Consider the following 54722-nt stretch of genomic DNA (forward strand, 5'->3'; position numbering starts at 1 on the left):
GGCGGGTCCTCCGGCGGCTGGTGATAACAATAATGAGCAGGCACAACACGACATGGCATTACTGACTGAACACGAACAACGCAAGGTCGCCGAGGCCATCGCCCGGGTCGAGCGCGACACCGACGCCGAACTGGTGACGGTGCTCGCGGCCCGCGCCGACGACTACGCGTACATCCCGCTGCTGTGGGCCAGCCTGCTGGCGCTGGTGGTGCCGGGGATCGTGCATTACCTGACCGGCTGGCTGACCATGCACAGTCTGTTGCTGGTGCAGTGGGTCAGTTTTGTCGTGCTGTGCCTGCTGTTTCGCCTGCCCAGGGTCACCACTCATCTGATCCCGCGCCACGTCCGGCACTGGCGCGCCTCGAACCTCGCGCGGCGGCAGTTTCTCGAACAGAACCTGCATCACACGGTGGGCAGCACCGGCATGCTGATTTTCGTCTGCGAGGCGGAGCGGTATGTGGAGATTCTGGTGGACGAAGGGATTTCCAAAAAGCTGGATAACAAGAGCTGGGACTCGATTGTCGCGGCGTTTACCGAGCAGGTGCGGCAGGGGCAGACGTTGCAGGGCTTTGTTACCTGTATCGAGGCGTGCGGCGAGTTGCTCAAGGTGCATGTGCCGGTGACGCAGGTCAGGAATGAGTTGCCGAATCGGTTGGTCGTTTTGGGGTAGCTTTGATTTTTGCGTTCGGCTTGACCCCCCCCCCTCACCCCAGCCCTCTCCCCAGAGGGGGGAGGGGGAAGGGAGCCGATTTTCTTGGGTTTCAAATCTTGAGTTCGACTCGGTATTTCAGGTCGGCGTAACTCAAGAAAACAACTCGGTCGGCTCCCTCTCCCTCCGGGAGAGGGTTGGGGTGAGGGCCGCTTTTAGAAGCCGTTCGGTAAATAAGAGCGTGTCCCCAACCCCCATCCCCCCTAAACTAGCGCCCATTCCCGATTTGCCCGTCCGAGGCCGCTTTTTCCCATGTCCGTTACCGCTCCCTCCGCATCTGCCAAACCGGCGCCCGATCACCACGCCCGGTTCATCGAGCTACTGCAAACCAGCCTCGAACAGAACGGCTTCATCAAACTGGTGCTGGCCAAGTACGTCGGCGAAGAAGCGGATCTGCAGCGGATCATCATCAAACCGGTGACGGTCAAGGCGCAGCCGTGCCTGTCGTTCGTTTATCGCTACAAGACCCGCGACATCACCAAGAACCTGCCGCTGGATGAAGCGGTGGCGACGATTGCCGGGCTGCTGCCGGCGGCGTTCAAAAATGCGCATTTGCTGGCGCTGACGGACGAAGCCCAGCTCGAATACAGCAAAAAGGGCAAGAGCTCGCTGTTCATGAGCAAACCTCAGCAATTGCGTGAAGTGCCGTCCGCCGAGCACAACCGCGAGAAAAACCGCTTCCTCGATCTGAACCGGCCGTTCCTCAACGATCTGGGCGTGACCAACGCCCAGCACGAGCTGATCCCGGCGATGTCGCGCAAGTGGAAGCAGATCAACAAGTTCATCGAAGTCTTCAGCCACGCGCTGACCTCGTCGCCGCTGGCCCTGGACAAACCGGTGCGGGTGGCGGATTTCGGTTCGGGCAAGGGGTATCTGACGTTCGCCATTCATGACTATTTGCGCAACACCCTGAAGGCCGAAGGCGAAGTCACCGGCGTCGAGTTGCGTGAAGAAATGGTCAACCTGTGCAACACCGCCGCGCAGAAACTCGAACACCCGGGGCTGGTGTTCAAATGCGGTGATGTGCGCAGCGTGGCGCCGAGCGAGCTGGACGTGATGATCGCCCTGCATGCCTGCGACATCGCCACCGACTACGCGATCCACACCGGCATCCGCTCCGGCGCCTCGATCATCATGTGCTCGCCGTGCTGCCACAAACAGATCCGCTTGCAGATCCAGAGCCCGGCGCTGCTCAAACCGATGCTGCAATACGGTCTGCACCTGGGCCAGCAGGCGGAAATGGTCACCGACAGCTTGCGTGCGCTGTTCCTTGAAGCCTGCGGTTACGAGACCAAGGTGTTCGAGTTCATCTCCCTGGACCACACCAACAAGAACAAGATGATCCTGGCGGTGAAGCGCGCCGAGCCGGTGGACCCGACTCAGTTGCTGGTGAAGATTCAGGAGTTGAAGGCGTTCTACCAGATCAGCGAGCACTGCCTCGAAACCCTGCTGCTCGCTGACGGCCTGCTGAAGCTCAAGGCTTGAGCTGAACCCCGGCCGGTAATGTGCCCGGTTGAGCCGGGCGCACCGCGGTCTTGCGCCCGAGCATCACCGTCGCGATCACCCCGCAGGCGAACAGCCAGGTGATCGGCTCCACGTGTTCCCCGAAGAACAACGCGGAAAACGCGATGGTGAAGAAGATCTGCAACAACTGGATCTGACTGACCCGGGCAATGCCACCCATGGCCAGCCCGGCGTACCAGGCGAAGAACCCCAGAAACTGCGAAAACAGTGCGACGTAACCGAACGCCCACCAGGTTTTTGCCGATACCGCGCCCTGATGCTGCAACGCCAGGTACAGCACCGGGCCGATCAGCAGCGGCGTCGACAGCACCAGCGCCCAGCAGATCACCTGCCAGCCGCCCATCTCCCGGGCCAGACGCCCGCCCTCGGCATAACCCAGACCACCCACCGCAATCGCACCCAACATCAACAAATCCCCGGCCTGAATGCTGCCGGCACCGGTGTACAGCGCGTATCCCAGCACCAGCGCACTGCCCAGTGCGGCGCAGGCCCAGAAGGCTTTTGAGGGACGTTCATGGGACAACCACGCCGCATAAAGCGCCACGCACAACGGCTGCAAACCGTTGACCAGCGCGCCATGGGAGGCCGGCAGGGTCTGCATGGCCCACGCCGACAGCACCGGGAAACCGAGGATCACCCCGGCGATCACCAGGCTCAGGCCTTTGACTTGCTTCCAGGTCGGCCACTTTTCCCGTCGCCACAACAACAGCGCTGCTGCCGGAATCGCCGCGAACAACGCGCGGCCGAGGCCATTGAGCAGCGGGTGCAGTTCCTGCACCACGATGCGGGTGAAGGGCAGGGTGAGGCTGAAAATCACCACGCCGAGCAGGCCGAGGGCCATGCCGGTGTTTTCGCGCGAAGACATGAGGGCAACCAGATTCGAAGATGACAGGAAGGTGTCTTCATCTAGCCACAAACCACGGCAGTCGGGCTGTTACAGCTGAGCGCAGAGTTATCCATACAGTTTGCGAACGCCATCGCGGTCCTTGGGCTACTGTGAATATTCCTGCGCATTCACCAGAGGAGTCCTGCCCATGGCCGCGAAAAAGATACTGATGCTGGTCGGCGATTACGTCGAAGACTACGAAGTGATGGTGCCGTTCCAGGCCCTGCAAATGGTCGGTCACACCGTGCATGCCGTGTGCCCGGACAAGGCCGCCGGCAAGACCGTGCGCACCGCGATCCATGACTTTGAAGGCGACCAGACCTACAGCGAGAAGCCCGGTCACCAGTTCGCCCTGAACTTCGATTTCGCCAAGGTCGATGCCAAGGATTACGACGCCTTGCTGGTGCCCGGCGGGCGTGCGCCGGAATACCTGCGGCTGAACGAAAAAGTCCTCGAACTGGTGCGCGCCTTCGACAAGGCCGGCAAGCCGATTGCCGCCGTCTGTCACGGCGCGCAACTGCTGGCGGCGGCGGGGATTCTCGAAGGTCGCGAGTGCAGTGCTTATCCGGCCTGCGCCCCGGAAGTTCGCCTGGCCGGCGGCACCTACATCGACATCCCGGTCACGGACGGCCATGTCCAGGGCAACCTGGCCACCGCGCCCGCCTGGCCGGCGCACCCGAAATGGCTGGCCGGTTTCCTCGGGTTGCTTGGAACCAAAATCACCCTGTGACACATCGATAAGGAGAAACACCATGTCCGGATGGTATGAGTTGAGCAAAAGCAGCAACGGCCAGTACAGGTTCGTACTGAAAGCGGCGAACGCCGAAACCATTCTGACCAGCGAGCTGTACACCAGCCGCACGGCTGCCGAAAACGGCATCGCCTCGGTGCAGGCCAACAGCCCGCTGGACGAACGCTACGAGAAAAAATCGACGAAGGACGGTCACCCCTACTTCAACCTCAAGGCGGCCAATCACCAGATCATCGGCAGCAGCGAATCCTATTCATCCGACGCGGCGTGTGACAAGGGCATCGCCAGCGTCAAGGCCAACGGGCCGTCCAAGGTGATCAAGGACAAAACCCTGCCGGTGCTTTGAACCACCCATGACGTTCAGTCGCCAAATCCTTGGCGACTGAATTCTGGCTATGTGCCATCATTTCGCTTATCCTCCGCCGCCAATCCAAGGAAGGGGCGCGAGATGACTCTTTCGCGGAATTTTTGAACAACTGCCGCCAGAGTTTTCCCACTGATGATCCGCCTTTTCGCTGTCCTGACCCTGCTGCTCGGCTTGAGCGGCTGCTATAGCCTGTCCCCGACCCAAATCGATGATGAACTCGCACCGAGTGCCGATTCCGGCACCGCGTATCTGGTGGGCGTGGTCGGTATCTGGCCAAAAGCATCCTATGCGGCCCAGGAACAGATGCTGCTGATCCGCAAGCGTGGCAGTGACGAATTCGCCAGCGCGCGCCTGCACAACGAGTTCTATGCCCGTACCGCACGAGACGTGCGCGAGACCGGCCGTGGTATCGGCACGCTGTTCGTGATGCCGCTCAAACCCGGTCGCTACGAGATCTACAACGTGCGATTCGATCGCGGCAGATCGGTGTCCTGGAGCCGTGAAGACTTCACCATCGGCATGCAGCTTGAAGCGGGCAAGGCTTACTACATCGGTGACTTCCGTGCCGGCTGCGTGTCCCCCAGCGACAGCACCTGCCTGTTTCTGCACAGCGATCATCTCGAACGCGACGCCGCGCTGGTCCGCGCCAGATATCCGCAAGTACCCGGCCTGCAACGACTGGACATGCCGAACCTGTACACCGCCACACCATTTATTCGTGAAGAGAACGGCACCAGCGCCTCCGTCTACAAAGCCATGCTCTCGGGGAAATTCTAATGTTCATCAAACGTCTGCTTCTGGGCTTGCTTCTGCTGCTCGGTGGGTGCCAGGCCACCCATTCGCTGAAGGCGCCGGACGTCGATTACAGCAGCCAGCAATTGCCGGCCATCAACGTCAGTGTGATCGGCATGCCGAGCTGGATGCTGCGTGACGAGCTGCGTCGGCGTGGCACCTTTGAAGAAGTGAAGGCCGGCCGCAGCGAAGATGGCTACAACGTTTTGGTGATTGCCAACAGCGATGTCGGCGGGATTCAGCCGCAGATGCTTCTCAGCGCCTTCACCCTGTTTCTGGTGCCGGTGCCGGTGAGTTTCGACAGCACGGTGGTGTTCAGCCTCAGCCATGGCAAGCAGATACTGGGCGTGTACACCGTGAAGAATCACACCGAATCCTGGCGCGGCGCATTCAATGCCTCGGGCGGTCAGTTCGAACACATGCGCTTGATCAGCGACACGTTCATCGCGCAGATTCTCAAGGATCAGCCGTTCCACCGCGAAGCCATGAAACGCGCCGCCAGCCTCTGATCGACGGCCACAAAACATCCCGCCCGGCGTAAACCGGGCGGGATTTTTTTCGTTCAACGCAAGGTGTTCAGCAAGGCCTGCAATTGCGTACGCCCGGCCTCAGCCAGCGGGAACACCGGCAAGCGCGGATCGCCGACTTCCAGATCGGTCAGGCGCAGACCGGCCTTGATCGTCGCCGGCAAGCCGCCCTTGAGGATGAAGTCCAGCAGCGGCAACTGGCGGTAGAACAGCTCTCGCGCCTTACCGAGATCCCCCGCCAGCGTGGCTTCGTACAAATCCAGATTGAGCTGCGCAATCAGGTTCGGCGCCGCCGTGCACCAGCCTTTCGCCCCAGCGGCGAATGCTTCCAGCGCCAGCGGGTTGCAGCCGTTGTAGAACGGCACCCGGCCTTCGCCCAGCAGTTGCAGCTTGTGCATGCGCTGGATGTCGCCGGTGCTCTCCTTGACCATGGTCACGTTTTCCACGCCGTTGACGATACGCAGGATCAGCTCCACCGACATGTCGGTGCCGCTGGTGGCCGGGTTGTTGTAGAGCATGATCGGCACGCCGATGCTGTCGCCGATGGCGCGGTAGTGGGCGAGGATTTCCGCCTCGGTGAGTTTCCAGTAGGACGTCGGCAGCACCATCACCACGTCGGCGCCGTGGGCTTCGGCAAAGCGTGCGCGGCGTACCGCTTTGGCGGTGGTCAGGTCGGACACGCTGACCACGGTCGGCACGCGTTTGGCGACGTGCTTGATGCTGAATTCGGCGACCTGGTCCCACTCCGCATCGCTCAGGTAGGCGCCTTCGCCGGTGCTGCCCAGTGGCGCGATGGCGTGAACGCCGCCGGCGATCAGACGGTCGATGGAGCGGCCGAGGGCCGGCAGGTCGACGCCTTCGCCATTGGCGCCGAACGGGGTGATGGTGTAGCCGATGATGCCGTGAATGTTGGACATGAGAGTGCTCCGCAAGGATGAGGTGTTCAGTTCAGGCAATCGGCGTGCTGCCGCAGGTTCTGCCGGGCGTAGTAGTTGAAGGCCGCAGCGTGGCGTTTGGGTTTCGACACCCAGTCATGGGCCTCGCGGCCGAGCTCGGGAATGATCGGTTTGATCGTCCCGGCGGCCATTGCCAGCAGTTGCAGTTTGGCGGCGCGTTCGATCAGTTGCGCGATGACACAGGCTTCCTCGATGGTCGTGCCGGTCGACAGTTGCCCGTGGTGGGAAAGCAGGATCGCCCGTTTGTCGCCCAACGCGCCGGCAATCAGTTCGCCTTCTTCGTTACCCACCGGCACACCCGGCCAGCCTTCAAGGAACGCGCAATCGTCGTACAGCGGGCACAGGTCCATGTGGGAAATCTGCAGCGGCACTTCCAGCATCGACAGCGCGGCAATGTGTGTCGGGTGGGTGTGGATGATGCAGTTCACGTCCGGTCGGGCGCGGTACACCCAGCTGTGGAAACGGTTGGCCGGGTTGGCCATGCCGTGGCCTTCGAGCACTTCGAGGTCTTCGTTGACCAGCAGCAGATTGCTCGCGGTGATTTCATCGAAACCCAGTCCCAGTTGCTGAGTGTAGTAAGTGCCTGGCTGCGGGCCACGGGCGGTGATCTGCCCGGCGAGGCCCGAATCGTGGCCGTTCTCGAACAGGATCCGGCAGGTCAGGGCCAGCTTTTGCCGGTCTGTCCACGTATTATCCGCCAGGGTTTTTTGCATCTGGGTCAGCGCTTGCTTGACCAGTTCGTCTTTGGGTAGTGCTAATGTCTTCGCCATATCCGTGTCCTGTGGTGGTTGCCATGGATGACACTTAAAAGGCTATATGACACTTTGTGTCATTGGCAAGGACAAATCGTCTTTCCTTTGCTGGATTAATCGCTTCGCATGTCTATCCGTTTGAAATTATTGAGAAAAAAACTTGGCGTAACCCTTGAGGTGCTGGCCGAGAAATCCGGCATGACCAAGAGTTACCTGTCGAAGGTCGAGCGCGGGTTGAACACGCCGTCGATTGCCGCTGCGCTGAAACTGGCGAAGGCGCTGAACGTGAAAGTCGAGGAGCTGTTCTCCGAAGACAACGTCAGCCTCGACAGCTACAGCCTGGTGCGCAGCCATGAGCGCCAGTCGCTGGCGGCCAACGCCCACAGCCCCGGTTATGCGGTGCTGGCCCATCAGGTCAGCGAACGCAGCCTGCTGCCGTTCATCATTTATCCGCCGAGCGAATTCACCGACAAAACCTTCAAGGAACACTTGGGCGAGGAATTTCTGTTCGTCCACGAAGGCCAGGTCGAAGTGGACTTCGTGAACGAACGGGTGCTGCTGGAGCGGGGCGATGCGCTGCACTTCAATGCGCAGAAACCCCACCGCATCCGCTCAGTGGGCGAGGTGCAGGCGCAGTTGCTGGTGGTGGTGCACAGCAGCGAGGAGTGATCAGACCTCGACCGGCACCGACAGCTTCGGATTGCCCAACGCATGGCTCTTGGAATCAAAAAACCGCAACTCGACACCCGTGCCCTCGAACACCTTGGCGTAGTGCCGCTTTTGATGTTGGATGAACGCCGCGCTGCGCGGGTAGATCGAGATCGCCACGGTCTTCGGTTTTGCCAGGCGCAGAGCGCGCACGAGGTGGCTGTCCTGCTCGCCGAGGGCGTGGCCGAAGATGCACAGATTGTCGCCGTGACCGAGTAACTGGTTGTAGCAGAACGACAGGTAATCGGAACTGCGGATGGTTTTGAGCTTGTCGGCGCTCGGCCCTTCGTTGACGAACAGCGGCACGTCGTCGAGCGTCTTGATCGTGTTGTTGATCGCGAAACTGCCGAGCAGCGTGCCCTCGGTCGCTGTCAGTTTGCGCGCAGTGCCGTCCTGGTTGCGCACCAGATGCAGGCCGCCGTGCAGGTACAGCAGACGCGGTTTTTCCGTGCTGCTTTCGCACAGATCGAAACTCGCATCCGGGCCGTTGAACAGGTCGTCGATCGCCTCGGCCTGATGTTGCAGGGCCCAGTAATTGAGCAAATCGTAATTGGTGGTGAACACCGTGCGATAACGCGCCAGTTCACTGTTCAGGGTCGCCAAAGTCGAGGCTTCGATCAGCCGCCACGGGATGTGTACCGCGTGCACGGTGTTGATCAGCGCTTCCTTGATCGCGTAGTAGCGGTTGCGCGGTGCGGCCGAACTGACGGCCAGCGCCTTGTTGACCCGGCTGGTGGTTTTCAGCGCGCCGAGCACCTGCTTGAAGCTGCGCGTCTGCATGGCGTCGAACACGCTCAGTTCCGACGGGCTCAGGGGCTTTTCTTCCACCGTGCGGGCGTTTTCGAACAGCGAGTCGTAGCCGAAATCGTCCCACACCGCGCGACTGGCTCCGTTGCCCAGCAGCAGGCCGCTGAAATCGGTGGTGGCGCGCAACGCGTTCCAGTCTTCGAGGGTGGCGTCGACATCCAGAAAATCGCTCATTGCAGGGCACGTCTCAAAACAAAGGGGCAGATGGACGGCGACTTTATCACGAGCGGGCATTGAGCCAGATCAACATCCGCCGTGACCGATCGGTCGATCCTGTGTGCATTCGCCGAATTGCACGAGTCGATTCGGCTCCAGTCAGGAGACGCGCCATGAGCAGCACCTTTTTCATTCCCGCCGTAAACATCATGGGCAGCGGCTGCCTTGACGACGCCATGAACGCGATCCGCAACTACGGTTTTCGCAAGGCGCTGATCGTCACCGACGCCGGGCTGGCCAAGGCCGGGGTGGCGACGATGATTGCCGAGAAACTGGCGATGCAGGACATCGATTCGGTGATCTTCGACGGCGCCAAACCCAACCCGAGCATCGCCAACGTCGAGGCGGGGCTGGCGCTGCTCAAGGACAGTCGCTGCGACTTCGTGGTGTCGTTGGGCGGCGGTTCGCCCCACGACTGCGCCAAGGGCATTGCATTGTGTGCCACCAACGGCGGACAGATCCGCGACTACGAAGGCGTCGATCAATCGACCAAGCCGCAACTGCCGCTGATCGCCATCAACACCACCGCCGGTACCGCCAGCGAGATGACCCGGTTCTGCATCATCACCGACGAAACCCGCCACGTGAAAATGGCCATCGTCGACCGCAACGTCACGCCGCTGCTGTCGGTGAACGATCCGGCGCTGATGGTCGCCATGCCGAAAAGCCTGACCGCCGCCACCGGCATGGACGCGCTGACCCACGCGATCGAAGCCTACGTCTCCACCGCTGCCAACCCGATCACCGACGCCTGCGCGCTGAAGGCAATGACCCTGATCAGCAACAACCTGCGCCTGGCCGTTCGCGACGGCAGCGACCTGGCCGCGCGGGAAAACATGGCCTACGCGCAGTTCCTCGCGGGCATGGCGTTCAACAATGCGTCCCTCGGCTACGTGCATGCGATGGCGCATCAGTTGGGCGGTTTCTATGATCTGCCTCACGGGGTGTGCAACGCGGTATTGCTGCCGCATGTGCAGACATTCAACGCGCAGGTCTGCGCCGATCGTCTGACCGACGTGGCCCACGCCATGGGCGCCGACATTCGTGGTTTCAGCCCGGAGGAGGGCGCAAAAGCCGCGATCGATGCGATTCGTTGCCTGGCCAGGGACGTGGAGATTCCCGGTGGTCTGCGTGATCTGGGCGCCAAATGCACCGACATCCCGGTGCTCGCCGCCAACGCCCTGAAAGACGCCTGCGGCTTCACCAATCCACGGGCGGCGGATCAACGGCAGATCGAGGAGATTTTTCGCAGCGCGTTTTAAGCAGGCAGGCGAACGGGCGTGCCTCTCGTACAGAGCAGTGCGCCCATCGCCAGAATGCAGCACAGCAACGACAGCGGCCACGCTTGCGGACTGGCGAACATACTGGCCACGGCGCCGATCAGCGCCGCCATCAATTGGTGGATGAACCCGCTCAGGGCCATCGCGTAGGCGCCGGCAATCGGCGCGCCATCGTTGGCCCGTGACAGGCTGATCGGATAGTTCAGCGACTGGCCGAACACGGCAACGCAATAAGGCAGCCAAAGCAGCCAGGCCATCGAGCTGGCCAACAGACTGCCAGCCAGCATCACGCCAGTGCCGGCCATCACCAACGCGACCCCCAGTGTCATCAACCGGTGCTGACCGATACGCAGTACAAAGCGATTGACCGCCAGCGCCCCCAGAAAATATGCGGCGCTGATCGGCCAGCCCAGCAACCCATATTCAGTCGCCGACCAGTTGAACGGGCCTTGCAGAATCAACGGCGCAGCGCTGTTGAACGCGATGATCACGCCATAGCCCAGGCCGCCCGCGAGCGCTGGCAGAAGAAACGCCCGATGGACCAGAATCGTGCGGTAGACCGCCCAGGGTGAAGCGGTTGTGGGCGCTTCGACGAGTTTCGGGAAACTCAGGCGCGAGACTATCGCGGCCATCAACAGACTGACCGCGCCCAGCAGATAAAAGATCGCCTGCCAGCCCAGCGTCACCTGAATGAGCGAACCGGCGTATTGCCCGATCCCGAGCGCGACAACGAATGAAATCGAAATCCACGACAACGCCTTCGCCAGCAGATCCCCCCGAAAGCTGTCACGAATCAGCACCCGCGCCATCACCGAAATGCCGCTGGCGCCGATCCCCTGAAGCAGTCGCAGCAGCAGGAACGACTCCAGCGTCGCACCCAGCGGCAGTGCCAGATTCGCCACGCCATAAATTCCCAATGCCGCCAGCAGCACCGGTTTGCGGCCGATGCGCTGGGCCAGGCTGCCCCACAGCAGCATCGGCAGCGCCATGCCGATCAGGTACAGCGACAAACCCCAGGCCACTTGCGATGCATCGACCTGCAAATGCCCGGCGATCTGTGGCAGCGCCGGCAGATAAATGCTCATGCCCAACTGGGCGAGGAACACGGTGGAGCAAGTGATGAGCAGGATGAGGCTGGGGTTCACGAGTCGTCCGTAAAGGTTCAGCGGTGGCGAGGGTGACCGCGCGTCATTAACAGACCGGTGATCAAATCACAAAAGCGGTGGATCAGGGTCGATTCCATGTCGGCGCGCAGGGTCACGCGGATCGCGGCTTTGCCCTGGGCTACCACCGGGAAGAACACCGCGCTGGTGAAAAAACCGTGTTCGGCCAGTTCAACGGCGATTTGCGTGGCCAGGGCGGCCTCGCCGCAGTTGATCAAACGGATGGCCATGGAGCTGCCGTGCTGCTCGGTGCTCAAGAGGCTGTCGAACAGGTGGATGTTGGCCTGGAGCCGAACCTGCAGCGCCCTCAGTTCCGCGCTGCGATGCACCTGGATCGACGCCAGGCCCGCACCGATGGCCGCGCAATTGAGACTTTGCGACCAGTTGCTCGGCCCGCCGTAACGCTGGATCAACTTCCTCTGCCGTTCATTCCCGAGCATCACCAGACCGCCGCTTGCCCCGAACGATTTGGCCAGCGAAGCGACGATCAGGCAGTCCTCCTCCAGCGCCGGCATTCTTGGTCGAACAAGACCTGCGCCGTTGCTGCCGACCGCTGACAACGCATGAGAATCATCCAGATAAAGGAACAGGCCGTAACGCTCCTTCAGATACAACAGACCGTCCAGATTGGCGACGCCCCCCATGCTGTAGGCGCCGTCGGCGATGTAGGCGACGGTGGAATGGCGCTGGCACACCGATTCGAGAAAATCCATATCGTTGTGGGGGCTGGTCAATACCTGGGTCTCGTCGGCGCAACTGGCCTTCAGGTGATTCATCGAGTAATGGGCCAGGCGATCAAACACCATCACCGGCGGGCGGTTCTGGGTGAACACGCCACTGGCCAGCAGCGGCAGGATACCGGCGCTCGCGGCGCTGCAGGACAGAGTAGTCAGACACACCGCGCCAAACAATTGCGACAACTCGCTTTCGTATTGCTCGAGCAGCGCCAGTTTGCAGCGGTTTTTCGAGTTGGCAACGCGCAACGTACCGGTTTCACGCAGCGCCGTGATGGCCCCCTCAAGCAGCGCGGGGTGGTGATCGAGGCCCAGATAGGAGGTGGTGCAGAAATGATGGAACTGGCGCCCGTGCTGATCGAGCAAGTGATTACAGCCTGTGACCTCGACGTTGAGGGCGGCGATTTTTCCAGCTTCCGCAGCCTCCCAATCGTGGTCTGCCAAAGCGATGACCTTGCGGTAATTGGAGAAAGTGTTGGCGGATTCCGACAGGTGATTCATAGGCAGCTCTCCTTGAGCAGGGCAATCCATGGGGTGTTGCAAATTGTGTGTGTTGCCAGACTTTACAGAGAGCTATGCAGGGTCAGAATCGGCTGCGTCCGATAGCATTGACGGCTGTTGGAGATTTGCTTGTAGGGCGAAGCCTTGCCCGGCTGTGAGGCGATGAAATGCCCGACAAGTCCGGTGCTGGAGAGCCTACGCTTGAACCCTTATCCAACGGCTGTGGCGCTCTTTTCCAGTGTCGGGGAGAACTGGATCAACGCCACTCCCGCCATCAACAAGACTGCGCCCAACAGGCGCGGCAATGTCAGGTGCTTCTCCACCAGCCCGAACAGGCCGAAGTGATCCAGCACGATTGACGTGATCATTTGCCCGGCCAGGGCCAGCGCCAGAAATCCCGAAGCCCCCAGCTTCGGCAGCAACACCACCGCCAGTGCGACGAAGCACACCCCGAACGCCCCGCCGGTCCACATCCACAGCGGCAGCTTGCTGGCGAGGGCCAGCGACGGTAACGGCAGGCGCAGGGCGACAATCACCGGCAACAACACCAGCACGCTCACCACCAGCGAGGTCAGCGTCGCCCACAGCGGATGCCCCAACCCCCGCGCCAGATTGATGTTGATCGCACTCTGAAACGGCACCACCGCCCCGGCAAATACCGCCAATAGCAGCAAACCGACCCACTGCATCGTTCCCATGATCGTTCTCCGGCAAGGTTTTGCTGGACTCTAGGGTATTCGTCGCGCAGATTTAAATTCTGTTTTGGTATTCGGAACATGCATCGAATGAATGATCTACGCCGCATTGACCTCAACCTGCTGGTGATCCTCGACGCCTTGCTCACCGAGCAACACGTGACCCGCGCTGCCGAGCGCCTGCACCTGAGTCAACCGGCGGTCAGCCATGCGTTGGCGCGTCTGCGTGACTTGCTCGCTGATCCGTTGCTGGTGCGGGCCGGTTCGGGGCTGGTGCCCACCGCGCGGGCGCTGGAGCTGGCGGCGCCGCTGGCGGAAACCCTGGCCCAGGTGCAATCGCTGCTGGCGCCGAACACCTTCGATCCGGCCAGCGCCCGTCGGACCTTTCGCCTCGCGATGTCGGACTACGGCGCGGCGATCATCCTGCCCGGGCTGATTCGCACCTTGCGCGCGGAAGCACCGGGCATCGACCTGCAAATCAGCCATGCCAGCCGCGAAGGCATGGTCGAAGGCCTGCTCAACGGCGACATCGACCTGGCCGCCGGCGTACTTCCCGAATTGCCGGGTGAACTGCGCAGCACGCCGCTGTTCGAGGAACGCTACGTGTGTTTGCTCGATCGCCACAGCCTGCCGGCCGACGGCCAGCTCGACCTGCCCACCTACCTGTCACGCCCGCACGTACTGCTGGAAATGCGCGGCAGCGGCACCCCGGAAATCGAACGCACCCTGACCGCCCTGCGCGAACGCCGCCGCGTCGCCATCAGCCTGCCGCACTGGAGCGCCGCGCCGCGGTTCATCAGCGGCACGGATCTGATCCTGACCGTGGCTTCGCGGGCGTTGAACGAGGTGGATGACGAATCGCTGATCGTCCTGCCGCCGCCGTTTGAAATTGCACCGTTCACGTTTGTCTCGGCGTGGCACAAGCGGCGCGGCGGGGATCAGGCGTTGAACTGGTTGAATCGGCGGATTGAGCAGGGGATAGTGCGCGGCTGACAAACATCAAGGAGCGGGGCGTGACAGTGAAGTCTGGGGTCGTTGGTTGGGTGGCGCTGTGTGGGGCGTTGATGGCGGGGCAGGTGTTGGCTGATTGTGTGCCTGCGCCGGTGGCGGGTGATCTGGATTTCTCCGTGTGCAAGGAGTGGCCGGCGTATCCGGGGTTGATCATCAGCGCGAATGCGAAATTTGAGCGCAGCTCCGTGCCGGAGAGCACCGACACGAGCGGCACCTATGATTTCAATTTATCGGTCTTGAAAAGCGACCAAACGAAACCGGTTGCCACTTATCACCAAGCCTCCGTTTTTTTCTCGGGTGGGGTGGCATTGCGAGATCTCTCGCTCGATACCGCACGCTACAAACTAACCCCAGAAGTACGGGCGTTTGGCGTTCGCGTGCAATTCACCAATGCCTCTCGCCTCAACCCGCTTGAGGAAACGCACCTCTCTCTTTATGTGAGAGAGGGCGATAAGTTACGTCCCGTGCTCAGTCAATTAGTGGTTTATGAGTACGGCGGTGAATGGGACGGTGATTGCGCCGGCGAGCGATATGAGACGACCAGAACGGTAGAAATCGCCAAGACCAGCTCCCATGGTTATGCCGATCTGATCATCAAAACCAAGACGACAGGGACGACCAATGTCGTCGAAGGCGATACTTGTGAAGACAAAATCAGTGTCAGTGGTCCTGAACTGACAACCCTTCACTACGACGGAAAATCCTACGTCTTGCCTAAAGGTTTCAAAGCCATCGAGTGATACAGAGCCAACGCGACTTATTTCAAGGAAGAACAATGCTCACCCCAACCCGACTTTTCATCGCCCTCGGCTTGCTGGCCATCACCGCTCCAGCCCAGGCCCAGGTTTCCTGCGTCACCAAGGATTACAACGACCAGTCATTGGCACGCTGCAAGGCATGGCCGGCGTTCAAGGATCAGGCGATTGCCCTCAAATCCACCTACGTGCCGGATGCTGGTAGTGACGATGCCGGTGTGTTTGATCTGGATCTGGCGATCATCGACACCAGCAACTGGAAGACGCTGGCGACGTATGCGAAACCCGGTGCCTACAATTCCGATGCCATTCGTTTCACCGATCTGCTGGTCGATACCGCTCGCTATCGGCTGGCCCCGGATGTTCGCGCGTTCGGGCTGCGGTCAAAGTTCTCGCACAATTCAAGCGCCATTCCCTACGAAAAAACCGACCTGACACTTTATGTGCGCGAGGGTAATAAACTGCGCCCGGTACTTGATGGCCTGGTGGTCTACAAGAACAACGGTGAGTGGCTGGAAAACTGTGTGGGTGAAGGTCAGCAAATTCGCCGAACCGTGGAAATCGGCCCGACCAGCCACAATGGTTATTCCGACCTGATCGTCACCTCAAGCGGCACGGCGATGAAAACCGTCAAGGCCGGCAAGGAGTGCGTTTCCCAGGATTCCCCACTGAAGAAAACCCAAATCACCCTGACCTACGACGGCAAGCAATACTCCATCCCCGAAGACCTCCGAGGTTACTGACCGATGCTCACCGGCCTCAACCACCTGACCCTCGCCGTCACCGACCTGGACCGCAGCCTCGCGTTCTACCGCGACGTGTTGCACCTGCGGGTCGAAGCCACGTGGGACGCCGGTGCCTACCTGTCGCTCCCGGGCCTGTGGTTGTGCCTGTCCCTCGATCCGAAGCGCCATCCCGAACCCGCCGCCGACTATACCCACTACGCCTTCAGCATTGGCGCTGAAGATTTTCCGCTGTTCGTACAGCAGCTTCGCGCCGCCAACGTGCAGGAATGGCGCGACAACCGCAGCGAAGGCGCGTCGTTCTACTTCCTCGACCCGGACGGGCACAAACTCGAAGCCCACGTCGGCGACCTGGCCTCGCGACTGGCCGCGTGTCGGCAAAAGCCCTACGCGGGCATGGGTTTTTTCAACGAGTCGTGAATATTCACAAACTGCTGGGATAGACTGGCGGCCACGTTTTCCGGGACTTGCAGGTTTTCCATGACTCCATCGTTGCTAATGGCCGTGCTGGCCTCGGGTTTCATCTACGGCATCACGCCGGGGCCGGGCGTGCTGGCGGTGTTCGGCATCGGCGCCGCGCGAGGACGACGGGCCGGGGCGGGATTCCTGTGCGGGCATCTGCTGGGCGACGTGATCTGGTGCAGCACCGCGCTGATCGCGATTGTCGGCGCCCGGGAAATCGGCAGCACCGCGTTCGATGTGCTCGGCGTACTCAGCGGCCTGTACCTGTTCTGGCTCGGCTGGCGCGCGGTGCGGGCCAAGCGCAGCAACGGCGATCAGCCCCAGGGCGCGGCGCGTCAGCCGTTCTGGCACGGCATCCTGTTCGGCCTGACCAACCCTAAGGCTTACCCGGTGGCGGTGGCGACATTCACTGCGCTGCTGTCGAGCCGCGCCGAACTGCTCAACTGGTCGATGCTGCCAATGCTGATCGCCTTGAGTTTCCTCGGCGGATTGCTCGCCTACGCTATCCTCATTGGCATCGTCGGGGCGCGGCAGGTGCGTACGTTGTACCAGCGTCATGAACTGGCGATCACCCGGTTGTGCGGGATCATGTTCATCGGTTTTGCCATCAACGCGCTGGTGCATGCACTGCCGGGGTTGATGCCGAACAAGGCTTGAAATCGATCGCAGGATGCGAGGTCGGGGTCAGGGACGGTGGATCAGCGCTGCATTGTCCGGACACCTTTTCTGAACCATGGAAAGCCGAAATTCCGCGCCGTTGGCGAGTTACATCGATCTGTTGCTGGACGCCGTCTGTGCCGTGGACAAGCAGGGCCGTTTCGTTTTTGTCAGCGCAGCCTGCGAGCGGATTCTCGGCTACACGCCTGACGAGCTGATCGGCCAGTCGATGATCGACTACGTCTACCCGGCCGACCGTGAGCGCACCCTGGCTGCCGCGAACGACATCATGGGCGGCGAACCCAAGCACAATTTTGAAAACCGTTATGTGCGCAAGGACGGCAGCGTCGTGCATATCCTGTGGTCGGCGCGCTGGTCGGAGGTCGACCAACTGCGCATCGCCGTGGCCCGGGACATCACCGAGCGCAAACTCGCCGAGTCGCGCCAGGCGGCGCTGTACGCCATTTCCGAAGCGGCCCATGCGGCGGAGGATCTGCTGGCGCTGTTCAAGCGCATCCACATGATTATTGGCGAGTGGCTGCCGGCGCTGAATTTCTCCGTGGCGCTGTACGACGAACATTGCGCGCAGCTGAATTTCCCCTATCACGTTGACGATGACGAGTTGCAACCGGAACAACCCGGGACAGTCACCGGGCGTTTGTGTGCGGAGGTGATCCGCAGCCGCCAGCCAATCCTCCTGACCCCGGATTGCCCCCACGCGCCGCCGGAGTTCGCCGCGCTGGTGGCCGGGCAGCAATCGCCGTGCTGGCTCGGTGTGCCGCTGAGCTCGAAAGACCGCACCATCGGCGCGCTGATCGTCAAAAGCCTGCCCGGTGGCGAGCGCTACACCGAACGCGACAAGGAACTGCTGCAATACGTCTGTGCCCAGGTCGCCACCGCCATTGAACGCCAGCAACTGCACGCCCGCCTGCGGCGCATGGCGCAATACGACCAACTCACCCAATTACCCAACCGTGAGCTGCTGCGCGAGCGCCTCAAGGCTGCCCTGAACCATGCGCGGGAACAGTCCGGGCACATGGCGCTGCTGTACGTCGATCTGGATCGCTTCAAACAAGTCAACGACACCTTTGGCCATGCGGTGGGCGACATGCTCTTGCAGGCGGTGGCCAACCGGCTCAAGGGCTGCGTGCGCGAGACCGACACCGTGGCGCGAATCGGTGGCGACGAATTCGTGGTGCTGCTGCACAGCGTCCACGCCGCCGACGATGCCGACAGCGTGGCGGAAAAGATCCGACAGGTATTGGTGCAACCCCTGCGCCTGGACGGGCACAACCTGCACATCGAACCGAGCATCGGTGTGGCCCGGTATCCCGAGCATGGACGTGAGGAACAGCAACTGTTCCGCCACGCCGACCAGGCCATGTACGCTGCCAAACGTTTGAATCATCGGGCGCTGGACCACTGACTGGCAGCTCACCGTTCGTCGCGGCGACGGCAACTTTTCTAAACCTTTGGCGGTCAGGAAATTCTCAATCTAGGCGGGCACCTGCTCGCCGCGATCAAATACCAAGGGGTAGAGAATCATGCCTAATTCAAGAAACTCGAACTCGGGAAACTTCGCCAACGATAAGACCAAGGCGTCTGAAGCCGGTCGCAAAGGTGGGAAAACCACCACCACGACGGTCGATAAAGAGCCTAAAACCGAGATGGGCCGCAAGCCTGCTCAAAAGTCGAAGTAGTCGGTGAAGGTTGTTTTGATTGAGAGGCGGGGGCGCAAGCTCCCGCTTGAATCTGCAAAGAAGGAGGGCGCGACCATGAGCCGGATGGCCACCCGAGTACGCCACATCAGTTTTGTCAGCCTGCTGGGGTTGTTCGCCAGCAGCGCGTTTGCCCAGTCGCCTGCCGACTTCATCAATGAGGCCTCGGCCAAAGGCATGGCCGACATTGAGGCCAGTCGTCTGGCGCACAGCAAGGCCGAGTCCAAAGAGGTCAAGGATTACACCATCGTCGTCATCAACGACCGCACAACCGCCAACCAGCATCTGGCGAAAATCGCCAAGAAACTGGACCTGCCGGTGGCGCCCCGCGAAGAAGTTGCCGACAAGGCCAAAGCGCTGATGCCCGAAGTCAAAGAAGGCGCCAGCTTCGATCAGGCCTACGCCGCCAGCCAGGTCAAAGCCACGGAAGAGGCCATTCAGCAGATCCAGCAGGAGGCTCAGACCACCGACGTGCCGGAGATCAAGGCGTTTGCCGACGAGACCCTGCCAAAACTGCAGAGTCATCTGGAAATGGCCCGAGCCCTTCAGGCTAGTCGCTGAATCCGCAGCAATGAAAACGGCGCTTTTTTAGCGCCGTTTTTTTTGCCTTTCAGCATTCATTCAGATCCTGCTTCGGCTTGCTCTTGTCCCCCAGACCTTCCAGGTCAAACACCTCATTCTCACCCATCGCCCGGTAATGCCGGCGCAGGGCCTCCAGCTGCTTGAGATCCAGCGACTCCAGCCCGAGCATTGCGTTCTGCGCCTCCTTGTTCACCCGCAGCAGTTCATCGAGTTTCAAATGCAGGATGTCGGTATCGCGGTTCTGGGTGTTCTGGATCAGGAACACCATCAGGAACGTGATGATCGTGGTCGAGGTGTTGATGATCAGTTGCCAGGTGTCGTTGTAATCGAAAATCGGCCCGCTCAACCCCCAGAGCCCGATCAGAATCAACGCCCCCATGAACGTCTTGGGGCTGCCGGCCCAGAGGGCGAGCTTCTGGGAGATTTTTGCGAATTTCATGGCCGTTTTCCTTGTGGGGGGAGCTTGAAATTCAGACATCGGAGGGGGGCGGAAAATTCTACTTACAGAGACTTGCGGTCTTTGAAACTTGACTGTTCCAGGTCACGGTTTTGAACCCTTTTAGAAGTGGGAACTTTCTTTGTATGGGTTTGCGTCTAGGATGAAATGGCAGTCAATTTGCCAGCATGCGAGTGCACGGATAGAAACCCAGTCAGAGGCCGCTCATGGAATTCTTCGAAAAGTTAGCCAGTCTTGCCGCCAAAGTCCGGTTGCAGAGCGCTGCAATCCAGACGGAAGAAGCGACAAAAAATGCGTTTGTCATGCCTTTCATCAGTACTGTTCTGGGTTACGACGTGTTCGACCCGACAGAGGTGACGCCGGAATTTGTTTGCGATGTCGGTACGAAGAAGGGCGAAAAAATCGATTACGCCATCATGAAAGAGGGCGAAGTGCAGATCCTCATCGAGTGCAAGAAAATCGGCGAGCCACTGCACATCAATCACGCCTCGCAACTGTTCCGTTATTTCCACGTAACCAGCGCTCGAATCTCCATCCTCACCAACGGCCAGGTCTACAAGTTCTTCACTGACCTGGATGCGCCGAACAAAATGGATGAAAAACCCTTCCTTGAACTGGACCTTCTGGACATTGATGAATATTCGGTGCCAGAACTTATCAAGCTCACCAAGTCTGCGTTCGACGTTGATTCGATCATCAACGCGGCGGGTGAGCTGAAGTACGTCAGCCAGATCAAAAAAGTTATCGCCTCGCAAGTCAGCAAGCCGGATGACGATTTCGTCAAAGTGTTTGCTTCGCGAGTCTACGACGGAGTCATTACGCAGAAGGTGCGGGATCAGTTTCACGAACTGACGAGAAAAGCGGTCGTTCAATTTCTCAATGACCAGATCAATGACCGCCTCAAGTCGGCCATGAGTGGTGCGATCCAGCCGGCGCTAGCGTCTATTCCGGCCGCGTCCGGAGGGACGGATCCGGTAGATCCCCGTGATGAGTCCGACGATAAGGTTTTGACCACTCTGGAGGAACTGGAGGGGTATCACATTGTTCGTGCATTGGTTCGATCCGTGGTCGATGCCAAACGAATCGTTCAGCGCGATACACAGAGCTACTTTGGCATCCTGCTGGACGATAACAACCGAAAGCCGATTTGCCGCCTGCATTTCAACCGTTCGCAGAAGTACATTGGCATTTTCGACGAGGAGAAAAACGAAACTCGCCATCCCATTAATTCCGTGGATGATATCTACGAGTATTCAGATCAGTTGAAAAAGACCGTGGGCTATTACGACTAGTGTGAGACTTTCCAAAAAACCGGCCATCGGCCGGTTTTTTTATGCAAGTAAAGTCCACGAAAAAAGACGCTCGCCGCCGTCACGTCTTAAGTCGGATAGGGAATGCGCAGGGAGTCGATGTATCGTAGCGAACCACTGCAAAAGTCCTTACAGGAGAACGCAATGACCTGGTCCGCCAAGCAATACGTCACTTTCGAAGGTGAACGCACCCGCCCGGCCCGCGACTTGCTGGCGGCAATTCCCACGCCCGAGGCGCGTTCCGTGGTGGATATCGGGTGTGGTCCGGGCAACTCCACCGAGTTGCTGGTGGAGCGTTTTCCGGGCGCGAAAGTGCAGGGGCTCGACAGTTCGCCGGACATGATCGATGCCGCGCGCAAGCGCCTGCCGCAGTTGCAGTTCGCGGTGGCGGACATCGATAAATGGGCCGATGAAGGGCCGTTCGATGTGATCTTTGCCAACGCTGTTTTGCAGTGGGTGCCGGATCACGCGACGTTGTTGCCGGCACTGGCGGGAAAGTTGGCGCAGGGTGGCAGTCTGGCGATTCAGATGCCGGACAACCTCAACGAGCCGTCCCATCGGTTGATGCGTGAAGTGGCGGCCAACGGGCCGTGGGCCAGCAAACTGGCGGGCGCGGCGGGCCAGCGGACCGAGATGGCGGATGCCAGCGCTTATTTCTCGATGCTGCGGCCGCATTGCGCGCGGGTCGATGTGTGGCGCACGACGTATCACCATCAGTTGGTGGGCGGCGCCTCGGGTGTTGTCGAGTGGTTCAAGGGCAGTGGTTTGATTCCGTTCCTCAGTCCGTTGACGGAAGCGGAGCGGGCTGAGTATCTGGCGCACTATCTGGCGGAGGTCGCGAAGGCTTATCCGGCGCTGGCGGATGGTTCGGTGCTGTTGCCGTTTCCACGGTTGTTCATTGTCGCCACACGTTGATACGAAATAGGGCCGATTTGATCGGCCCTTTCTTTACGGTCAGCGCTGTACAGCGACCAGCATCATCATCGGCCGCTCGCGTTCTTCGGCGAGGGCCGGTTGCGCGGCCACGTCTGCATCGCTCGGGCCCCATTCGTTGACGTGTTGAATCGTGAACCCGGCGTCGATCAGTGTGTTGAGCAAAGTCCCGACCGTACGATGCTGCTTGATCACACCATCGGCCAGCCAGTTGGTCACCCGTTCGCCTTCCCTCTGATAACTGTCCAGCGGCCAGCGCTTGTTGCCCTCGCTGTCGATCAGCCAGCCCGGATTGCGCGGCGCCATGAAGATCGGGTGCTCGATGGAAAACACAAAATGCGCACCGGGTTTAAGCGCCGTATGCAGTTTGGCAAACAGCCCTGACAGATCCTTGATGTAGTGCAGCGCCAGTGAGCTGTAGGCCAGATCGTAAGTGCACGCAGGCAAGTCGAGGTGTTCCAGGTCGGCACGTTCGTAGCGGATGTTCGCGGCCCAGGTGGTTTCCTTCGCCCGTTCGAGCATTTTCTCCGAGACATCCAGCCCCAGCACTTGGGCAGCGCCGTGTTCGCTGGCCCAGCGGCAGAACCAGCCGTAGCCGCAGCCCAGATCCACCACCTGCAAACCGTGCAGGGAGGGCAACAAGGCTTTCAGCGCCGGCCATTCCGGCGCAGCATCGAGGCCGCCGATGGAGCGGTTCATCTGGCTGTAGCCGTGGAAAAATTCGGGGTCGTCGTAGATGTTCTGGGTCATGGATTTGCTGCTCATTTGAATTTGATTTGGGTGGCTCGCAGGCCACGGTTTTGAATCCCTCGAAACGTGATGGCGCGTATTCGTCGATGGCCGCGCAGGGGGAGGGTGGTGGGCGATGGGGAAATGCTAGCGGGTCGTGGCGAGTGTGAGAACCGGGGGAGTGTTGGGGATCTGTAAACGTGGTTTTTCGATTCGGGATGTTTAAAGAGTTGGCCCTGTTTACTGAACCTTCCCACACGGTTTTCAGGTTGTCCGTCGGAAGTGCGGGCTCTAGCCTGTGAGGGTCGCTGATGAATCGGCGATCGGGATTGGAACCCCGGCGACTTCCCAAAAAAGCAAAAGCAGCTTTCATGACGTATGCTTGCCCGCCTTCATGGTGTGCACTCTGTTATGGCGGCTGTGCGCGAGAGACTTCGAGTCTGTCGGGCTTTTGGCTTTTTTCGCCCGGGTTCCAACTCGCGTACAGCTGCCACCTCTTCGATTGGAACCGAGTAGGTCAGCTCCACTATCGACCAGAAAGAAGCCATTATGAAGAAGCCAACCCCGAATCCCCCAGAAGTCGAAACCGACCCTACATCCCCCTACACCTCAGTCGACTCCAGAAAACTCCACGACGCCGCCAACCGGGCCCTCGATCACTACCTCTGCCCCGGCGCTCATGTCATGGGCACGACCAACCAGCCCGACCCGATGTACTTCGCCAACCCGGCCTACGACACCGAATCCCTGCTGGCCAACGCCAGCGAATCACTGGGCTCGGCATCCGAGATGCTCAACAACTTCGCCGCCACCCTCGACCCCACCCACCGCAGAACCGCGATAGGCATTGCGCAACTGGTGATGCTGGGGGAATTGGCGGTGAATCAGGCGCTGGATCATGTTGAGGTGAAGAGTTAACTGCGTTGATGCAATGTTTCAGAAGGCATAAAAAAACCGGCTCAGTGAGCCGGTTTTTCTTTACGAAGGTTGTTTCGTATAAATCTTCAAGGTGCGCAGGGCTCCAACTGATCGACATCGGTGCCACTGCCAGCGCCACGGTCAACCTCGCCATTGCTCCCGATATGAATTTTAGTCGTGGGCCATTTCGGGGTGATCCTGATGCAATGATTTTGCCCGGAATTACGCCAATCAAACTCCATAAAAAAGTCATCATCGGAAAACAGATGCCCTGGTCCGCCCGTAGACTCTCCGGGGGCAAGGTTTCCGCGAAAGATCTCATTTTGCGTATTCAGCACAAACCTCAAATCACCTGTGCCTTCTTTCGAGAAATCAATCTCGACGCGTGGCACTGCGACGTACCAAACCAGATACGTCAACACCACAAGAATAAGTAACCGCATAACGAGATAGAGCGGGTGTCGCTTACTTGCATTCGTGGACACGGACTACATCTCCCCATGTCCTGGCAATGAAAAAACGTGTTTATCGCCCAAGCGTGCGGAAGAAAGCATGAGTCGTCCTTGTTGAGTACGTCCGTTAACCCCAAGCGTCCTCTTGGGCGTGCGAATGCTAGCGGAATCTCAAGAACTGATCGCTGGGAAACGTCTGAAAACATGGCGAGCATCACGCCATTTTTGTGTGCGGCGAGAGATTACTCACGAACTCAACATACGCAACGCAGCCGAAGCCAAAAATGCGGAACGACTCTTTTCCTCCGGATGCTGGCTGACGTGAAGGTCTATGCGGCTCAACAAGTAGCCTGGGAGTGTGATGTTGACCTTTTGCGTATTCCCCAGGCACTGACTGATGTCCACATCCACCAACGCCCATACGCAGTTTTCAAACCTCGGATCGGAAACATGGTTACTGACCTTGCTGGCGGCAGGTATCACGGCACCGCCCTCAGCGAGAATCGCGATGTGGGTTTCTATCGCCTCTTTGGCCATTTCCAGCGCATGGTTCTGATCGTTTCCGGCGGAGAAGCAACCGGGGAGATCTGGTACTTCAACCCCCCATGTTGAGTCGCCGTCGCTGGGAGATATTGCGATTGGATAAAGCATGTGGATTATTTTCCTTGAGGCCTAACGCTTCGGTATAAGAGCGCTCACGACATGAGTGCCTGATTGTCAGGAGCGTAAGCGCAGCCGGGGGGAATTCAATCAACGTGTTGTTTCTGAATGGTTCAAAACTAGCTTGCGTGTCATTAGACAACAGGCCTCAAAAAACGGCCATCTACGCCGGTCTACTGAACTTCTCCCCTGTAATGATCCGCGCGAGACTCTCGTATTCTTTTCGTGAAAAAGTTGAGAACCACGCCAACGTCAGAATGAAAAAGCCCGGCACTTGGCCGGGCAATTTTTGAATCCACTAACGTGATCAGTCTTGCTTTTCACGTGCAGCCAGCATCACTTCATTCTGTTTTTTGGTGGCTTCAGTCAGCACTTCACTGTAAACGCGCTTCTTTTCTTCCGATTTCGCATTACGAATGAAGTCTGCGAATGGACTCGTGTACTCCTTTTGGGGGCCGGGTTTCATGGAAGACATGGGGTTGCTCCGTGATTTATCCCAAGCATAACCATTAGGTCATACCTCGTATGCTTATCTGGCGGCTAAACATAAGGAGGAATAGCGTAACTGCAATCAACGGTGTGTTTCTGAATTGTTCTTTGCCGAACAAGCAGTTGACCTCAAAACGCAGACACAAAAAAACCGGCCATCAAGGCCGGTTTTTCTGTTTCCGCATCCCCCGTCAAACCACGACGCAGGACATAAATTCGATTGGAGCGGGTGAAGGGAATCGAACCCTCGTTATCAGCTTGGGAAGCTGGAGTAATGCCATTATACGACACCCGCTCAGAGCGGCTGACTTTGTACCAGACTCGGCCACGGATTTGAAGTTTTCTTTGCACGCGAACTACGGAAAGTCTTGAAACAGAGCCGAAATCGGTCAATCGCGGGCAAGCGCTGCGGGCTGGAGGACGGCTGAATCTCAGGCTCGCAGGCTTGCTCGCGACGACACTGTTTCAAATGGCCAATGCATGGTGATCCTGGACAAACTGGTAACGCGTTCGGCTGGCCTGTTGCGCCGGTTTCAGGAAACCGAGCAGGGCGTTCTGGCTGTCCCGGCAGGCGGATTTGTGTTCCATGTCGAGGAAGTGCCCGGTGGCCTGAAGGGTGGTGAAGGTGCTCTGCGCGACGTGGTTGCCGAACAGTCGGGCGTCTTCGGCGGCGGTGTATTCGTCCCATTCGCCGTTCAGGAACAGCACCGGTACGTTGATTTTCTTCGCCGCGTTCAAATAGCACTGACGGTCGCTGTGCAGCACGTCGTTGATGTGGAAATGCATCTGCCCGTATTCGTGCTCAGCGAGGCTGCTGACGTGGCGATAGTTGAAGCGCTTGAACAGCGACGGCAGGTGTTTGCCGATGGTGTCGTTGACGAGGTGCCCGACTCGGTCGCCGTCGCGTTTGCCGAGGCATTCGACGCCGCGTTCGAGGTAATCAAGCATGTGCGCGTTGATTACTGGCGAGAACGAGCTGATCACGGCTTTTTCAATGCGCCGAGGCTGACGGGCGAGGGCGACCATGGTCGCGGCGCCACCCCAGGAGAACGACAGCACGTGTTCGGCCGCGAAGTGATCGATCAGCTCCAGCAGGATCAGACCTTCGACTTCTTTCGTCAGATGTTTCTCGTGGCGGTTGTGGACTTTCGACTTACCCGCGTAGGGCTGGTCGTAGCAGACCACGTTGAATTGCGGGTGCAGATTTTTCACGGTTTGTGCAAACGACGCAGTCGTGGCCATCGAGCCGTTGACCAGGATGATGGTCTTTTCTGCGGCGTCTGCGCGATAGAACTCCGTGTAAACCCGATACTGACCCTGTATATCCAGCACAGCGATTTCTGGCCTCATGTCATAAGACTCCTGGCAAGCAAGCGGGTATGCGCGCAAATGAGATTGCACGAGCTTTGTGACAGGTAGGCATATGCCTGGAATTTTGTGGCCCATGTCGATCCGGTACGGCAGGTCGACGGGTGTTGTTATTGGCGGGCAGTCTGCCGGCTGAGGCGCAGCCTTGATGGGCTGTCTACCGACAAAAAGTTTCTTGGATGTTATGTGTGACTCATCGGTCACAATTTGGCCGACGACCTGATTCAAGCAGGGGGATCCGGATCGCGCAAGTGCCGTTGGTAAATTGTTCGACAACTTCTGCTGAGCGGTCGGCTGCTTAGAACAAATGAATCTCTTCGGTGCGCAAAGCGCGGTACTCGCCCGGTTTTAGCGCGTGATCGAGCGGCAGCGGGCCCATGGATTCGCGGTGCAGGCGCAGCACTTTGTTGTTGAAGTGGCCGAACATGCGCTTCACCTGATGGTAACGACCTTCGACGATGCTCAACCGCGCAGTTCGCGGGCCGAGCACTTGCAGCTGCGCCGGTTGGGTGGTCAGGTCTTCGAAGGCGAAGTAGATCCCTTCAGCGAACTTGATCGCATATTCCGGGCCGATCTCCTGTTCGGTCTCGACGTAATAGACCTTCGGCAGTTTGGTCTGCGGCTGGGTCAGGCGCCGCGACCAGCTGCCGTCGTTGGTGATCAGCATCAGCCCGGTGGTGTTGAAATCCAGGCGCCCGGCGATGTGCAGGTCGTCCTTGTCCGGCTCGTGGATCAGGTCGAGCACGGTCGGATGCTCGGGATCGCGGGTGGCGCTGACGCAGCCTTGCGGTTTGTTCAGCATGAAGTAGCGCGCCGGTTTGCCGGGTTGCAGCACTTCGTCGTCGACCTCCACGCGGCTGAACTCCAGGACTTCGCTGTGGGGATCGCTGACGACTTTTCCGTCAATGCGCACGCGCTTTTCCACCAGCAACAGGCGAACCTGCTTGCGGTTGTAGCGGGGCAGGTTACTCAGGAAACGGTCGACACGCATGATCAGCAATCGGCAGGAAGCGGGGCGCGCATCTTACGGGATCGACGGCCTGGCCGCTTGCAGTTGCGCCTCGACCTGGGCGCAGCGCGGGCACAGGCAGGACTTGTCGCGCAGTTCCGCCGGCAGGGCTTCGAGCACTGCCGGATCGATGGAAACGCCGTAGCACCAGCAGGCGCGGTCGGCGGTGCGCGGGTCGGCCAGGGTGCAGTCGTTGCGGGCGCCGCAGGCCGGGCAGAGGTCAGGTGTGTTCTTGGCGTCAGGCATAGGTCGAGTGAGGCATTTCCACGCAGGTGCGGTTACGGCCGGTCTGTTTGGCCCGGTACATTGCATGATCGGCCCGGGACAGCAGACTGTGCAAGGTGTCATCCGGTTGCAGGGTGGTGGCGCCGATGCTGACCGTCAGATTCAGGGTGTGACCGTTGTAGGCATATTCATGCTGTTCGACGTGCTGGCGGATCTTCTCGGCAATCTTCTGACCGGTCTCGCCATCGGTGTCCTTCAGCAGCACGATAAATTCCTCACCGCCCCAACGGCAGACAATGTCGGAATGTCGCAGGCAACTTTGCAGATCCCGGGCAAAGCCGATCAATACCTGATCGCCGGCCATGTGCCCGTAGGTGTCGTTCAAGGCCTTGAAGTGATCCAGATCCAGCAGCAGCGCGGTCAGCGGTTTCGGCTCACGGTGCGCTTCGTGCAGCGCTTGCACGGCGAGCAGGTCGAAGCCGCGGCGGTTGGGCAGTTCGGTGAGGCTGTCGAGGGTGGCCTGGGCGTGGATTTTTTCCTGATAGCGGCGGATCAAGCGGTTGACCAGGGCCAGCACGATCAACGTCACCAGCAGGCAGATCAGCAAGTTGAGGTACAGCGACTGGCGGATTTCGCTCAGCGCGCCGTCTTCGCGTTTGTCGACGAACAGGTACCAGTTCAACTCTGGAATAAACCGCACGTTGAGGAAATGCCCCTGGCCATGGGTGGAATATTCATAGCTGCCGCTGTGGGGTTTGGGCAATTGGCTGACCAGGCCTTTCATGCTGTCGAGGTCGGTCAGGCTTTTCCCGACCCGCGCACCTTCCGGCCCGCCCTCGGCGCCGGTCAGCACCAGTCGGCCGAAGGTGTCGACGAAGTACACACTGCGTTGATAGCGCTGCTGGTACTTGTCGATCAGCTTGATCACCGCATCCACTGTCAGCCCCACGCCAGCGGCGCCGATGAAGCGATTGTTGTAGTCGTAGACCTTGTAGTTGATGAAGAAGGTCATGTTGTCTTTGTTGGCCAGGTCCGGGTCGACGTTGATCTCGTACGGATCCTTCATGTCGCGCACGCGGAAGTACCAGGCATCGCGCGGCTCGTCGATCTTTACCTGCTTGAGCACACCTTTGGCGTGGTAGTAAGTGTGGGTGCTGTTGGAGACGAAAAACGCGGTGTAGGCGCCGTAGTGGGTCATGACCTCGTCGAGGTAGCGGGTCATCTGGTCGCTGTCTTTCTCGCCGTTCACTACCCAGTCGCGCATGAAGGTGTCGCGGGACATCATCGAGGAAATCAGGATCGGTCTGACGAGGTCTTTCTGGATTTCCGAGTACACCGTGTCGGAGGTCAGCGGCAGTTCGGTGTTGACGATGTTGTCGCGGATCGACGCCCGTGAGGCGTAGTAGCTGAGCAGCGAGGTGGCGAGGAAACCTGCGCCGAGCAGGGCGACCAGGGTCAGGACCAGCGAACGTTGGGAGTGAAACGCAGATCTGAGCGGCATTGGCAATTCCGTTGACAGTGACCCGATGGGCAGCATTCTAGTGGCACGGCGGGGAAAAGACTGCGGGATTTGTGCCTGAAATGCGGGGGGATCAGCCGGGCAGGGGTGTCTGGAGAATGGCTCACTCATCCAGCCCCCTCCCGGAACGAGAGGAGGCCGGTTTTCGAATCAGTTTCCGGTTTGCAGATACGCGCGCCACCCACCCAAATGGCTGATATCGATTGCACCTTCCAGGCCGTAGGGTTCGCAGATGAAACCGCTCTCCCAGCGGCCGTCCGCCAGTTGTACCTTGCCCAGACCCAGCGGCGCCGGGATGCCGGTCAGGAACGAGCCCAGCTCACGGCTCGGCAATTCCCAGACTTCCACCTCGATGGCCACGCCACCTTCGGCCACGCGCAGCATCCCCGGACGCAACGGTGGGCCGCCGGCCAGGGCATAGAGTTTGTAGTCCTTCGAGCTGTAGGTGGCCTCGATCAGGCGTGCGTCGCGCTGGCGCAGTTGCCAGTTCAGGGCCAGACCGTCCAGGTGCGCACCGCAGACCACCAATCGTGCACGGTCATGGCGCGCCGGGTTGTTTGGCGTCGGCAGCCCGGGATCCTGGTGGCGCTGCAAGGCATCGGCCACTCCCAGCAGATACTGATCGGTAAACGCCCGGCCAAACAGCGTCACACCCCACGGCAGCCCGTTGTCCATGAAACCGCTGGGCACGGCGACGGCGGCGTAATCAAGCAGGTTCATGAAGTTGGTGTAGTAGCCCAGTTCGGAATTGCGCAGCACCGGTTCGGCGTCGAGTTCCGCCAGCGTCACCGGGCGGCCGATAGTGGGCGTGAGCACGCAGTCGAGTCCTTCCAGCGCTTTATCGCAAACGGCTTTCAGCGCTTGCAGGCGGTATTGCGCGCGGAACGTCTGCACGCCGCTGACGGCCGGTGCTTTGGCCAGCACCGCGCGGATCACCGGCAGCACTGCTTCGGGATTTTCTTCCATCAACTCGCCGGCCACGCTGTAGCGCTCGGCCACCCACGGCCCTTCATAGAGCAACCGCGCCGCTTCGAGGAACGGCGACAGGTCTAGCTCGACAGCCTCACCCCCCGCAGCCTTGAGCCGGTCGATGGCATCGCCGAACAGCCGCGGGCCTTCCTCACAGCCGAAAAATTCCAGGTCTTGCGCACGCGGTACACCGAAGCGAAACGGCCGTGGTACGCCGAACGCGGTGCCGTCGTTCCATAACGGATTGCAGCGGCTGTATTCGTCCCGTGGATCGAGGCGCGCGCTCAGCGCCAGTAGCTGACTGGCTTCCCGCGCCGTTGCGGTGAACGTGGTGACGCAGTCCAGCGTGCGACAGGCAGGCAGCACGCCGGCGGTGGAGATCAGGCCTTTGCTGGCTTTCAGACCCACCAGGTTGTTCAGCGCCGCCGGCACCCGGCCGGAGCCGGCGGTGTCGGTGCCGAGGGCAAAACTGGCAACGCCGAGCGCCACCGCCAGCGACGAACCGGCGCTGGAGCCGCCCGACGGATATTCCGGCAACACGCTGTTCGGGCAGGCGCCGTAAGGCGAACGGCTGCCGTTTAGGCCGGTGGCGAACTGGTCGAGGTTGGTCTTGCCCAGCGGGATCGCCCCCAGCGCCAGCAGTTGCTCGACGATGGTCGCCGAACGCTCAGGCACATAGGCGAACGCCGGGCACGCGGCGGTGGTGGGAATGCCGGCGAGGTCGATGTTGTCCTTGATCGCGAACGGCACGCCATACAACGGCAGGCTGTCGAGGTCGCGACCGTCGAGGGCGGCCAGATACGGTTCCAATTCTTCGACGCTGAGCAAGTGGATGAACAGGTGATAGTCCGGGTTCAGCGCCGCCGCTTTGTCCCGCAGCGCCAGCAGCAGTTGCCGCGGTGTGGTGTCGCCATTGCGGTAGGCCTGGCGCAGGGCATCGAGTTGCAGATTCATGGGTTGATCCTTTGGCAAATGGTTTCAGTCGAGTTCCAGCACCACGACCCGTTGTCCGGCACGCACCGCCGATCCCGGCTGCACGCGAATGTCCTGTACCACCCCGGCCATGGGCGCGAGGACGGGGATTTCCATCTTCATCGACTCCAGAATCACCAGCACATCACCGGCCGCCACGCGACTGCCGACCTCGACCTGCACCTGCCAGAGGTTGCCGGCAATGTGGCTGTCGATACTCTGCTGGCCGCTGGTCAGCGGTGTGTCTTCGCTGCTGTCCGGCACGGCTTCTTCGCTGTCGAAGTGCGCCTGACCACTGGCGATCCAGCGTTCACGCTCAGCCTGGAAGGCACCCTGTTGCTGCGTCCGGAAAGTGTCGATGCTCTTGGCTTCGCGTTGCAGAAAGGCCTGGTAGTCGGCGAGGTTGAGCTGGCTGTGTTCGATGTTCAGCTCGAAGCGGCCGAGGGGAAAGTCGCGGCGGATGCGCAGCAGTTCTTCGGCGCTGACCGGGTAGAAACGGATCTGATCGAAAAACCGCAGCAGCCACGGCTTGCCGTCGAACGCGGCGACTTCGCGATAGCGGTTCCACATCTGCAAGGTGCGCCCGACGAACTGATAACCGCCCGGGCCTTCCATGCCGTACACGCACATGTAGGCGCCGCCGATGCCCACCGAGTTCTCGGCGGTCCAGGTGCGTGCCGGGTTGTACTTGGTGGTCACCAGCCGATGGCGCGGGTCGAGCGGGGTGGCGACCGGCGCACCAAGGTAGACATCACCGAGGCCCATCACCAGATAGCTCGCGTCGAACACCGTGCGTTGCACCTCGTCGAGGTTCGGCAGGTCGTTGATGCGGCGGATGAACTCCAGGTTGCTCGGGCACCACGGCGCGTCCTTGCGCACGGTGGTCATGTATTTCTCGATCGCCAACTGGCAGGCCGGATCGTCCCACGACAGCGGCAGATGGACGATGCGCGACGGTACTTGCAAGTCCTGGGCGGCGCACACCGCATCCCATTCACCGGCGACGATGCCGAGCAGATCGGCCAGCGGCAATTGTTCGGGCTGGTAGTGGATCTGCAACGAACGAATGCCCGGTGTCAGGTCAATCACGCCGTGCAGGTTTTTGCCTTCCAGCGCTTGCATCAGGGCATGGGCGCGAAAGCGCAGGACCAGATCCAGTTCCGGCGCGCCGATTTCCAGCAGCAGATGGGTATCGCCGGACACACGCCCGACCAGCCGCTTGTCGTCCTGACCCAACTCCAGAACCACAGGCGAAACCAGACCCTGTGGGAGCTGGCCTGCCAGCGATGAAGGTGACGCGGTGTCTGCTCGGGCCCCATCGCTGGCAAGCCGGCTCCCACAGGTATCCCAATTGAGGGCGAGGTTGCGGGCAGTCTTGAGATCGACCGGTTCAAACTGCACCTTATCCCCGGCCTTCAGTTGCCCGAGCTGCCAGAGGTCCGCTTCGATCACCGTCACCGGGCACACGAAACCGCCAAGGCTCGGGCCGTCCGGACCGAGGATCACTGGCATGTCGCCGGTGAAGTCCACGGCGCCGATGGCGTAGGGATTGTCGTGGATGTTCGACGGATGCAGCCCGGCCTCGCCGCCGTCGGCGCGCACCCATTCCGGTTTCGGCCCGATCAGGCGCACGCCGGTGCGGCTGGAGTTGAAGTGCACTTCCCAGTGCGTGGCGAAGAACGTGTCGATGTAGTGTTCGGTGAAATATTCCGGCGCGCCGTGGGGGCCGTAGATCACCCGGATCCGGCGCACGGCGGGCAATTCGCTGACGTGATGCGGGGCCAGGGTCTGCCCGGCGCTGCGGTTGCTCAGTGGGGCCAGGTGCAACACGTCCCCGGCGCGCAGAGCGCGCCCGCCATGACCGCCGAACTGACCAAGGGTGAAGGTGCTTTTGCTGCCCAGATAATCCGGCACCTGCAGGCCGCCGCGCAGACAAAGGTAGCTGCGGGCGCCAGCGTCGAGCAAACCGCCGAGATGTAACTGGCTGCCTGCCTCGATCAACAGCGCGGTGTTCATCGGCACCGCTTCGCCGTCGAGTGTCAGCGTCAACGGCGCCCCGGTCACCGCCACCACCGCGTCGCAATTGAAGCGCAGCAGCGGCCCGTTCATGGTGATTTCCAGTGCCGCCGCGCCTTCGGCATTGCCCAGCAAGCGATTGCCCAGACGCAACGCGCGGCTGTCCATCGGCCCCGAGGGTGGCACGCCCACCGCCCAGTAGCCGAGGCGACCGGGGTAGTCCTGGACGCTGGTCTGGGTGCCGGCGCTCAGCACTTCGAAGGTGTTGGCCCGGTACACCAGGCCTTCCAGGCAACGGGTCCACGGCTCGCCGCTGGCAAACGGCGCATCGAGCAGAATCTGCCGCAGGTAGTCGCGATTGGTTTCCACGCCGTACAGCAGGCTGTCGCCGAGGGCCTGGTGCAGTTCGGCGCGGGCCTGTTCGCGGGTCGGCGCCCAGCTGATGACTTTGGCGATCATCGGATCGAAGTAGGGCGGGATCTCGCAACCGGCCTCGACCCAGGTGTCGATGCGCAGTTGAATGCCGTTGGCCGCAGGAAACTCTACAGCGGTCAACAGCCCCGGACTCGGCTGGAAATCGCGCCCCGGATCCTCCGCATACAGCCGCGCCTGAATCGCGTGGCCGTCCGGTTTCAGGCCCTCAAACAATGTGCTCAGCGGCGGCAGATCTCCCGCCGCCAGTTCAATCATCCAGCGCACCAGATCAACGCCCCACACCTGTTCGGTGACGCCGTGCTCAACCTGCAACCGGGTGTTCACTTCCAGAAAATAGAAGCGCTGCGCATCGCTGTCGAAGACGAATTCGACGGTGCCTGCGCTGCGGTAATTCACCGCTTTGGCCAGTTTGATCGCCGCCGCGCACAGCTCATCCGCCATGCCGTCGGGCAGGTTCGGCGCCGGGGTTTCCTCGAGGACTTTCTGGTTGCGCCGCTGCACCGAGCAGTCGCGCACGCCAAGGGCGATCACTTCGCCATGGCCGTCGCCGAACACCTGAACCTCCAGATGCCGCGCACGCTGGATGTACTTCTCGATGAACACCCCGGCGTCGCTGAAGTTGTTCTGCCCGAGGCGCTTCACCGCCTCGAACGACTCGCTCAGTTCGCTGGCGTTACGGCACACGCGCATGCCGATGCCACCGCCACCGGCGGTGCTTTTGAGCATCACCGGATAACCGACCTCTGCGCCGGCAGTCAGCGCGGCGTCGAGGCTGTCGAGCAGTTCGGTGCCTTCGAGCATCGGCACGCCGTGCTGTTTGGCCAAGGCGCGGGCGGTGTGCTTGAGGCCAAACACCCGCAGCTGTTCCGGAGTCGGGCCAATGAAGGCAACGCCGTGGTTTGCGCAGGCTTCGGCGAATGCGGCGTTTTCCGAGAGGAAGCCGTAGCCGGGATGGATCGCTGTGGCGCCAGTGGCTTTGGCGATGGCGAGGATCTTTTCGACGGCCAGATAAGTGCCGGCCGCTGCGCCTTCACCGAGGCTGTGGGCTTCGTCCGCTTGCAGGATGTGCAGGCTGGCGGCATCGGCTTCGGAGTACACCGCGACGCCTTCGACGTGCAGTTCACGCAAGGTGCGCAGAATGCGGCAGGCAATCGCGCCACGGTTGGCAATCAGGACTTTTTCGAACATGGCAAAACCCCTGAAGGGGATGCGGGCCGTCCCGCAGTTTTTCGATGAGCGCCGGGGTCGTCCCCGACGGCAAAATCACAATTTCGAAAGTCACCATTGACCTTGTGGGAGCGGGCTTGCCCGCGATGGCGGTGTGTCAGTCATCATCAATATTGGCTGTGCCGACGCCATCGCTGGCAAGCCAGCTCCCACAGGGTTCAGGGGTGTTTTGGGGATTTCAGACACTGGCCGGAACGGGCCTGGCACAGGGCGAAAAGCCAACGGCGCAGATGGGCGAATGTCAGTTCCATACCAGCAGCTCCGCAGGCGTCGGGTTGTAGGCGTTGCACGGGTTGTTCAGTTGCGGGCAGTTGGAGATCAGCACGATCACGTCCATCTCGGCGCGCAGGTCGACGTATTTGCCGGGGGCGGAAATGCCGTCCTCGAAGGTCAGGCCGCCGTCGGCGGTCACGGGCACGTTCATGAAGAAATTGATGTTCGGCCCGATGTCACCTTTGCCCAGGCGCCCGTCGTGGGCGCAGGCACGCAGGTAGTTATCGCGGCAGCTGTGCATGTAGCGTTTTTCCAGGGCGTAGCGCACGGTGTTGCTCTCTTGCGCGCAGGCGCCGCCGAGGGTGTCGTGGCGGCCGCAGGTGTCGGCGATGATGGTCAGCATCGGTTTGCCAAGGTTGGAATACAGCACGCTGCCGGTGCTCAGGTAGACGTTGTTTTGTCGGCGCAATGTGCGTTGCACGTCGTAGCGTTCACGGGGATTGGCGAGGCTGTAGAACAGCGTATCGACCGCCTGGTTGCCCTCAAGGTCGAGGATGCGCAGGGTCTGGCCGGCCTTGACCTCCATCAGCCAGGGTTCGCCGGCCGGGATGGTGGCGCGGTACACCGCAGCGTCGGGTTGTTTTTGCGAAGTGGCGATAGCAACTGACATGGCGATGATCCTCAGGCGAACAAACGGTCGGTGTTGATAAAGCCGCGCTCGTTCTCCGGGCGCGAGGTACGGCAGTGTTCGGCGACGCTGGCGTCGGCGTTCATCCAGCTCAGCTTCAGCGGTTTTGGCGCGTAGTTGGGCGACGGGTCCATCGGGTGTTGCAGGGCAGTGAGGACGACGAGGGTGTCCATCGGCGCGTACAGCTCGATGTAGTCGCCGGCCTTCGAATGGCCTTCGACGAAATGGAATCGCCCGGCTTCATCGACGTTGACCCGGCTGAACAGGTTGAGGGTCATCAGCAGGTCGGACAGGCCCAGGCCCCACTTGCCCAGTTCTACCAGCAGGTTGTCGGTGCCGTTGCGAAAGAAGCCGTTGCGCAGTTCCTGATAGCGGCCCTGGCCGTATTTTTCCGCGACCTCTTCAGCGCACAGCACACCGCCGAGGCTGTCGCTCCAGCCGCAGGTGTCGGCGGTGATTGCCGCCAGCACCCGACCCATGTCCGAGTACAGGCAATGGCCGGTGGTGAGCTTGGCGGTGTGTTGGCACTTGAGGCTGTCGGGCAGGTTCAGGCGCTCGGTTTTCTCGTTGGCGTTGAGCAGGGTCAGGCTGACGTTGGCACCGCCGCGCAGGTCGGTCAGGCGCAGCAACTGGCCGCGTTTAAGGACGAAGGAACGGTGACCGCCACCGGGCAGGGTTTCTTCGGCGAAGGGTGGAAACAGTTGGGTCGAATCAGTCATGGGAGCAGTCCTCTCAGGCAATACGAAGCGTGCCGGCCAACGCGGCGGGCAGGGCGTCGACGGCGGCGCGTTGGGCGCGGCGGTCGCTGTTCAAAGGGATGTCGTAGGTGATGCGGGCGCCATAGGCGCCGGGGGCGTGCGGGTCGAGGCGGACCTTGTCGAACACCAGCAGGCGGGTGCCGAGGCTGAAACCTTCGGACAGGTCGTGGGTGACCATGAACACGGTCAGTTGCGTCTCGCGCCACAGCTCCAGCAGCAGGGCGTGCATGTCCTTGCGGATGCCCGGATCGAGGGCGCCGAACGGTTCGTCCAGCAGCAACACCCGCGGTTTCATGATCAGCGCCTGGGCGATCGCCAGCCGCTGTTGCATGCCGCCGGAGAGCTGCGCGGGGTACTTGTCCAGCGCATGGCCGAGGCCGACTTTGTGCAGCAGCGCCGAAGCCTGTTCGCGGGCGTCTTTTTTCGCGCTGCCGAACAAGCGCCCGAGCAGTGGCGCCCGGGGCAGTTCGAGGCCGAGGGCGACGTTGTCCAGTACGCTCAGGTGCGGGAACACCGAGTAGCGCTGGAACACCACGCCACGGCTGGCATCCGGCTCTCGGGCCAGCGGCTGGCCGTCGAGCAGAATCTCGCCGCGACTGGCAGTTTCCTGCCCCAGCAGCAGGCGCAGGAAGGTCGACTTGCCGCAGCCCGAAGCACCGACCAGCGTGCAGAACTCGCCCTCGTTGACGTTGAGGTTCAAGCCTTCGAGCACCACTTGGTCGGCGTATTGCTGCCAGACGTTTTTCACCGTGATGAAGCTCATTTGGCGGCCCCCTCATACCAGGGAAATGCCCGACGGGTCAGGTATTTGAGGCCCCAATCCATCAGCCAGGCGAGCAGGGTGATCCAGACCACGTACGGCAGGATCACGTCCATCGCCAGGTAACGGCGCACCAGGAAAATCCGGTAGCCCAGACCGTCGGTGGAGGCGATGGCTTCGGCGGCGATCAGGAACAGCCACGCCGAACCGAGCATCAGCCGCAGCGAGATCAGCAGACGCGGCAACAGTTGCGGCAGCACCACACGCAGCATCAATGTCCAGGTCGAGGCGCCGAGGGTCTGCGCCTTGATCAGCAGTTCGACGGGGATGTCCCGGGCGCGCTGTTCCAGATCACGGGCGAGGGCCGGGGTGATGCCGATCACGATCAGCATCACTTTCGACAGCTCGCCGAGGCCGAAGACGATGAACAGGATCGGCAGGATCGCCAGCGGTGGCACCATCGATAACACCGTCAGCATCGGCGACAACGGTGCGCCGAACAGCGGCAGGGTGCCGGCGGCCATGCCCAGGCATAACCCGGCCAGTGCGGCGATGCCGAGGCCGATGGCCAGGCGTCGCAGGCTCGACGCGGTGTCTTGCCAGAGCAGGTATTCACCGGTGCGGCTGTCGGCGTTGAAGGCCAGGCGTTTCACCGCGTCGGTCATCTGCACCGCGCTGGGCAGCAGTTTGTCGTTGGGATTGTCCGCCAGGCGCTCGGCCGAGCCCATGAAATAGGCGAACAGCACCAGGGCGAACGGCAGGATCACCAGCAACAGGCGACTCGGGCGATCCGGGTGGCGATTGATCAGGCGCATGGCCAAATCCTCCGTGGCTTACAGCTTGGCGTCAGCGGCCATCTGCACGTAGGTCGGATCGAAACGCAGCTTGAGGTTGCCGGTGTCGCCGCTGGTCACGCCGTTGGCGAACGCCATGCCGACCGCGCTGGTGTCTTTCGCGCCTTCACCGAGCAAACCGTGCTGGAACGAGAACTCGGCAACCCTGCGCATGGTTTCCGGCAGTTGCTTGCTGGTGGCGAACGCCAGGGCTTCTTTCGGTGTGGCGAAGAGTTTGGTGGTGTCCAGTTGCGCCTGGAATCCGGCCAGGTCGGTGCCCGAGGCTTTGGCCATGTGCTCCAGCGCGGCTTTGCTCGCCGCGTTTTTCGCGTTCATCAACTCGACCACTTCGAACCACGCGCCGGTCAGCGCCTTGCCCAAGGCCGGGTTGTCTTTAAGGGTGGCGCTGTTGACCACCATCATGTCCATGATTTCGCCGGGGATCTGGCTGGAGTTGAAGACTTCGGTCACCCCGGGTTTGGCCTTGATGTCCGAAAGCATCGGGTTCCAGGTGGTGACGGCGTTGACCTGTTCAGTGTTGAAGGCGGCGGAAATGTCGGCGTCGGAGGTGTTGACCACTTTCAGGTCTTTTTCGGTCAGATCGACCGAGTCCAGCGCGCGGGCCAGCAGGTAATGCGAGACCGACAGTTCGACCAGGTTGACGTCCATGCCTTTCAGGTCGGCGACTTTCTTGCCGTCACCCTTGAGGACGATGCCGTCGTTGCCGTTGGAGAAATCGCTGACGATCAGCGCGGTGCTGTCGACGCCGCCAGCGGCCGGAATGGTGAGGGCATCCATGTTGGTCATGGTGCAGCCGTCGAACTGGCCGGCGGTGTACTGGTTGATCGACTCGACGTAATCGTTGAGTTGCACGACATCAATCTTGATCCCGTACTTCTTCGCCCATTTGTCGACGATGCCCTGGCTGCCGGCGTATTCCCATGGCATCCAGCCGGCGTAGATCGTCCAGCAGACACTGAAGTGGTCTTTCTGCGCGGCGGGGGATTGAGTGCTGATAAACGCGGCGAACGCGGCGGCGAGCAGGGCGGGCAAACGTAGTCGGGACATGGTGGCTTCTCCAGTTGATCGAGGGCGGACAGGAAGGCAACGCGGCACCGCGAACGGTGGCTTGTCTCCCGGGCTTTTGTCCCGCCGTGTAACCTCAACTGGAGGTCGCCAACTCTCGGACCAGTCACTCGCAGATGCGAGCCGGAACCCTAGTCAGCCATTGCAAATTGTGGTGCCGCGAACCTGTGATGACTCCTGCACGGGTTTGCTAAAGCGAGAGGCGTGCCAAGTCGGGTCGGGCGCTCTGTTACGGGCTTTCGTGACGTTGCGGCGGATGGCGAACGCCTGTGGGCGCTTTGTGTTGGTGCGCGGTTGCACCGTCATGCAGCGTCCGCTGCCGCTGATCCGATGCCCCTGAGGGTTGGGCACTCGGTAGCGGTCAGCCAGTCAAATCTGATGTCAGCCGGTCTGTGCCGACTGCTGTCACAGGTCTTTCAGGAGGCCGCCATGCGTATTTCAAAATTGCTGCGTCGGGTGCTGCTGGGAGCAGTGCTCGGTCTAGGGCTGTCCGGCTGTTACTACTACGCCGGCGGCTACGATGTTTACTCCACGCCCTATTACTATCCCGGCTATTACTCGCCCTATTACTACGGTGGTTATTACGGCCCGCGTTACTACGGTGGCGCCCGCTATTACTACGGCGGCCATGGCTATCGCGGCGGTTACGGACGGGGTTATCACGGCGGCGGATACCACGGTGGGCACCACTAATCAGCGGCTGAATGACGGCGTTTCTGTATGAACAAGGTTTCATCAATCACTTGTTTCAAGTTGTTGCAGAAACGCACCGGATGCCGAAATCGCTGTCAGATATTTCGTCAGTCGCCGAATGAAAGACTGACGCCTGCCAGCGTCGCTGGTGTGGCTACCCGCGGTCCAGGAGGCCGCCATGTATCGCCGAATTCTTCTGTTTACCGTGATGCTTTTTTCCCTTGGCGGATGCGTCCCTTATTCCTACGGAGATGGCTACTACAGCTCAGAGGTCTACACATCGCAGGCACCTTCGTATTACAGCGGTGGCACCTATTACACCGGCGGCAGCACGTATTATTCGGCGCCGCGCTACTACCAGCCAGCGCCACGCTATTACCAACCGGCTCCACGCTATTACTCGGCGCCTCGTTACTACCAACCGGCCCCGCGCTACTACGAGAACCGTCGCTGGCACGGTCATGATCGCGGACGCTGGGACGACCACCGTCGCGGTGGCTGGGATGACCGCCGGGGTCGTGGCAACTACGACCGTCACAGTGGACGTGGCGACTACAACCGACACGGCAACCGCTGGTAACCCCCCGCAAAAAAGCGGCGCATTGAGCGCCGCTTTTTTTGTGCCTGGATTTCAGTAACTGGAGAGATCCGCCAACGGATGCCGCCCCTCCCAGACCTTGTGAAAATGCGCCTCGACCACCGCGTCCGGCACCCGGGCGATGTCCGGCCAGTGCCAGTGCGGTTTTTGATCTTTGTCGATCAGCCGCGCCCGGACCCCTTCGCTGAATTCCGGATGCCGGCAGCAATTGAGGCTCAGGGTGTATTCCATCTGAAAAACTTCGGCCAGCGACATGTGGCGGGCGCGGATGACCTGTTCCCAGACCAGATGCGCGGTAAGCGGTGAACCTTCGCTCATGGTTTTCGCGGCACGGGCAATCAACGGGTCGCTGCTGTCGCGATGCAGGCTGATGGCTTTCCAGGCACAGACCACGTCGCTGACATCCAGCCATTCATCAATCTGCTGCCGACGCGGCAGCCATTGCGCCTCAGGCATCTGCGCCACGGCTTCCTGCTGCAGCGCCTTGAGCAGGCTGTTGAGCTGCATGGCGGTCTGTTCCTGCCAGTTCAACTGCAACAAGCCGTCGATCAGTTCCTGCTGCTGTTCGTCGAGCAGGAAGCGGTCGGCCAGGTCCAGATCAATCGCATCGCGACCGTTCATGTGCGCGCCGGTTAAGCCAAGTAACAAACCGAGCTTGCCCGGCAGCCGCGAGAGGAACCAACTGGCGCCGACATCCGGGTACAGGCCGATGCTGATTTCCGGCATCGCCAGACGACTGCTCGGCGTGACGATCCGGATGCTCGCGCCTTGCAAGAGGCCCATGCCACCGCCCAGCACATATCCGTGTCCCCAGCAGATCAACGGTTTCGGATAGGTGTGCAGGCTGTAGTCCAGGTGGTATTCAGCGTTGAAAAACTGGGCGGCCAGCGGCGGCACCTCACCGGGATGGGCCCGGCAGGCTTCCACCAGGCTGCGGACTTCGCCGCCGGCGCAGAACGCCTTGGCGCCGTTGCCGCGCAGCAGCACGCAGACGATTTGCGGATCCTTGGCCCAGGCGTTCAGTCTGTCACTCAGGGCGTGGATCATCGGCAGGGACAGCGCATTGAGCGACTTTTCGGCATCCAGCGTGGCCACGCCGATGCGCGCGCCGTCGGTGCCGGTGAGTTCTTCGAAGTGCAGATTCATCGTGACCTCGATCGGGAATTTGAACGATCAGTATGATCGCTGTGTGGGAAAGTGCCGGATCTGCGTCAGATCAATTGACAAGCGTGGTCGGCTTTCCTAGGGTTCGCCCCATTGTTTTTGCCGGGTATGACCATGACTGCTGACGACCGTATCAAACTCGAACCGAGCTGGAAGGAGGCACTGCGTGCCGAATTCGACCAGCCCTACATGGCAGAGTTGCGCACTTTTCTGCAGCAGGAGCGGGCGGCCGGCAAGGAAATCTATCCGCCGGGCCCGATGATCTTCAACGCACTGAACTCGACGCCGCTGGACAAGGTGAAAGTGGTCATCCTCGGCCAAGACCCGTACCACGGCCCGGGCCAGGCCCACGGCTTGTGCTTCTCGGTGCAACCGGGCGTGCCGGCGCCGCCATCGTTGGTCAACATCTATAAAGAGTTGAAGCGCGACCTGAACATCGACATCCCCAACCACGGCTATCTGCAGAGCTGGGCCGATCAGGGTGTGCTGATGCTCAACACCACCATGACCGTCGAGCGCGCCAACGCCAATGCGCACAAGGACAAGGGCTGGCAGTTCTTCACGGATCGGATCATTGAAGTGGTCAGTCAGAAACAACCGCATCTGGTGTTCATGCTCTGGGGCGCCCATGCGCAGAGCAAGCAGAAGCTGATCGATGCCACCAAACATCTGGTACTGACCTCGGTGCACCCGTCGCCGCTGTCGGCTTATCGCGGTTTCCTTGGTTGCGGGCATTTCAGCCGCACCAATAAATTCCTGGAGCAGAATGGCGAAGCGCCGATCGAATGGCGGCTTCCGTCGGTGGTCTGATGCTCAGGGCTGGCGGTTCCAGTATTTGAACAACGGTTCCGCCAGAAACAGCACGAACAACAACCGCATCACCTGCATCGCCGTCACCAGCGGCACCGACAGTTGCAGGGTCTCTGCCGTCAGGCTCATCTCTGCGATCCCGCCGGGCATCATGCCCAACGTGAGCGAGCGCAGGTCCAGATGGGTCAGCGCACTCAATCCCAACGCCGCCAGTGTCGCGATCAACATGGTCAGCGCCGTGCCGATCAATGTGCGCCCCATGAACGATGGCGCACGGCGGAAGAACTGCCGGTTGAAGTGACAGCCCAGGCCGCTGCCGATCAGCCACTGGCCAATCTGACTGCCACCGTTGGGCAAACCGATGTGCAGATCCCAGCCGATGCTCACTGCCGCGCTGACCAGCAGCGGACCGAACAGCCAAGGGTTGGGTTGACGCAGACGTTGCCAGAGCCAGGCGAGTAGGCCGCCCGCCGGAAAAAGAATCGCCAGCCAGCGCCAATCGACGCTGCCGGCGTGTGAAATCGGGGTGCCGTCACCCAGCAGATACTTGAACGCCGCCGGAACACACAACACCACCACCAACACCCGCAGACTCTGCCCGGCCGCGACATGGCTGAGCAGCGCGCCGTTGCGGGCGCCGAGGTTGACCATCTCCCCGGAGCCGCCGGGCATGCTGGAGAAAAACGCCGTGGCGCGATCCTCGCCGGTGCGGCGCATCAGCCACACGCCGACCACCGCCGAGAGGCTGGTGACCAGCGCGCCGAAGAAGATCAGACCGAAGTGGCCGAGCACCTGCTCCATCACCAGCGGGGTGAAGTGCAGGCCAATACCGATTCCGACGATCCACTGGCCGCACTTGCGGCCGCCAGGGATTTCGGTCAATTGCCACGGGGTCAGGCAGCGCACCAGGATGATCGCCAGCAACGAGCCGACCATCCACGGCAGCGGCCAGCCGATCTGGCTGGCGATGTAACCGCCAAGCAGACCGACCAGCGGGGTTCCCCACCAGGTTTTGAGGGAGAGCCGATCAGACATCGGCAACGGCGCGTTGCGCGGCCGAGCGTTTGCGCCAGATGCGCAGCAGCGGCATCAGCAACATGATGGCAGTCAACACCCAGACGCCGAAGGTGATCGGACTCGACCAGAGGATTTCCAGCGCACCGTTGGAAATCGACAGCGCCCGGCGCAGGTTCTGCTCCATCAGCCCGCCGAGGATGAACCCCAGCAGGACTGGCGACAGCGGGAAGTCCAGTTTGCGCAGGATGTAGCCGAAGATGCCGATGCCGACCATCAGGAACAGGTCGAATGTGGTCGCGTGTACGGCGTACACACCGATCCCGGTGATGATCGCGATGACCGGCACCAGAGCCCAATTCGGCACGGCGAGGATACGGGTGAAGATGCGGATCATCGGGATGTTCAGGATCACCAGCATGATGTTGGCGATGAACAGCGAAGCGATCAGGCCCCAGACGATGTCCGGCTGTTGCTGGAACAGCAGCGGGCCGGGGGTGATGTTGTACAGCGACAGGGCGCCGATCATCACCGCCGTGGTGCCCGAACCCGGAACGCCGAGGGTCAGCATCGGCACCAGCGCGCCGCAAGCGGAGGCACCGATGGCGGTTTCCGGTGCAGCGAGGCCGCGGGCGTCGCCCTGACCAAACTTGCCGCTGGCGCCGGCGATGCGTTTCTCGGTCATGTAGGCCACGGCGCTGGCCAGGGTCGCGCCGGCCCCCGGCAACACGCCCATGATGAAACCGAGCAGGCCGCAACGGATGTTCACCACGAACACCGACGCCGCTTCCTTGAAGTTGAACATCATCCGCCCGGTGGCTTTCACCGCTTCCTGGCCGCGATGGGTTTTTTCCAGCAGCAGGAGGATTTCGCTGACCGAGAACAGGCCCAGTACCAGCACCACGAACTGAATGCCGTCAGTCAGGTGAATGTTGTCGCCAGTGAAACGGTAAACGCCGCTGTTGGCGTCGATGCCGACGCTGGACAGGAACAGGCCGATCAACGCCGCAATGAAAGTCTTCAGCGGTCGGTCACCGGCCATGCCGCCGAGACAGACAATCGCGAACACCATCAACACGAAGTATTCCGCCGGACCGAAGGCAATCGCCCATTTCGCCAGCAGCGGGGCGAACAGCACCATGCCGCAGGTGGCGATGAAGGCGCCAATGAACGAACTCCATGCCGACAACGACAGCGCCACGCCAGCCAGGCCTTTGCGGGCCATTGGGTAACCGTCGAGGGTAGTCATCACGGTGGAGGCTTCGCCCGGAATGTTCAGCAGGATCGAGCTGATCCGGCCGCCGTATTCGCAGCCCAGATAGACCGCCGCCAGCAGGATCAGGGCAGATTCCGGCGGCAGTCCGAGGGCGAACGCGATCGGGATCAGCAACGCCACACCATTGATCGGGCCCAGGCCCGGCAACAACCCGACTACGGTGCCGATCAACGTGCCGGTCAGGGCCGTGACCAGGTTGTACGGACTCAGCGCGACGCCGAAGCCCTGACCCAAATAACCGAGAGTATCCATATCAGTTCTCCAGAACGTCGAGCAGGCCGAGGGGCAGCGGTACGTCCATCACGCGGTCGAACAACACGTACAAACCAATCGCCATCAGCGTCGTGACAATGACGCTGGGCACCCAGCGCCCGCCATACAGGCGCGCCATCGGGATGCCGATCAGAATGCTGCTGAGGATGAAGCCCAGCGGTTCGAACAAACCGGCGAACACCAGCAGCAGGGCGACGCAGATCGCGATCTTGGTCAGGGTTTCGCGATCCAGCGGCGGTTCGTCCTCGCTGTGTTTGATCGGCGTCGGGCGGAACACCATGTACAGCAGCGCCAGGCCCATCAGGCCGAGCATCAGCAATGGAAACGCCCGAGGGCCCACCGGTTCGTAGGAAAAAGCCGCCTGATACGGCCACGCCATCAGTGCCAGGCCGGCACAGGCCAGCAACAGCACCGAGGCAAAAATGCGTTGAATAAGCATGAGGGAACTCCTGCCATGGCCCCGGTGAGAGGGCCATGGACGCTAGACAGAGACGATCACTGAATCAGGCCGAACTCTTTGGCCAGCACCTTGTAGTCCGCCACCTGTTTCTTGACGTAGGTGTCCAGCTCGGGACCGGTCATGGCGAACGGGAACAGCTCACGCTGATCGCGCAGTTTGGCGAAGTCGTCGGAGGCCAGCAGTTTGTCGAAGGAGTCTTTCCACCAGGCGTAGTCTTCATCGCTGACTTTCGGCCCGAGGTAGAAACCGCGCACCACTGGCCAGACGATGTCGTAGCCTTGCTCACGAGCGGTCGGGATGTCCTTCATTTCCGGCTCGTCCAGGCGTTTCTCGGCAAACACGGCCAGCAGGCGCATGTCGCCGCTCTGGATATGCGGCATGGAGTCGGAAATGTCGGTACTGCCGACCTGGATATGACCGCCGAGCAGGGCGGTGGCGATCTCGCCGCCCCCTTCGAGGGCGACGTAGCGCAGGTCGCGCGGGTTGATCCCGGCGGCTTTGGCGATCAGCGCAGTCTGCATCCAGTCCTGGCTGCCGACGGTACCGCCGGAGCCAATGACCACGGAACTCGGATCTTTCTTCAGCGCCTGCACGAGATCATCGAGGGTTTTGTAGGGCGAATCGCTTTTCACCGCGATGGCGCCGTAGCTGGTGCCGACCGCGGCCAGCCAGCGCACGTTGGTTTCATCGAACCGACCGAACTTGCCCTGGGCCAGGTTCAACAGCGAACCGCTGGACCACGCCACCAGCGTGCCGGCATCGGCCGGACGCTGCGCCACAACGGCGTTGTACGCCACCGCACCGACGCCACCGGGCATGTAGGTCACGCGCATCGGTTTGGTCAGCAGTTTTTCATTGACCAGCGCGCTTTGCGCCAGTTTGCAGGTCAGGTCGAAACCGCCACCGGGGGAGGCCGGGGCAATGCATTCGGGGCGTTTCGGTTCGGCCATCAGTTGGCCGGCGAACAGCACGCAACCGGCAGCGAGGGCGAAACGGCGCAGGGATCGGTTCATGAGTGTCTCCACGGGAGTTGTTGTTTTTGGGGATGTTTCAGGTGCGGCGGTTTCGCGCGCGCAGGCTGACAGGCTCAGACCCGGACGGGTTGAACGCCGCGCAGCCGACGATGGCGCTGACAAGCGAAAACGGGGGAATTCGAAAGGAAGAATGAAACGGGTCAACCTGAAGCTGTGTGGACAGCATGGTGCAGTACCTCGTTATTGTTCTTATTGGCGAAAACGCATCGAGGCGTTTTTCGAGAGCTACGGTTTGAAACTACGGTGTATGAACAGGCAAAACGGCGAAGGTCGGCAGTCGGGACCTTCGGTGAAACGACTCTAACGGCCCAACCTTTCGCTAACCTTTCAGTATTCTTTCGCGTGTTTTCGGGCTTCACAGTGGCGGTTGCGGCTGTAAACTCCGCCGCAAAGAATGGCGTCGGCCATCCCTGAATGAGGTAGAGATCCATGCGTGTCCTGCTCGTCGAAGATCATTTGCCGCTGGCCGAAAGCGTCGCCCAGGCGCTCAAGAGCACCGGTCTGACCGTGGACGTCTTGCACGACGGTGTGGCTGCCGACCTGGCCTTGGGCAGCGAGGAGTACGCGGTGGCGATCCTCGATGTCGGCCTGCCTCGCATGGACGGTTTTGAGGTGCTGGCGCGCCTGCGGGCCCGGGGCAAAAATCTGCCGGTGCTGATGCTGACGGCCCGCAGTGACGTCAAGGATCGGGTCCATGGGCTCAATCTCGGCGCCGATGACTACCTGGCCAAGCCGTTCGAACTCACCGAGCTCGAAGCACGGGTCAAGGCGTTGCTGCGCCGCAGTGTGCTTGGCGGCGAACGTCAGCAGCGCTGCGGTGTGCTGGCCTATGACCTCGACACCCGACGCTTCACCCTCGGCGATGAATTGCTGACGCTGACTTCTCGCGAACAAGCGGTGCTCGAAGCGCTGATCGCCCGTCCGGGTCGAGTGATGAGCAAGGAGCAACTGGCTGCGCAGGTGTTCGGTCTCGACGAAGAGGCCAGCCCCGATGCCATCGAAATCTACGTGCACCGCCTGCGCAAGAAGCTCGATGGCCATTCGGTGGCCATCGTGACCTTCCGCGGTCTGGGCTATTTGCTGGAAAGCCGCGATGCATAAGCCCAGCAGCCTGCGCTGGCGGTTGCTGTGGAACCTCGCGCTGCTGCTGGTGGTGTTGATGCTCGCCAGCGGATTGAGTGCGTACTGGAACGGTCGCGAAGCTGCCGACACCGCCTACGACCGCACGCTGCTGGCCTCGGCGCGGACCATCGCCGCCGGTCTTTCGCAGCGTGATGGCAGTCTCAGTGCCGACGTGCCTTACGTGGCGCTCGACACCTTCGCTTACGACAGTGCGGGTCGGATCTATTACCAGGTCAACGATATCAACCAGAAGTTGATTTCCGGCTATGAAAATCTGCCGGGCCCGCCGCCGGGCACGCCGAGAACCGACAGTTACCCCGCCCTGGCGCGCTTTTACGACGCGAAATATCAGGGGCAGAACGTGCGTGTGGTCAGCCTGCTCAAAGCGGTCAGCGAGCCGAACATGAACGGCATGGCTGAAATCCGCGTTGCCGAAACCGATGAGGCGCGCGTCAGCATGGCCCGCAGTCTGGCGGCAGATACCTTGCTGCGGCTGGGGATGCTGGCGATTGGCGCGTTGTTGCTGGTGTGGTTTGCGGTAAGCGCTGCGTTGCGGCCGATCGAACGTCTGCGCACGGCAGTGGAAGAGCGCCAGCCTGACGACTTGCGTCCGTTGCCGCTGGTGGAAGTCCAGCATGAGTTGTCGCCGCTGGTGCGTGCGCTCAACCATTTCACCGAACGCCTGCGTGGCCAGTTCGAGCGGCAGGCGCAATTCATCGCCGATGCAGCCCATGAGCTGCGCACGCCACTGGCGGCGCTCAAGGCGCGACTTGAACTGGGCTTGCGCTCGAACGAGCCGCAGACCTGGCGCGAAACGCTGGAATCCTCGGCACAAAGCACGGATCGCCTGACCCATCTGGCCAATCAGTTGCTGTCGCTGGCCCGAGTGGAAAACGGCGCCCGGGCGATTGCCGAGGGCGGTGCGCAGTTGCTCGATCTGAGTCAGTTGGCGCGAGAACTGGGCATGGCCATGGCTCCACTGGCCCATGCGCGGGGTGTCGCGCTGGCGCTGGAAGCGGACGAGCCGGTATGGCTGCGTGGCGAGCCGACATTGCTCAACGAGTTGCTGAGCAATCTGGTGGACAACGCGCTGGCCCACACGCCGCCGGGCGGCAACGTGATTCTGCGGGTCACGCCGCCGGCGGTGCTGGAGGTTGAAGACGATGGGCCGGGCATTCCGCTCGAAGAGCGGGATCGGGTTTTCGAGCGTTTTTACCGGCGCAACCAGCAGGTGGCCGGTTCCGGGCTGGGGTTGGCGATTGTCGGGGAAATCTGCCGCGCGCATCTGGCGCAGATCAGCCTGCACGATGGTGAGCAGGCGGGTTTGAAGGTGCGGGTGAGCTTTATCGCCAGTTGATCAGTAGAACATCGACCGCGATTCTTCCAGATCGGCGCACAGCGCCTTGTTTTCCGGATCGATACCAAGCTTGCGGAACGCCGGCACGCTGAACGGATCGATGCGGGCCAGCGGATGGTCGGTGTCCTTGTGGCAATACAGGCTGGCCACTTGCACGATGTCGACGTAATCGATGTGCTGCGATTCGCGCTTGAGGTCCTGATACAGCCCCGGCAGCTCCACCAGACGCTCCGGAAACTCCCAGACCCGCAGCAATTTGTCGCCGAGCAACGGGTGAATGTGATCGATCACATGGTTGAGGCTGACCGGATCGGACAGCAATTCGTAGTGGTCTTCGGCATACGTCAGGATCGGCAGCACGCCGATCTGATGAACCAGTCCACCGAGCGCAGCCTGATCGGGCTTGAGCTGGGTGTAACGGCGGCACAGGGCGTAGCTGACGCCGGCGATCTCCAGGCTCTTGCGCCAGACTTCGCGCATCTTCTGTTCGACCACGTCGGAGCGGGCGTGGAAGATCTGCTCCATCACCAGACCGATCGCCAGGTTGCTGCTGTAGTTGACGCCGAGCCGGGTGATGGCGGTGTGCAGGTCGGTCACTTCCTGGGTGGCGCGCAGCAGTGGGCTGTTGACCACTTTGATCAGACGCGCCGACAGCGCCGTGTCACGGCCGATCACTTTGCTCAGGTCGCTGACGCTGATGTCCGGATCTTCCGCGGCCTTGCGAATCTGCAGGGCCACTTCCGGTAACGTTGGCAGAACCAGGTCATCGTTATCGATGGCCTCAACCAAATCCTGTTGGACCTTATCCGCCAGCTCACTCATGTCGTTTCTCTAGGGTGTTGCAACAAATGCTGCGATCAACGCTGGATTTCGCGGTCGCGATCCAGTTCGTATGGCAGGTCGAGCAAGTGCAGCGCCGGACCTTCGGCCGAGCCCAGATGCAAGTCGCCCGCTTCGGCAGCTTCGGCCTGCAACACCGCCAGCAGTTCAATATTCTTTTCGGTACGGGCGGCCAGCACCACTTCGCCGATGGAACTGCCGTGGCTCGGGGCGAACAGCGCGGTGCCGGGCTCCGGCAACTCAGCGGCGTCCAGTTGCACGCGATACAGGCGACGCTTGAGTTTGCCCAGGTATTGCATGCGCGCGACGATTTCCTGGCCGGTGTAGCAGCCTTTCTTGAAGCTCACGCCGCCGACGGCCTGCAGATTGAGCATCTGCGGGATGAACAGCTCGCGGGTGCTCGGCATGACCTGACCGATCCCGGCGCGAATCTGGCCCAGCAGCCATTGATTGAGTTCGCCCTCGCTCAATTGCGCGGACAGTTTGCCTTTGACGGTGTCGGCCTGATCGGCGGGCACCCAGAGTTCGGCACGGTTCGGGGAGACGCGAATCGCGATCAGCCCTTCGTTGCGGGCCACGCTGTCGGTTTCTGCCGGCAGTTCCAGGCCCAGACTGCTCAGGACCGCATCGCCATCATCGAGGCCGAAGCGCACCCAGGAGGCGCTTTCGTCGGTCAGTTTCGATTTGGAGAACACCGCGTACTTTTTCAGGTCCGCCAGTTGCGGCTCCAGCAGTTCGCCCGCCATCGCCAGCAGCACGCCGTCGCCTTCCAGCACGATGCGGAAGCTCGACTGCATCCGGCCTTTCTGCGTGCAGCGGGCGCCGAGGCTGGCTTGGGTATCGCTCAGGTAATTGATGTTGCAGGTCAACTGGCCTTGCAGGAATTTGCCGGCATCCGCGCCGCGAACCGCGAGAACGCCTTCATGAGACAGGGTGCAGAAAAAAGCAGAATCGGCCATGGGTCATCGCAGGGTAAATAGACTGGGGCACATCATAAGGGGGTGGTGTTGAAATGGGTAGTTCATAAAGGATCTATGGTGCCCGACCAAAGCCGACTGTTCGGGCCGCTTCGGGCCTGTATACTTGCGGCCTATTTGAGGAGGGCTCCATGGTCGAACAAGTTGAACTGAATCGCCTCTTTTGGCACAGCCGTCGCGGCATGCTGGAACTCGACGTGTTGCTGGTGCCGTTCGTGAAAGAGGTCTACGCCAATCTGAACGAGGTGGATCGCGCGCTGTATGTCCGCCTGCTCGAGTGCGAGGATCAGGACATGTTCGGTTGGTTCATGGAGCGCAGCGAATCGGAAGATCCCGAGCTGCAACGCATGGTTCGCATGATTCTGGACCGTGTCCAGCCCAAGTAATACGTTCGAGTGCCGCTGGCATGCCTCACGGCAGTTGCTGGCGGCGTATCTGTTGGCCCAGGCATTCGCGCTGGGTTCTCTGTTTCTATTGTCGATTCCGTTCTGGACCGTTTTGCTCGGGGCGTTCGCGTGTCTCGGCCATGCGGCCTGGGTGTTGCCACGGCAGATTCTGCTGAGTCATCCCAAGGCATTTTGCCGATTGCGCCGGGACGCCGATGGCTGGCAATTGTGGAACCGGGCCGATGGCTGGCAAGCGGTGCAATTGCGCCCGGACAGCCTGGCGCTGCCGCTGATCGTGGTGCTGCGCTTTCGATTGCGTGGTGAGCGGCGAGTCAGATCGATCTGCGTGCCGCGGGATGCGCAAGCGGCGGATCTGCACCGGCGCCTGCGGGTTCGCCTGAAGTTCAGCCGGCGTAGGTGGGCGGCACCAGAATAGTGTCGAGCGCTTCGGGCAGCAGGTTCGGGTAGTCGAGGGTGTAATGCAGGCCTCGGCTTTCCTTGCGTTCCATGGCCGAACGGATCATCAGTTCCGCCACTTGCGCCAGGTTGCGCAGCTCGATCAGATCGCGACTGACTTTATAGTTGCTGTAGAACTCGTCGATTTCGTCCAGCAGCAGACGCACCCGATGCTGTGCCCGTTGCAGGCGCTTGTTGGTGCGCACGATGCCCACGTAGTCCCACATGAAACGCCGCAATTCGTCCCAGTTGTGGGCGATGATCACGTCTTCGTCGGAGTCGGTCACCTGGCTGGCGTCCCAGGCCGGCAGGGCGTGTGGAATCGCCACATCGGGAAGTTGCTCGAGAATGTCCGCCGCTGCCGAGCGGGCGTAGACGAAGCATTCGAGCAGCGAGTTGCTGGCCATGCGGTTGGCACCGTGCAGGCCGGTGAAGCTGGTTTCGCCGATGGCGTACAGGCCGGGCACATCGGTGCGGCCCTGTTGATCGACCATCACGCCGCCGCAGGTGTAATGCGCGGCCGGGACGACCGGGATCGGTTGTTTGGTGATGTCGATGCCGAATCCGAGGCAGCGCTCGTAGACGGTCGGGAAGTGCGATTTGATGAAGGCTTCGGGTTTGTGGCTGATGTCGAGGTAGACGCAATCGACACCCAGACGCTTCATCTCATGGTCAATGGCGCGGGCGACGATGTCCCGTGGCGCCAGTTCTGCACGTGAGTCGAAGCGCTGCATGAAGCGTTCGCCATTCGGCAGCTTCAAATGGGCGCCTTCGCCACGCAGAGCTTCAGTTACCAGAAAACTCTTGGCTTGCGGATGATAGAGGCAGGTGGGGTGGAACTGGTTGAACTCCAGGTTCGCCACCCGGCAGCCCGAACGCCACGCCATGGCGATGCCATCACCGCAGGCGCCGTCGGGGTTGCTTGTATATAGATAGACTTTGGCAGCGCCGCCGGACGCCAGGATCACGAAGCGTGCGCCGAAGGTATCGACTTCGCCGGTTTTGCGGTTGAGCACGTAGGCGCCCAGGCAACGTTCGCCCTCCAGCCCCAGCCGGCGCTCGGTAATCAGATCGACCGCTACCCGCTGTTCGAGCAACTCGATGTTCGGGCGTTCTTTGGCCTGGGCCAGCAGGGTTGTGAAGATCGCGGCGCCGGTGGCGTCGGCGGCGTGGATGATGCGGCGATGGCTGTGGCCGCCTTCGCGGGTCAGGTGAAATTCGAAACCGCCGTCTTCAGTGCCGGACTGATCGTCGCGAGTGAAGGGTACGCCTTGATCGATCAACCACTGGATCGCTTCTTTACTGTGCTCCACGGTGAAACGCACCGCGTCTTCATGGCAGAGGCCGCCGCCGGCATTCAAGGTGTCATCGACATGGGATTCGACGGTGTCGGTGTCGTCCAGCACGGCCGCGACGCCACCCTGGGCCCAATAGGTCGAGCCGTTGGCGAGGTCGCCTTTGCTCAGTACGGCGATGCGCAAGTGACCGGGCAGGGTCAGCGCGAGACTCAAACCGGCAGCGCCGCTGCCAATCACCAGGACATCGTGTTGAAACTGTTGGCTCATTTCAGGATTCCGCTCAAAGCGACCCGGGTCGGGGTTGGCGCAGGACAGGCGAATGGGCGAGTCGAGACAGCCACACAGCCCACTAGTATATAGAGGGGTTGGGCGGCACAATAGCCGGGCCGATATGGCATTGTGAAACTACCGTGACGGAAATATACGGACGCTTTGTCGGGAAGTTTTCTTCACCGGTTTTGGGGAAAAGCGACTGTATCGCAGATGAAACACGCTTTTTCCGCTCACGGTTGCACAATGTCGGCGCGGCACGTCTATAAATATTTGGAACTTTTGCCAGAGGCTCAAGATCAATAGACAGTTGCCCGAAACAAGGGACAGTGTCGGCTTCAATGCGGAACCTGCGATTGGGTTCTTGCCGGCGAGCCGATGACAAGATTATTCGCGCAGCCGGTTCATCCCGCGCTGCGTTTTTCGTGCGTGCCAAATCAGAGCCCGCAGGAAACTTGCTTGGAGGGGGAGAACTTTTGCGAAAAGCCCGAGTCTATGTTTGCAAGTCCGGTCGTTTGGTCATGCAAGCCTCCTTCGAGTTTATCGAGGAGTGTTCATGCTAACCCAGGAAGAGGATCAGCAGCTGGTCGAACGCGTTCAGCGTGGCGACAAGCGAGCTTTCGATCTGCTGGTGCTGAAGTATCAGCACAAAATTCTCGGGTTGATCGTGCGTTTTGTGCACGACACCCATGAAGCCCAGGACGTCGCACAAGAAGCCTTTATCAAGGCGTATCGAGCGCTTGGAAATTTCCGCGGCGACAGTGCGTTTTATACGTGGCTGTACCGCATCGCCATTAACACGGCGAAGAACTATCTGGTTTCACGCGGCCGCCGGCCGCCGGATAGCGATGTAAGTTCCGAAGATGCAGAGTTCTATGACGGCGATCACGGCCTGAAAGATCTCGAGTCTCCTGAACGGGCATTACTGCGGGATGAGATCGAAGGCACCGTCCATCGAACCATTCAGCAACTGCCGGAGGATTTGCGCACAGCGTTAACTTTGCGCGAATTCGATGGTCTGAGTTACGAGGACATCGCGAGCGTCATGCAATGTCCGGTTGGTACCGTGCGCTCCCGGATTTTCCGCGCCCGGGAGGCCATCGATAAAGCCCTGCAGCCGTTGTTGCAGGAAAACTAAAGACAGCGGCGACAGCCAAGAGAGGAACGCCATGAGTCGTGAAGCCCTGCAGGAATCGCTGTCCGCAGTGATGGATAACGAAGCGGACGAACTGGAACTGCGTCGAGTGCTCAATGCACTGGACGATGTTGAAACCCGTGAAACCTGGGCTCGTTACCAGATCGCTCGGGCAGCCATGCACAAGGATCTGTTGCTTCCACGTCTGGATCTCGCTGCGGCGGTTTCTGCTGCACT

At 60.9% G+C, this 54722-nt stretch carries 59 protein-coding genes, 1 tRNA gene and 1 riboswitch (1 of these 61 running past the window's edge); of the genes, 28 read left to right on the forward strand and 32 right to left on the reverse strand.

Features of this window, described 5'->3' with window-relative positions; all coding sequences use genetic code 11:
* Positions 1–52 precede the first annotated feature (52 nt).
* Together L6D74_RS13725 and L6D74_RS13730 are read left to right on the forward strand one after the other, a co-directional pair.
* Positions 53–670 carry a TPM domain-containing protein gene (locus L6D74_RS13725; protein ID WP_236189539.1) on the forward strand — a complete coding sequence of 206 codons (618 nt, stop codon included), beginning with the start codon at positions 53–55 and terminating at the stop codon, positions 668–670.
* 291 nt (positions 671–961) lie between these two features.
* On the forward strand, positions 962–2194 hold the full coding sequence (locus L6D74_RS13730; RefSeq protein WP_236189540.1) for a class I SAM-dependent methyltransferase: 1233 nt from the start codon (positions 962–964) through the stop codon (positions 2192–2194).
* Here L6D74_RS13730 and L6D74_RS13735 read toward each other — a convergent pair.
* A complete protein-coding gene (locus L6D74_RS13735) occupies positions 2184–3098 on the reverse strand; it encodes a DMT family transporter (RefSeq protein ID WP_064383007.1) in 915 nt (304 codons plus the stop codon). The two genes, L6D74_RS13730 and L6D74_RS13735, sit on opposite strands and share 11 nt — an antisense overlap.
* Positions 3099–3267: 169 nt before the next feature.
* On the opposite strand from L6D74_RS13735, the gene L6D74_RS13740 reads away from it, so the two are divergent.
* From L6D74_RS13740 to L6D74_RS13755, 4 genes are all read left to right on the forward strand, one after another.
* Positions 3268–3849 (forward strand): DJ-1/PfpI family protein, encoded by a 582-nt coding sequence (locus tag L6D74_RS13740; protein ID WP_007957909.1) that lies wholly within the window; start codon positions 3268–3270, stop codon positions 3847–3849.
* A 22-nt stretch (positions 3850–3871) separates the two neighbouring features.
* Positions 3872–4216, forward strand: a complete 345-nt coding sequence (locus L6D74_RS13745) for a YegP family protein (RefSeq protein WP_085648635.1) — start codon at positions 3872–3874, stop codon at positions 4214–4216.
* A gap of 153 nt (positions 4217–4369) precedes the next feature.
* Positions 4370–5014 (forward strand): hypothetical protein, encoded by a 645-nt coding sequence (locus L6D74_RS13750; RefSeq protein ID WP_039772743.1) that lies wholly within the window; start codon positions 4370–4372, stop codon positions 5012–5014.
* Positions 5014–5538 (forward strand): hypothetical protein, encoded by a 525-nt coding sequence (locus L6D74_RS13755; protein ID WP_085611650.1) that lies wholly within the window; start codon positions 5014–5016, stop codon positions 5536–5538. The genes L6D74_RS13750 and L6D74_RS13755 overlap by 1 nt, the downstream gene beginning before the upstream one ends.
* Before the next feature lie 53 nt (positions 5539–5591).
* Here the strand turns inward: L6D74_RS13755 and L6D74_RS13760 are convergent, their stop codons facing one another.
* Complete coding sequence (locus L6D74_RS13760) at positions 5592–6473, reverse strand: dihydrodipicolinate synthase family protein (protein ID WP_085648633.1); 882 nt, start codon at positions 6471–6473, stop codon at positions 5592–5594.
* 26 nt (positions 6474–6499) lie between these two features.
* Positions 6500–7282 (reverse strand): aldolase, encoded by a 783-nt coding sequence (locus L6D74_RS13765; protein ID WP_064594034.1) that lies wholly within the window; start codon positions 7280–7282, stop codon positions 6500–6502.
* Between the two features lie 108 nt (positions 7283–7390).
* Between L6D74_RS13765 and L6D74_RS13770 the strand changes: the two genes are divergently transcribed.
* Positions 7391–7933 (forward strand): helix-turn-helix domain-containing protein, encoded by a 543-nt coding sequence (locus tag L6D74_RS13770; protein WP_236189541.1) that lies wholly within the window; start codon positions 7391–7393, stop codon positions 7931–7933.
* On the opposite strand, the gene L6D74_RS13775 is transcribed toward L6D74_RS13770, so the two are convergent.
* Complete coding sequence (locus L6D74_RS13775) at positions 7934–8953, reverse strand: DUF4917 family protein (protein ID WP_236189542.1); 1020 nt, start codon at positions 8951–8953, stop codon at positions 7934–7936. It abuts the gene before it with no gap.
* Between the two features lie 155 nt (positions 8954–9108).
* On the opposite strand from L6D74_RS13775, the gene yiaY reads away from it, so the two are divergent.
* Positions 9109–10257, forward strand: coding sequence for an L-threonine dehydrogenase (gene yiaY, locus L6D74_RS13780; protein WP_064594040.1), 1149 nt, complete (start codon positions 9109–9111; stop codon positions 10255–10257).
* Here the strand turns inward: yiaY and L6D74_RS13785 are convergent.
* From L6D74_RS13785 to L6D74_RS13795, 3 genes are all read right to left on the reverse strand, one after another.
* On the reverse strand, positions 10254–11420 hold the full coding sequence (locus tag L6D74_RS13785; RefSeq protein WP_276574950.1) for an MFS transporter: 1167 nt from the start codon (positions 11418–11420) through the stop codon (positions 10254–10256). The two genes, yiaY and L6D74_RS13785, sit on opposite strands and share 4 nt — an antisense overlap.
* Before the next feature lie 17 nt (positions 11421–11437).
* Positions 11438–12673 (reverse strand): aminotransferase class I/II-fold pyridoxal phosphate-dependent enzyme, encoded by a 1236-nt coding sequence (locus tag L6D74_RS13790; protein WP_236189543.1) that lies wholly within the window; start codon positions 12671–12673, stop codon positions 11438–11440.
* A gap of 209 nt (positions 12674–12882) precedes the next feature.
* Positions 12883–13371: a DMT family transporter gene (locus L6D74_RS13795; protein WP_236189544.1), complete on the reverse strand. Its 489-nt coding sequence runs from the start codon at positions 13369–13371 to the stop codon at positions 12883–12885.
* Between the two features lie 78 nt (positions 13372–13449).
* On the opposite strand from L6D74_RS13795, the gene L6D74_RS13800 reads away from it, so the two are divergent.
* From L6D74_RS13800 to L6D74_RS13835, 8 genes are all read left to right on the forward strand, one after another.
* Complete coding sequence (locus L6D74_RS13800; protein WP_236189545.1) at positions 13450–14361, forward strand: LysR family transcriptional regulator; 912 nt, start codon at positions 13450–13452, stop codon at positions 14359–14361.
* Between the two features lie 20 nt (positions 14362–14381).
* Entirely contained in the window at positions 14382–15119 is a 738-nt protein-coding gene (locus tag L6D74_RS13805) for a PA3715 family protein (protein ID WP_236189546.1), read from the forward strand.
* 35 nt (positions 15120–15154) lie between these two features.
* On the forward strand, positions 15155–15877 hold the full coding sequence (locus L6D74_RS13810) for a PA3715 family protein (RefSeq protein ID WP_236189547.1): 723 nt from the start codon (positions 15155–15157) through the stop codon (positions 15875–15877).
* Between the two features lie 3 nt (positions 15878–15880).
* A complete protein-coding gene (fos, locus tag L6D74_RS13815; protein WP_236189549.1) occupies positions 15881–16297 on the forward strand; it encodes a fosfomycin resistance glutathione transferase in 417 nt (138 codons plus the stop codon).
* A 60-nt stretch (positions 16298–16357) separates the two neighbouring features.
* Positions 16358–16996: a LysE family translocator gene (locus L6D74_RS13820; protein ID WP_039772730.1), complete on the forward strand. Its 639-nt coding sequence runs from the start codon at positions 16358–16360 to the stop codon at positions 16994–16996.
* Between the two features lie 76 nt (positions 16997–17072).
* The gene (locus tag L6D74_RS13825) at positions 17073–18422 is read left to right on the forward strand and encodes a sensor domain-containing protein (RefSeq protein WP_236189550.1); all 1350 of its coding nucleotides are present in this window, start codon (positions 17073–17075) and stop codon (positions 18420–18422) included.
* A 118-nt stretch (positions 18423–18540) separates the two neighbouring features.
* A complete protein-coding gene (locus tag L6D74_RS13830; RefSeq protein ID WP_074691067.1) occupies positions 18541–18696 on the forward strand; it encodes a KGG domain-containing protein in 156 nt (51 codons plus the stop codon).
* A 75-nt stretch (positions 18697–18771) separates the two neighbouring features.
* Positions 18772–19275 carry a DUF4142 domain-containing protein gene (locus L6D74_RS13835; RefSeq protein ID WP_064594055.1) on the forward strand — a complete coding sequence of 168 codons (504 nt, stop codon included), beginning with the start codon at positions 18772–18774 and terminating at the stop codon, positions 19273–19275.
* A 49-nt stretch (positions 19276–19324) separates the two neighbouring features.
* Here L6D74_RS13835 and L6D74_RS13840 read toward each other — a convergent pair whose 3' ends face one another.
* Entirely contained in the window at positions 19325–19735 is a 411-nt protein-coding gene (locus tag L6D74_RS13840; protein WP_039772727.1) for a low affinity iron permease family protein, read from the reverse strand.
* Positions 19736–19959: 224 nt separating this feature from the next.
* Here L6D74_RS13840 and L6D74_RS13845 point away from each other — a divergent pair, with 224 nt between their 5' ends.
* Positions 19960–21045 carry a type I restriction endonuclease gene (locus tag L6D74_RS13845; RefSeq protein WP_236189551.1) on the forward strand — a complete coding sequence of 362 codons (1086 nt, stop codon included), beginning with the start codon at positions 19960–19962 and terminating at the stop codon, positions 21043–21045.
* 162 nt (positions 21046–21207) lie between these two features.
* Positions 21208–21978 (forward strand): trans-aconitate 2-methyltransferase, encoded by a 771-nt coding sequence (gene tam / locus L6D74_RS13850; protein WP_236189552.1) that lies wholly within the window; start codon positions 21208–21210, stop codon positions 21976–21978.
* 39 nt (positions 21979–22017) lie between these two features.
* On the opposite strand, the gene L6D74_RS13855 is transcribed toward tam, so the two are convergent.
* Positions 22018–22746, reverse strand: a complete 729-nt coding sequence (locus L6D74_RS13855; RefSeq protein WP_236189553.1) for a class I SAM-dependent methyltransferase — start codon at positions 22744–22746, stop codon at positions 22018–22020.
* 528 nt (positions 22747–23274) lie between these two features.
* Between L6D74_RS13855 and L6D74_RS13860 the strand changes: the two genes are divergently transcribed.
* Positions 23275–23643 (forward strand): DUF6124 family protein, encoded by a 369-nt coding sequence (locus L6D74_RS13860; RefSeq protein WP_236189554.1) that lies wholly within the window; start codon positions 23275–23277, stop codon positions 23641–23643.
* Positions 23644–23729: 86 nt separating this feature from the next.
* On the opposite strand, the gene L6D74_RS13865 is transcribed toward L6D74_RS13860, so the two are convergent.
* The 15 genes from L6D74_RS13865 to L6D74_RS13935 all read right to left on the reverse strand — a co-directional run bounded on the left by L6D74_RS13865 (position 23730) and on the right by L6D74_RS13935 (position 39304).
* Entirely contained in the window at positions 23730–24128 is a 399-nt protein-coding gene (locus tag L6D74_RS13865) for a hypothetical protein (protein WP_085648620.1), read from the reverse strand.
* Positions 24129–24341: 213 nt separating this feature from the next.
* On the reverse strand, positions 24342–24746 hold the full coding sequence (locus L6D74_RS13870; protein ID WP_236189555.1) for a type II toxin-antitoxin system HicB family antitoxin: 405 nt from the start codon (positions 24744–24746) through the stop codon (positions 24342–24344).
* Between the two features lie 316 nt (positions 24747–25062).
* On the reverse strand, positions 25063–25230 hold the full coding sequence (locus tag L6D74_RS13875) for a hypothetical protein (protein ID WP_178076167.1): 168 nt from the start codon (positions 25228–25230) through the stop codon (positions 25063–25065).
* A gap of 235 nt (positions 25231–25465) precedes the next feature.
* Positions 25466–25539 (reverse strand) — tRNA-Gly (locus L6D74_RS13880).
* A gap of 170 nt (positions 25540–25709) precedes the next feature.
* Positions 25710–26594 carry an alpha/beta fold hydrolase gene (locus L6D74_RS13885; RefSeq protein ID WP_236189557.1) on the reverse strand — a complete coding sequence of 295 codons (885 nt, stop codon included), beginning with the start codon at positions 26592–26594 and terminating at the stop codon, positions 25710–25712.
* A 316-nt stretch (positions 26595–26910) separates the two neighbouring features.
* Positions 26911–27603 carry a pseudouridine synthase gene (locus L6D74_RS13890; protein WP_236189558.1) on the reverse strand — a complete coding sequence of 231 codons (693 nt, stop codon included), beginning with the start codon at positions 27601–27603 and terminating at the stop codon, positions 26911–26913.
* A 33-nt stretch (positions 27604–27636) separates the two neighbouring features.
* Positions 27637–27867, reverse strand: coding sequence for a cysteine-rich CWC family protein (locus L6D74_RS13895; protein WP_039772720.1), 231 nt, complete (start codon positions 27865–27867; stop codon positions 27637–27639).
* Positions 27860–29347, reverse strand: coding sequence for a sensor domain-containing diguanylate cyclase (locus tag L6D74_RS13900; protein WP_236189559.1), 1488 nt, complete (start codon positions 29345–29347; stop codon positions 27860–27862). Before L6D74_RS13900 ends, L6D74_RS13895 begins: the two co-directional genes overlap by 8 nt.
* 168 nt (positions 29348–29515) lie before the next feature.
* Positions 29516–31288, reverse strand: a complete 1773-nt coding sequence (gene atzF, locus L6D74_RS13905) for an allophanate hydrolase (protein ID WP_236189560.1) — start codon at positions 31286–31288, stop codon at positions 29516–29518.
* A gap of 24 nt (positions 31289–31312) precedes the next feature.
* Positions 31313–34945, reverse strand: a complete 3633-nt coding sequence (gene uca / locus L6D74_RS13910) for an urea carboxylase (RefSeq protein WP_236189561.1) — start codon at positions 34943–34945, stop codon at positions 31313–31315.
* 280 nt (positions 34946–35225) lie between these two features.
* On the reverse strand, positions 35226–35867 hold the full coding sequence (locus L6D74_RS13915; RefSeq protein WP_236189562.1) for an urea amidolyase associated protein UAAP2: 642 nt from the start codon (positions 35865–35867) through the stop codon (positions 35226–35228).
* A gap of 11 nt (positions 35868–35878) precedes the next feature.
* Positions 35879–36604 (reverse strand): urea amidolyase associated protein UAAP1, encoded by a 726-nt coding sequence (locus L6D74_RS13920; protein ID WP_236189563.1) that lies wholly within the window; start codon positions 36602–36604, stop codon positions 35879–35881.
* 13 nt (positions 36605–36617) lie between these two features.
* On the reverse strand, positions 36618–37406 hold the full coding sequence (locus L6D74_RS13925) for an ABC transporter ATP-binding protein (protein WP_236189564.1): 789 nt from the start codon (positions 37404–37406) through the stop codon (positions 36618–36620).
* Positions 37403–38218 (reverse strand): ABC transporter permease, encoded by an 816-nt coding sequence (locus L6D74_RS13930; protein ID WP_085611623.1) that lies wholly within the window; start codon positions 38216–38218, stop codon positions 37403–37405. Before L6D74_RS13930 ends, L6D74_RS13925 begins: the two co-directional genes overlap by 4 nt.
* Positions 38219–38236: 18 nt before the next feature.
* Entirely contained in the window at positions 38237–39304 is a 1068-nt protein-coding gene (locus tag L6D74_RS13935) for a putative urea ABC transporter substrate-binding protein (protein ID WP_074691079.1), read from the reverse strand.
* Positions 39305–39367: 63 nt separating this feature from the next.
* Positions 39368–39468, reverse strand: a riboswitch (guanidine-I (ykkC/yxkD leader).
* A 283-nt stretch (positions 39469–39751) separates the two neighbouring features.
* Between L6D74_RS13935 and L6D74_RS13940 the strand changes: the two genes are divergently transcribed.
* Positions 39752–40015 (forward strand): hypothetical protein, encoded by a 264-nt coding sequence (locus L6D74_RS13940; RefSeq protein ID WP_064383076.1) that lies wholly within the window; start codon positions 39752–39754, stop codon positions 40013–40015.
* A 178-nt stretch (positions 40016–40193) separates the two neighbouring features.
* Positions 40194–40595, forward strand: a complete 402-nt coding sequence (locus L6D74_RS13945) for a hypothetical protein (protein WP_064594097.1) — start codon at positions 40194–40196, stop codon at positions 40593–40595.
* A gap of 51 nt (positions 40596–40646) precedes the next feature.
* Here L6D74_RS13945 and L6D74_RS13950 read toward each other — a convergent pair whose 3' ends face one another.
* Positions 40647–41759 carry an enoyl-CoA hydratase/isomerase family protein gene (locus L6D74_RS13950; protein ID WP_236189565.1) on the reverse strand — a complete coding sequence of 371 codons (1113 nt, stop codon included), beginning with the start codon at positions 41757–41759 and terminating at the stop codon, positions 40647–40649.
* Positions 41760–41891: 132 nt separating this feature from the next.
* On the opposite strand from L6D74_RS13950, the gene ung reads away from it, so the two are divergent.
* Complete coding sequence (gene ung, locus L6D74_RS13955; protein WP_064384152.1) at positions 41892–42587, forward strand: uracil-DNA glycosylase; 696 nt, start codon at positions 41892–41894, stop codon at positions 42585–42587.
* 3 nt (positions 42588–42590) lie between these two features.
* On the opposite strand, the gene L6D74_RS13960 is transcribed toward ung, so the two are convergent.
* Genes L6D74_RS13960 through L6D74_RS13975 form a run of 4 tightly spaced genes read right to left on the reverse strand, consistent with a single transcriptional unit; the run spans position 42591 to position 46623 of the window.
* Positions 42591–43622, reverse strand: a complete 1032-nt coding sequence (locus L6D74_RS13960) for an AbrB family transcriptional regulator (protein ID WP_085648608.1) — start codon at positions 43620–43622, stop codon at positions 42591–42593.
* Positions 43615–45129, reverse strand: a complete 1515-nt coding sequence (locus L6D74_RS13965; RefSeq protein ID WP_039772694.1) for a tripartite tricarboxylate transporter permease — start codon at positions 45127–45129, stop codon at positions 43615–43617. Before L6D74_RS13965 ends, L6D74_RS13960 begins: the two co-directional genes overlap by 8 nt.
* A gap of 1 nt (position 45130) precedes the next feature.
* Complete coding sequence (locus L6D74_RS13970) at positions 45131–45589, reverse strand: tripartite tricarboxylate transporter TctB family protein (RefSeq protein WP_236189567.1); 459 nt, start codon at positions 45587–45589, stop codon at positions 45131–45133.
* A gap of 56 nt (positions 45590–45645) precedes the next feature.
* Entirely contained in the window at positions 45646–46623 is a 978-nt protein-coding gene (locus L6D74_RS13975; RefSeq protein WP_039772690.1) for a Bug family tripartite tricarboxylate transporter substrate binding protein, read from the reverse strand.
* 450 nt (positions 46624–47073) lie between these two features.
* On the opposite strand from L6D74_RS13975, the gene L6D74_RS13980 reads away from it, so the two are divergent.
* Both L6D74_RS13980 and L6D74_RS13985 read left to right on the forward strand, forming a co-directional pair.
* A complete protein-coding gene (locus tag L6D74_RS13980; RefSeq protein WP_007957980.1) occupies positions 47074–47745 on the forward strand; it encodes a response regulator in 672 nt (223 codons plus the stop codon).
* Positions 47738–49123, forward strand: a complete 1386-nt coding sequence (locus L6D74_RS13985) for a sensor histidine kinase (RefSeq protein ID WP_236189568.1) — start codon at positions 47738–47740, stop codon at positions 49121–49123. The genes L6D74_RS13980 and L6D74_RS13985 overlap by 8 nt, the downstream gene beginning before the upstream one ends.
* Here the strand turns inward: L6D74_RS13985 and L6D74_RS13990 are convergent, their stop codons facing one another.
* Together L6D74_RS13990 and ygfZ are read right to left on the reverse strand one after the other, a co-directional pair.
* The gene (locus L6D74_RS13990; RefSeq protein ID WP_085611615.1) at positions 49124–49945 is read right to left on the reverse strand and encodes an HDOD domain-containing protein; all 822 of its coding nucleotides are present in this window, start codon (positions 49943–49945) and stop codon (positions 49124–49126) included.
* A gap of 35 nt (positions 49946–49980) precedes the next feature.
* Complete coding sequence (ygfZ, locus tag L6D74_RS13995) at positions 49981–50922, reverse strand: CAF17-like 4Fe-4S cluster assembly/insertion protein YgfZ (RefSeq protein WP_236189569.1); 942 nt, start codon at positions 50920–50922, stop codon at positions 49981–49983.
* Positions 50923–51071: 149 nt separating this feature from the next.
* Between ygfZ and L6D74_RS14000 the strand changes: the two genes are divergently transcribed.
* Positions 51072–51326, forward strand: coding sequence for an FAD assembly factor SdhE (locus tag L6D74_RS14000; RefSeq protein ID WP_007957989.1), 255 nt, complete (start codon positions 51072–51074; stop codon positions 51324–51326).
* Complete coding sequence (locus L6D74_RS14005; protein ID WP_064594109.1) at positions 51310–51762, forward strand: protein YgfX; 453 nt, start codon at positions 51310–51312, stop codon at positions 51760–51762. The genes L6D74_RS14000 and L6D74_RS14005 overlap by 17 nt, the downstream gene beginning before the upstream one ends.
* Here L6D74_RS14005 and nadB read toward each other — a convergent pair.
* Positions 51731–53347, reverse strand: coding sequence for an L-aspartate oxidase (gene nadB / locus L6D74_RS14010; RefSeq protein ID WP_064594112.1), 1617 nt, complete (start codon positions 53345–53347; stop codon positions 51731–51733). The two genes, L6D74_RS14005 and nadB, sit on opposite strands and share 32 nt — an antisense overlap.
* 559 nt (positions 53348–53906) lie before the next feature.
* Between nadB and rpoE the strand changes: the two genes are divergently transcribed.
* Complete coding sequence (gene rpoE / locus L6D74_RS14015; RefSeq protein WP_003172477.1) at positions 53907–54488, forward strand: RNA polymerase sigma factor RpoE/AlgU; 582 nt, start codon at positions 53907–53909, stop codon at positions 54486–54488.
* Positions 54489–54519: 31 nt separating this feature from the next.
* Positions 54520–54722: the start of a sigma-E factor negative regulatory protein gene (locus tag L6D74_RS14020; RefSeq protein WP_039772679.1), read on the forward strand. The gene runs 385 nt beyond the window's last position; 203 of the gene's 588 nt are visible here — the first part of the coding sequence; the start codon lies at positions 54520–54522; its stop codon lies off the right edge, out of view.

This window comes from Pseudomonas pharyngis, from assembly GCF_021602345.1.
In the GTDB taxonomy this organism is placed as follows: Bacteria; Pseudomonadota; Gammaproteobacteria; order Pseudomonadales; family Pseudomonadaceae; genus Aquipseudomonas; species Aquipseudomonas pharyngis.

Bases quoted from the DNA above. Each gene is read 5' to 3' on its own strand.
- nadB (WP_064594112.1), bottom strand. From the start codon at position 53,347: ATGAGCCAACAGTTTCAACACGATGTCCTGGTGATTGGCAGCGGCGCT.
- L6D74_RS13800 (WP_236189545.1), top strand. From the start codon at position 13,450: ATGCATCGAATGAATGATCTACGCCGCATTGACCTCAACCTGCTGGTG.
- L6D74_RS13900 (WP_236189559.1), bottom strand. From the start codon at position 29,347: ATGCCGCTCAGATCTGCGTTTCACTCCCAACGTTCGCTGGTCCTGACC.
- L6D74_RS13835 (WP_064594055.1), top strand. From the start codon at position 18,772: ATGAGCCGGATGGCCACCCGAGTACGCCACATCAGTTTTGTCAGCCTG.
- atzF (WP_236189560.1), bottom strand. From the start codon at position 31,288: ATGAATCTGCAACTCGATGCCCTGCGCCAGGCCTACCGCAATGGCGAC.
- L6D74_RS13790 (WP_236189543.1), bottom strand. From the start codon at position 12,673: ATGAATCACCTGTCGGAATCCGCCAACACTTTCTCCAATTACCGCAAG.
- L6D74_RS13870 (WP_236189555.1), bottom strand. From the start codon at position 24,746: ATGCTTTATCCAATCGCAATATCTCCCAGCGACGGCGACTCAACATGG.
- L6D74_RS13745 (WP_085648635.1), top strand. From the start codon at position 3,872: ATGTCCGGATGGTATGAGTTGAGCAAAAGCAGCAACGGCCAGTACAGG.
- L6D74_RS13975 (WP_039772690.1), bottom strand. From the start codon at position 46,623: ATGAACCGATCCCTGCGCCGTTTCGCCCTCGCTGCCGGTTGCGTGCTG.
- L6D74_RS13760 (WP_085648633.1), bottom strand. From the start codon at position 6,473: ATGTCCAACATTCACGGCATCATCGGCTACACCATCACCCCGTTCGGC.
- L6D74_RS13990 (WP_085611615.1), bottom strand. From the start codon at position 49,945: ATGAGTGAGCTGGCGGATAAGGTCCAACAGGATTTGGTTGAGGCCATC.
- L6D74_RS13770 (WP_236189541.1), top strand. From the start codon at position 7,391: ATGTCTATCCGTTTGAAATTATTGAGAAAAAAACTTGGCGTAACCCTT.
- L6D74_RS13950 (WP_236189565.1), bottom strand. From the start codon at position 41,759: ATGAATCTGCACTTCGAAGAACTCACCGGCACCGACGGCGCGCGCATC.
- L6D74_RS13825 (WP_236189550.1), top strand. From the start codon at position 17,073: ATGGAAAGCCGAAATTCCGCGCCGTTGGCGAGTTACATCGATCTGTTG.
- L6D74_RS13985 (WP_236189568.1), top strand. From the start codon at position 47,738: ATGCATAAGCCCAGCAGCCTGCGCTGGCGGTTGCTGTGGAACCTCGCG.
- L6D74_RS13920 (WP_236189563.1), bottom strand. From the start codon at position 36,604: ATGACTGATTCGACCCAACTGTTTCCACCCTTCGCCGAAGAAACCCTG.
- L6D74_RS13795 (WP_236189544.1), bottom strand. From the start codon at position 13,371: ATGGGAACGATGCAGTGGGTCGGTTTGCTGCTATTGGCGGTATTTGCC.
- L6D74_RS13820 (WP_039772730.1), top strand. From the start codon at position 16,358: ATGACTCCATCGTTGCTAATGGCCGTGCTGGCCTCGGGTTTCATCTAC.
- ung (WP_064384152.1), top strand. From the start codon at position 41,892: ATGACTGCTGACGACCGTATCAAACTCGAACCGAGCTGGAAGGAGGCA.
- L6D74_RS13725 (WP_236189539.1), top strand. From the start codon at position 53: ATGGCATTACTGACTGAACACGAACAACGCAAGGTCGCCGAGGCCATC.
- L6D74_RS14000 (WP_007957989.1), top strand. From the start codon at position 51,072: ATGGTCGAACAAGTTGAACTGAATCGCCTCTTTTGGCACAGCCGTCGC.
- L6D74_RS13885 (WP_236189557.1), bottom strand. From the start codon at position 26,594: ATGAGGCCAGAAATCGCTGTGCTGGATATACAGGGTCAGTATCGGGTT.
- L6D74_RS13895 (WP_039772720.1), bottom strand. From the start codon at position 27,867: ATGCCTGACGCCAAGAACACACCTGACCTCTGCCCGGCCTGCGGCGCC.
- L6D74_RS13940 (WP_064383076.1), top strand. From the start codon at position 39,752: ATGCGTATTTCAAAATTGCTGCGTCGGGTGCTGCTGGGAGCAGTGCTC.
- L6D74_RS13890 (WP_236189558.1), bottom strand. From the start codon at position 27,603: ATGCGTGTCGACCGTTTCCTGAGTAACCTGCCCCGCTACAACCGCAAG.
- fos (WP_236189549.1), top strand. From the start codon at position 15,881: ATGCTCACCGGCCTCAACCACCTGACCCTCGCCGTCACCGACCTGGAC.
- L6D74_RS13860 (WP_236189554.1), top strand. From the start codon at position 23,275: ATGAAGAAGCCAACCCCGAATCCCCCAGAAGTCGAAACCGACCCTACA.
- L6D74_RS13875 (WP_178076167.1), bottom strand. From the start codon at position 25,230: ATGTCTTCCATGAAACCCGGCCCCCAAAAGGAGTACACGAGTCCATTC.
- L6D74_RS13930 (WP_085611623.1), bottom strand. From the start codon at position 38,218: ATGCGCCTGATCAATCGCCACCCGGATCGCCCGAGTCGCCTGTTGCTG.
- L6D74_RS13755 (WP_085611650.1), top strand. From the start codon at position 5,014: ATGTTCATCAAACGTCTGCTTCTGGGCTTGCTTCTGCTGCTCGGTGGG.
- L6D74_RS13945 (WP_064594097.1), top strand. From the start codon at position 40,194: ATGTATCGCCGAATTCTTCTGTTTACCGTGATGCTTTTTTCCCTTGGC.
- L6D74_RS13935 (WP_074691079.1), bottom strand. From the start codon at position 39,304: ATGTCCCGACTACGTTTGCCCGCCCTGCTCGCCGCCGCGTTCGCCGCG.
- L6D74_RS13810 (WP_236189547.1), top strand. From the start codon at position 15,155: ATGCTCACCCCAACCCGACTTTTCATCGCCCTCGGCTTGCTGGCCATC.
- L6D74_RS13855 (WP_236189553.1), bottom strand. From the start codon at position 22,746: ATGACCCAGAACATCTACGACGACCCCGAATTTTTCCACGGCTACAGC.
- yiaY (WP_064594040.1), top strand. From the start codon at position 9,109: ATGAGCAGCACCTTTTTCATTCCCGCCGTAAACATCATGGGCAGCGGC.
- ygfZ (WP_236189569.1), bottom strand. From the start codon at position 50,922: ATGGCCGATTCTGCTTTTTTCTGCACCCTGTCTCATGAAGGCGTTCTC.
- L6D74_RS13970 (WP_236189567.1), bottom strand. From the start codon at position 45,589: ATGCTTATTCAACGCATTTTTGCCTCGGTGCTGTTGCTGGCCTGTGCC.
- L6D74_RS13915 (WP_236189562.1), bottom strand. From the start codon at position 35,867: ATGTCAGTTGCTATCGCCACTTCGCAAAAACAACCCGACGCTGCGGTG.
- L6D74_RS13765 (WP_064594034.1), bottom strand. From the start codon at position 7,282: ATGGCGAAGACATTAGCACTACCCAAAGACGAACTGGTCAAGCAAGCG.
- L6D74_RS13845 (WP_236189551.1), top strand. From the start codon at position 19,960: ATGGAATTCTTCGAAAAGTTAGCCAGTCTTGCCGCCAAAGTCCGGTTG.
- L6D74_RS13750 (WP_039772743.1), top strand. From the start codon at position 4,370: ATGATCCGCCTTTTCGCTGTCCTGACCCTGCTGCTCGGCTTGAGCGGC.
- L6D74_RS13740 (WP_007957909.1), top strand. From the start codon at position 3,268: ATGGCCGCGAAAAAGATACTGATGCTGGTCGGCGATTACGTCGAAGAC.
- L6D74_RS13925 (WP_236189564.1), bottom strand. From the start codon at position 37,406: ATGAGCTTCATCACGGTGAAAAACGTCTGGCAGCAATACGCCGACCAA.
- L6D74_RS13830 (WP_074691067.1), top strand. From the start codon at position 18,541: ATGCCTAATTCAAGAAACTCGAACTCGGGAAACTTCGCCAACGATAAG.
- L6D74_RS13960 (WP_085648608.1), bottom strand. From the start codon at position 43,622: ATGTCTGATCGGCTCTCCCTCAAAACCTGGTGGGGAACCCCGCTGGTC.
- uca (WP_236189561.1), bottom strand. From the start codon at position 34,945: ATGTTCGAAAAAGTCCTGATTGCCAACCGTGGCGCGATTGCCTGCCGC.
- L6D74_RS13730 (WP_236189540.1), top strand. From the start codon at position 962: ATGTCCGTTACCGCTCCCTCCGCATCTGCCAAACCGGCGCCCGATCAC.
- rpoE (WP_003172477.1), top strand. From the start codon at position 53,907: ATGCTAACCCAGGAAGAGGATCAGCAGCTGGTCGAACGCGTTCAGCGT.
- L6D74_RS13965 (WP_039772694.1), bottom strand. From the start codon at position 45,129: ATGGATACTCTCGGTTATTTGGGTCAGGGCTTCGGCGTCGCGCTGAGT.
- tam (WP_236189552.1), top strand. From the start codon at position 21,208: ATGACCTGGTCCGCCAAGCAATACGTCACTTTCGAAGGTGAACGCACC.
- L6D74_RS13980 (WP_007957980.1), top strand. From the start codon at position 47,074: ATGCGTGTCCTGCTCGTCGAAGATCATTTGCCGCTGGCCGAAAGCGTC.
- L6D74_RS13840 (WP_039772727.1), bottom strand. From the start codon at position 19,735: ATGAAATTCGCAAAAATCTCCCAGAAGCTCGCCCTCTGGGCCGGCAGC.
- L6D74_RS13775 (WP_236189542.1), bottom strand. From the start codon at position 8,953: ATGAGCGATTTTCTGGATGTCGACGCCACCCTCGAAGACTGGAACGCG.
- L6D74_RS13735 (WP_064383007.1), bottom strand. From the start codon at position 3,098: ATGTCTTCGCGCGAAAACACCGGCATGGCCCTCGGCCTGCTCGGCGTG.